Source organism: Rhizobium rhizogenes NBRC 13257, assembly GCF_000696095.1.
GTDB classification, from domain to species: Bacteria; Pseudomonadota; Alphaproteobacteria; order Rhizobiales; family Rhizobiaceae; genus Rhizobium; species Rhizobium rhizogenes.
This window is the reverse complement of record NZ_BAYX01000008.1, coordinates 336,496-391,682: the sequence shown is the minus strand read 5'-3', so window position 1 is coordinate 391,682 and position 55,187 is coordinate 336,496. Positions and strand designations below refer to the sequence as shown.

General features: G+C 60.5%; 58 protein-coding genes and 1 tRNA gene (2 of these 59 only partly in view). 20 read left to right on the top strand and 39 right to left on the bottom strand.

Annotation, left to right across the window (positions count from 1 at the left end):
- Window positions 1–646, top strand: partial view of an SDR family oxidoreductase gene (locus tag RRH01S_RS20600; RefSeq protein ID WP_007695490.1) — the 3' portion only. 302 nt of this gene lie to the left of the window's left edge; only the last 646 of its 948 coding nucleotides appear in the window; the start codon falls outside the window, past its left edge; its stop codon occupies window positions 644–646.
- 47 nt (window positions 647–693) lie between these two features.
- Here the strand turns inward: RRH01S_RS20600 and RRH01S_RS20595 are convergent, their stop codons facing one another.
- Complete coding sequence (locus RRH01S_RS20595) at window positions 694–1,200, bottom strand: BA14K family protein (RefSeq protein WP_012650888.1); 507 nt, start codon at window positions 1,198–1,200, stop codon at window positions 694–696.
- A gap of 138 nt (window positions 1,201–1,338) precedes the next feature.
- On the opposite strand from RRH01S_RS20595, the gene RRH01S_RS20590 reads away from it, so the two are divergent.
- Together RRH01S_RS20590 and RRH01S_RS20585 are read left to right on the top strand one after the other, a co-directional pair.
- Window positions 1,339–1,788, top strand: coding sequence for a MarR family winged helix-turn-helix transcriptional regulator (locus tag RRH01S_RS20590; RefSeq protein WP_007695487.1), 450 nt, complete (start codon window positions 1,339–1,341; stop codon window positions 1,786–1,788).
- Complete coding sequence (locus RRH01S_RS20585) at window positions 1,785–3,341, top strand: MDR family MFS transporter (protein WP_034520172.1); 1,557 nt, start codon at window positions 1,785–1,787, stop codon at window positions 3,339–3,341. The genes RRH01S_RS20590 and RRH01S_RS20585 overlap by 4 nt, the downstream gene beginning before the upstream one ends.
- Before the next feature lie 2 nt (window positions 3,342–3,343).
- Here the strand turns inward: RRH01S_RS20585 and RRH01S_RS20580 are convergent, their stop codons facing one another.
- The 4 genes from RRH01S_RS20580 to RRH01S_RS20565 all read right to left on the bottom strand — a co-directional run bounded on the left by RRH01S_RS20580 (window position 3,344) and on the right by RRH01S_RS20565 (window position 7,030).
- A complete protein-coding gene (locus RRH01S_RS20580) occupies window positions 3,344–4,204 on the bottom strand; it encodes a WcbI family polysaccharide biosynthesis putative acetyltransferase (protein ID WP_007695483.1) in 861 nt (286 codons plus the stop codon).
- A 69-nt stretch (window positions 4,205–4,273) separates the two neighbouring features.
- A complete protein-coding gene (locus RRH01S_RS20575; protein WP_007695480.1) occupies window positions 4,274–5,332 on the bottom strand; it encodes a GSCFA domain-containing protein in 1,059 nt (352 codons plus the stop codon).
- Window positions 5,329–6,204, bottom strand: a complete 876-nt coding sequence (locus tag RRH01S_RS20570; protein ID WP_007695477.1) for a WcbI family polysaccharide biosynthesis putative acetyltransferase — start codon at window positions 6,202–6,204, stop codon at window positions 5,329–5,331. The genes RRH01S_RS20575 and RRH01S_RS20570 overlap by 4 nt, the downstream gene beginning before the upstream one ends.
- Window positions 6,205–6,604: 400 nt before the next feature.
- Entirely contained in the window at window positions 6,605–7,030 is a 426-nt protein-coding gene (locus RRH01S_RS20565; RefSeq protein WP_034520170.1) for a winged helix-turn-helix transcriptional regulator, read from the bottom strand.
- 112 nt (window positions 7,031–7,142) lie between these two features.
- On the opposite strand from RRH01S_RS20565, the gene RRH01S_RS20560 reads away from it, so the two are divergent.
- Entirely contained in the window at window positions 7,143–8,564 is a 1,422-nt protein-coding gene (locus RRH01S_RS20560; RefSeq protein WP_034520168.1) for an MFS transporter, read from the top strand.
- Window positions 8,565–8,616: 52 nt separating this feature from the next.
- Here RRH01S_RS20560 and RRH01S_RS20555 read toward each other — a convergent pair whose 3' ends face one another.
- The 4 genes from RRH01S_RS20555 to RRH01S_RS20540 form a co-directional block, all read right to left on the bottom strand.
- Window positions 8,617–9,009 carry a lysozyme inhibitor LprI family protein gene (locus RRH01S_RS20555; RefSeq protein WP_034520165.1) on the bottom strand — a complete coding sequence of 131 codons (393 nt, stop codon included), beginning with the start codon at window positions 9,007–9,009 and terminating at the stop codon, window positions 8,617–8,619.
- A 325-nt stretch (window positions 9,010–9,334) separates the two neighbouring features.
- Window positions 9,335–9,411, bottom strand: a tRNA-Arg gene (locus RRH01S_RS20550).
- Between the two features lie 124 nt (window positions 9,412–9,535).
- A complete protein-coding gene (locus tag RRH01S_RS20545) occupies window positions 9,536–11,056 on the bottom strand; it encodes a sensor histidine kinase (protein WP_034520162.1) in 1,521 nt (506 codons plus the stop codon).
- 169 nt (window positions 11,057–11,225) lie between these two features.
- Window positions 11,226–13,217 (bottom strand): HAMP domain-containing methyl-accepting chemotaxis protein, encoded by a 1,992-nt coding sequence (locus RRH01S_RS20540; RefSeq protein WP_007695468.1) that lies wholly within the window; start codon window positions 13,215–13,217, stop codon window positions 11,226–11,228.
- A 426-nt stretch (window positions 13,218–13,643) separates the two neighbouring features.
- On the opposite strand from RRH01S_RS20540, the gene rpmH reads away from it, so the two are divergent.
- Genes rpmH through yidC form a run of 3 tightly spaced genes read left to right on the top strand, consistent with a single transcriptional unit; the run spans window position 13,644 to window position 16,002 of the window.
- Window positions 13,644–13,778 (top strand): 50S ribosomal protein L34, encoded by a 135-nt coding sequence (rpmH, locus tag RRH01S_RS33560; RefSeq protein ID WP_046794124.1) that lies wholly within the window; start codon window positions 13,644–13,646, stop codon window positions 13,776–13,778.
- A gap of 20 nt (window positions 13,779–13,798) precedes the next feature.
- Window positions 13,799–14,200, top strand: coding sequence for a ribonuclease P protein component (gene rnpA / locus RRH01S_RS20535; protein ID WP_034520160.1), 402 nt, complete (start codon window positions 13,799–13,801; stop codon window positions 14,198–14,200).
- Window positions 14,200–16,002 (top strand): membrane protein insertase YidC, encoded by a 1,803-nt coding sequence (gene yidC, locus RRH01S_RS20530; RefSeq protein ID WP_007695464.1) that lies wholly within the window; start codon window positions 14,200–14,202, stop codon window positions 16,000–16,002. Before rnpA ends, yidC begins: the two co-directional genes overlap by 1 nt.
- 108 nt (window positions 16,003–16,110) lie before the next feature.
- On the opposite strand, the gene RRH01S_RS20525 is transcribed toward yidC, so the two are convergent.
- Window positions 16,111–17,085 carry an alpha/beta hydrolase family protein gene (locus RRH01S_RS20525; RefSeq protein ID WP_007695462.1) on the bottom strand — a complete coding sequence of 325 codons (975 nt, stop codon included), beginning with the start codon at window positions 17,083–17,085 and terminating at the stop codon, window positions 16,111–16,113.
- A 44-nt stretch (window positions 17,086–17,129) separates the two neighbouring features.
- Window positions 17,130–18,059, bottom strand: a complete 930-nt coding sequence (locus tag RRH01S_RS20520) for an AraC family transcriptional regulator (RefSeq protein WP_007695461.1) — start codon at window positions 18,057–18,059, stop codon at window positions 17,130–17,132.
- Between the two features lie 73 nt (window positions 18,060–18,132).
- Between RRH01S_RS20520 and yihA the strand changes: the two genes are divergently transcribed.
- Complete coding sequence (gene yihA / locus RRH01S_RS20515) at window positions 18,133–18,792, top strand: ribosome biogenesis GTP-binding protein YihA/YsxC (protein WP_007695459.1); 660 nt, start codon at window positions 18,133–18,135, stop codon at window positions 18,790–18,792.
- Between the two features lie 73 nt (window positions 18,793–18,865).
- On the opposite strand, the gene RRH01S_RS20510 is transcribed toward yihA, so the two are convergent.
- The 3 genes from RRH01S_RS20510 to RRH01S_RS20500 form a co-directional block, all read right to left on the bottom strand.
- Window positions 18,866–19,423 (bottom strand): fasciclin domain-containing protein, encoded by a 558-nt coding sequence (locus tag RRH01S_RS20510; protein ID WP_007695457.1) that lies wholly within the window; start codon window positions 19,421–19,423, stop codon window positions 18,866–18,868.
- A 109-nt stretch (window positions 19,424–19,532) separates the two neighbouring features.
- A complete protein-coding gene (locus RRH01S_RS20505; protein WP_007695455.1) occupies window positions 19,533–20,243 on the bottom strand; it encodes an anti-sigma factor in 711 nt (236 codons plus the stop codon).
- Window positions 20,240–20,779, bottom strand: a complete 540-nt coding sequence (locus RRH01S_RS20500; RefSeq protein WP_012650878.1) for a sigma-70 family RNA polymerase sigma factor — start codon at window positions 20,777–20,779, stop codon at window positions 20,240–20,242. Before RRH01S_RS20500 ends, RRH01S_RS20505 begins: the two co-directional genes overlap by 4 nt.
- Before the next feature lie 181 nt (window positions 20,780–20,960).
- On the opposite strand from RRH01S_RS20500, the gene argB reads away from it, so the two are divergent.
- Window positions 20,961–21,848 (top strand): acetylglutamate kinase, encoded by an 888-nt coding sequence (gene argB, locus RRH01S_RS20495; protein WP_007695451.1) that lies wholly within the window; start codon window positions 20,961–20,963, stop codon window positions 21,846–21,848.
- A 63-nt stretch (window positions 21,849–21,911) separates the two neighbouring features.
- Here argB and RRH01S_RS20490 read toward each other — a convergent pair whose 3' ends face one another.
- The gene (locus RRH01S_RS20490) at window positions 21,912–22,754 is read right to left on the bottom strand and encodes an oxidoreductase (RefSeq protein ID WP_034520158.1); all 843 of its coding nucleotides are present in this window, start codon (window positions 22,752–22,754) and stop codon (window positions 21,912–21,914) included.
- Between the two features lie 150 nt (window positions 22,755–22,904).
- On the opposite strand from RRH01S_RS20490, the gene RRH01S_RS20485 reads away from it, so the two are divergent.
- Entirely contained in the window at window positions 22,905–23,801 is an 897-nt protein-coding gene (locus tag RRH01S_RS20485) for a LysR family transcriptional regulator (RefSeq protein ID WP_037221051.1), read from the top strand.
- Here the strand turns inward: RRH01S_RS20485 and RRH01S_RS20480 are convergent, their stop codons facing one another.
- Window positions 23,802–24,572, bottom strand: coding sequence for an isocitrate lyase/PEP mutase family protein (locus RRH01S_RS20480; protein ID WP_007695445.1), 771 nt, complete (start codon window positions 24,570–24,572; stop codon window positions 23,802–23,804).
- Between the two features lie 221 nt (window positions 24,573–24,793).
- Here RRH01S_RS20480 and RRH01S_RS20475 point away from each other — a divergent pair, with 221 nt between their 5' ends.
- Together RRH01S_RS20475 and RRH01S_RS20470 are read left to right on the top strand one after the other, a co-directional pair.
- Window positions 24,794–25,498 carry a pyrimidine 5'-nucleotidase gene (locus RRH01S_RS20475; RefSeq protein WP_007695444.1) on the top strand — a complete coding sequence of 235 codons (705 nt, stop codon included), beginning with the start codon at window positions 24,794–24,796 and terminating at the stop codon, window positions 25,496–25,498.
- A 113-nt stretch (window positions 25,499–25,611) separates the two neighbouring features.
- Window positions 25,612–26,247: an EF-hand domain-containing protein gene (locus RRH01S_RS20470; RefSeq protein WP_007695443.1), complete on the top strand. Its 636-nt coding sequence runs from the start codon at window positions 25,612–25,614 to the stop codon at window positions 26,245–26,247.
- Between the two features lie 63 nt (window positions 26,248–26,310).
- On the opposite strand, the gene RRH01S_RS20465 is transcribed toward RRH01S_RS20470, so the two are convergent.
- The gene (locus tag RRH01S_RS20465; RefSeq protein ID WP_007695442.1) at window positions 26,311–27,183 is read right to left on the bottom strand and encodes an LOG family protein; all 873 of its coding nucleotides are present in this window, start codon (window positions 27,181–27,183) and stop codon (window positions 26,311–26,313) included.
- 213 nt (window positions 27,184–27,396) lie between these two features.
- On the opposite strand from RRH01S_RS20465, the gene dapD reads away from it, so the two are divergent.
- The 3 genes from dapD (at window position 27,397) to RRH01S_RS20450 (ending at window position 30,203) form a co-directional block, all read left to right on the top strand.
- On the top strand, window positions 27,397–28,254 hold the full coding sequence (gene dapD / locus RRH01S_RS20460) for a 2,3,4,5-tetrahydropyridine-2,6-dicarboxylate N-succinyltransferase (RefSeq protein WP_007695441.1): 858 nt from the start codon (window positions 27,397–27,399) through the stop codon (window positions 28,252–28,254).
- A gap of 169 nt (window positions 28,255–28,423) precedes the next feature.
- The gene (gene dapE / locus RRH01S_RS20455) at window positions 28,424–29,617 is read left to right on the top strand and encodes a succinyl-diaminopimelate desuccinylase (protein WP_007695440.1); all 1,194 of its coding nucleotides are present in this window, start codon (window positions 28,424–28,426) and stop codon (window positions 29,615–29,617) included.
- Window positions 29,604–30,203, top strand: coding sequence for a hypothetical protein (locus tag RRH01S_RS20450; RefSeq protein ID WP_007695433.1), 600 nt, complete (start codon window positions 29,604–29,606; stop codon window positions 30,201–30,203). The genes dapE and RRH01S_RS20450 overlap by 14 nt, the downstream gene beginning before the upstream one ends.
- Window positions 30,204–30,384: 181 nt before the next feature.
- Here the strand turns inward: RRH01S_RS20450 and mqo are convergent, their stop codons facing one another.
- The 6 genes from mqo to def all read right to left on the bottom strand — a co-directional run bounded on the left by mqo (window position 30,385) and on the right by def (window position 35,326).
- On the bottom strand, window positions 30,385–32,103 hold the full coding sequence (mqo, locus tag RRH01S_RS20445; protein WP_042473963.1) for a malate dehydrogenase (quinone): 1,719 nt from the start codon (window positions 32,101–32,103) through the stop codon (window positions 30,385–30,387).
- A 125-nt stretch (window positions 32,104–32,228) separates the two neighbouring features.
- Window positions 32,229–33,026 (bottom strand): tRNA pseudouridine(38-40) synthase TruA, encoded by a 798-nt coding sequence (truA, locus tag RRH01S_RS20440; protein ID WP_007695428.1) that lies wholly within the window; start codon window positions 33,024–33,026, stop codon window positions 32,229–32,231.
- Complete coding sequence (gene fmt / locus RRH01S_RS20435; RefSeq protein ID WP_007695426.1) at window positions 33,026–33,973, bottom strand: methionyl-tRNA formyltransferase; 948 nt, start codon at window positions 33,971–33,973, stop codon at window positions 33,026–33,028. Before fmt ends, truA begins: the two co-directional genes overlap by 1 nt.
- A 22-nt stretch (window positions 33,974–33,995) precedes the next feature.
- The gene (locus RRH01S_RS20430; protein ID WP_042473958.1) at window positions 33,996–34,415 is read right to left on the bottom strand and encodes a type II toxin-antitoxin system VapC family toxin; all 420 of its coding nucleotides are present in this window, start codon (window positions 34,413–34,415) and stop codon (window positions 33,996–33,998) included.
- A gap of 68 nt (window positions 34,416–34,483) precedes the next feature.
- Entirely contained in the window at window positions 34,484–34,744 is a 261-nt protein-coding gene (locus tag RRH01S_RS20425) for a FitA-like ribbon-helix-helix domain-containing protein (protein ID WP_007695423.1), read from the bottom strand.
- A 66-nt stretch (window positions 34,745–34,810) separates the two neighbouring features.
- Complete coding sequence (gene def, locus RRH01S_RS20420) at window positions 34,811–35,326, bottom strand: peptide deformylase (RefSeq protein WP_007695421.1); 516 nt, start codon at window positions 35,324–35,326, stop codon at window positions 34,811–34,813.
- A 186-nt stretch (window positions 35,327–35,512) separates the two neighbouring features.
- Here def and RRH01S_RS20415 point away from each other — a divergent pair, with 186 nt between their 5' ends.
- The 3 genes from RRH01S_RS20415 (at window position 35,513) to RRH01S_RS20405 (ending at window position 40,284) form a co-directional block, all read left to right on the top strand.
- Window positions 35,513–36,709, top strand: coding sequence for a DNA recombination protein RmuC (locus RRH01S_RS20415; RefSeq protein ID WP_007695419.1), 1,197 nt, complete (start codon window positions 35,513–35,515; stop codon window positions 36,707–36,709).
- Between the two features lie 102 nt (window positions 36,710–36,811).
- Window positions 36,812–37,711 carry a ribokinase gene (locus tag RRH01S_RS20410; RefSeq protein ID WP_042473953.1) on the top strand — a complete coding sequence of 300 codons (900 nt, stop codon included), beginning with the start codon at window positions 36,812–36,814 and terminating at the stop codon, window positions 37,709–37,711.
- Window positions 37,712–37,941: 230 nt separating this feature from the next.
- The gene (locus RRH01S_RS20405; protein ID WP_042474020.1) at window positions 37,942–40,284 is read left to right on the top strand and encodes a methyl-accepting chemotaxis protein; all 2,343 of its coding nucleotides are present in this window, start codon (window positions 37,942–37,944) and stop codon (window positions 40,282–40,284) included.
- Window positions 40,285–40,360: 76 nt separating this feature from the next.
- Here RRH01S_RS20405 and RRH01S_RS20400 read toward each other — a convergent pair whose 3' ends face one another.
- A complete protein-coding gene (locus RRH01S_RS20400; RefSeq protein WP_042473950.1) occupies window positions 40,361–41,305 on the bottom strand; it encodes a nucleoside hydrolase in 945 nt (314 codons plus the stop codon).
- Between the two features lie 228 nt (window positions 41,306–41,533).
- Between RRH01S_RS20400 and RRH01S_RS20395 the strand changes: the two genes are divergently transcribed.
- Together RRH01S_RS20395 and RRH01S_RS20390 are read left to right on the top strand one after the other, a co-directional pair.
- Window positions 41,534–41,965: an Hsp20 family protein gene (locus tag RRH01S_RS20395; RefSeq protein ID WP_007695414.1), complete on the top strand. Its 432-nt coding sequence runs from the start codon at window positions 41,534–41,536 to the stop codon at window positions 41,963–41,965.
- Between the two features lie 45 nt (window positions 41,966–42,010).
- Entirely contained in the window at window positions 42,011–42,271 is a 261-nt protein-coding gene (locus tag RRH01S_RS20390) for a BQ00720 family protein (protein WP_007695413.1), read from the top strand.
- Window positions 42,272–42,440: 169 nt separating this feature from the next.
- On the opposite strand, the gene trmB is transcribed toward RRH01S_RS20390, so the two are convergent.
- From trmB to trpS, 15 genes are all read right to left on the bottom strand, one after another.
- Window positions 42,441–43,142: a tRNA (guanine(46)-N(7))-methyltransferase TrmB gene (trmB, locus tag RRH01S_RS20385; protein ID WP_042473945.1), complete on the bottom strand. Its 702-nt coding sequence runs from the start codon at window positions 43,140–43,142 to the stop codon at window positions 42,441–42,443.
- Window positions 43,139–44,392, bottom strand: coding sequence for a methionine adenosyltransferase (gene metK, locus RRH01S_RS20380; protein ID WP_007695411.1), 1,254 nt, complete (start codon window positions 44,390–44,392; stop codon window positions 43,139–43,141). Before metK ends, trmB begins: the two co-directional genes overlap by 4 nt.
- A 188-nt stretch (window positions 44,393–44,580) precedes the next feature.
- Window positions 44,581–45,000, bottom strand: coding sequence for a helix-turn-helix domain-containing protein (locus tag RRH01S_RS20375; RefSeq protein WP_007695410.1), 420 nt, complete (start codon window positions 44,998–45,000; stop codon window positions 44,581–44,583).
- Window positions 45,001–45,153: 153 nt separating this feature from the next.
- Window positions 45,154–46,752, bottom strand: a complete 1,599-nt coding sequence (lnt, locus tag RRH01S_RS20370; RefSeq protein ID WP_042473942.1) for an apolipoprotein N-acyltransferase — start codon at window positions 46,750–46,752, stop codon at window positions 45,154–45,156.
- A 79-nt stretch (window positions 46,753–46,831) separates the two neighbouring features.
- A complete protein-coding gene (locus tag RRH01S_RS20365; protein ID WP_007695408.1) occupies window positions 46,832–47,998 on the bottom strand; it encodes a hemolysin family protein in 1,167 nt (388 codons plus the stop codon).
- A gap of 25 nt (window positions 47,999–48,023) precedes the next feature.
- Window positions 48,024–48,530 (bottom strand): rRNA maturation RNase YbeY, encoded by a 507-nt coding sequence (gene ybeY, locus RRH01S_RS20360; RefSeq protein WP_007695407.1) that lies wholly within the window; start codon window positions 48,528–48,530, stop codon window positions 48,024–48,026.
- Window positions 48,530–49,594 (bottom strand): PhoH family protein, encoded by a 1,065-nt coding sequence (locus tag RRH01S_RS20355; protein ID WP_007695406.1) that lies wholly within the window; start codon window positions 49,592–49,594, stop codon window positions 48,530–48,532. The genes ybeY and RRH01S_RS20355 overlap by 1 nt, the downstream gene beginning before the upstream one ends.
- A gap of 29 nt (window positions 49,595–49,623) precedes the next feature.
- Window positions 49,624–51,036 (bottom strand): tRNA (N6-isopentenyl adenosine(37)-C2)-methylthiotransferase MiaB, encoded by a 1,413-nt coding sequence (gene miaB, locus RRH01S_RS20350; protein WP_042473939.1) that lies wholly within the window; start codon window positions 51,034–51,036, stop codon window positions 49,624–49,626.
- 60 nt (window positions 51,037–51,096) lie between these two features.
- On the bottom strand, window positions 51,097–51,894 hold the full coding sequence (gene olsA / locus RRH01S_RS20345; protein ID WP_007695403.1) for a lyso-ornithine lipid O-acyltransferase: 798 nt from the start codon (window positions 51,892–51,894) through the stop codon (window positions 51,097–51,099).
- A 30-nt stretch (window positions 51,895–51,924) separates the two neighbouring features.
- Entirely contained in the window at window positions 51,925–52,353 is a 429-nt protein-coding gene (locus RRH01S_RS20340; protein WP_007695400.1) for a Fur family transcriptional regulator, read from the bottom strand.
- 38 nt (window positions 52,354–52,391) lie between these two features.
- Window positions 52,392–52,886, bottom strand: a complete 495-nt coding sequence (locus tag RRH01S_RS20335; protein WP_042473936.1) for a GNAT family N-acetyltransferase — start codon at window positions 52,884–52,886, stop codon at window positions 52,392–52,394.
- 2 nt (window positions 52,887–52,888) lie between these two features.
- Window positions 52,889–53,545, bottom strand: a complete 657-nt coding sequence (gene tsaB, locus RRH01S_RS20330; RefSeq protein ID WP_042473934.1) for a tRNA (adenosine(37)-N6)-threonylcarbamoyltransferase complex dimerization subunit type 1 TsaB — start codon at window positions 53,543–53,545, stop codon at window positions 52,889–52,891.
- Window positions 53,546–53,570: 25 nt separating this feature from the next.
- Window positions 53,571–54,137 (bottom strand): NifU family protein, encoded by a 567-nt coding sequence (locus tag RRH01S_RS20325; protein WP_007695391.1) that lies wholly within the window; start codon window positions 54,135–54,137, stop codon window positions 53,571–53,573.
- Window positions 54,138–54,256: 119 nt separating this feature from the next.
- A complete protein-coding gene (locus RRH01S_RS20320) occupies window positions 54,257–54,748 on the bottom strand; it encodes a universal stress protein (protein WP_007695389.1) in 492 nt (163 codons plus the stop codon).
- Window positions 54,749–54,821: 73 nt separating this feature from the next.
- Window positions 54,822–55,187: the end of a tryptophan--tRNA ligase gene (gene trpS / locus RRH01S_RS20315; protein ID WP_007695387.1), read on the bottom strand. The gene runs 699 nt beyond the window's last position; the window shows 366 of its 1,065 coding nt (coding positions 700–1,065); the start codon falls outside the window, past its right edge; it ends in the stop codon at window positions 54,822–54,824.

Sequence of the window (55,187 nt, the reverse complement as noted above, 5' to 3'; positions counted from 1 at the left end):
CGGCATCATGGCCATTCCGGATCGGCATGAGACGGAGGATGGCTTCGAGATGCAGATGGGCGCGAATTATATCGGTCACTTCGCCTTGACCATGCGGCTATTGCCGAAGCTCCTTGCCGCAAAGAGCCCGCGCGTCGTCACCGTAAGCAGCCTGGCGCACCGCAGCGGCAAGATCAATTTCGACGACCTGCACTGGGAGGAGAGCTACAGCGCATGGCGCGCCTATTGCCAGTCAAAGCTGGCGACATTGATGTTCAGCCTCGAACTCGACCGGATCGCCCGGGCCGAGGGCTGGAACCTCACGAGCACGGCGGCCCATCCCGGCTACGCGATCACCGGCCTGCAAAGCACCGGCCCGCGCATGGGCCGGAACAGGGCGGGCTGGCTTGAACTGGTTGGCAAGGCGATAGAGCCGATCCTCTCGCATTCGGCGGCGGGCGGCGCCCTGCCGACATTGTTCGCCGCCACCTCGCCTATTGCCGAGGGCGGTGTCATGTATGGTCCTGATGGTTTCTACGAGCTGAAAGGCTCGCCAGTCCGTGCCAAGATCGTGCCCTACGCCCAGAACAACGCCATATGGCGGCGGCTTTGGGAAGTATCGGAGCAGTTGACGGGATTGAAGATGCCGGTGCCGGCTATAGCGTGATATTCGCCCTCTCCCCGCCGAGGCGGGGAGAGGGATTCACACATAAATCACCGCACGACGCATTGCCGGCGCGGACCATTGGTCGGCTGATAGGTGTTGTCGGAGGCGCGATACGACCGATACCGGTTCGCGCACCAGCGAACATGCGCGCTTCCATGCGATGGGCGAGCCACCGCGCCACCGACGATCGCGCCCGCGGTGAAGGCCGCCATCGGATACCACCAGCCATCATTGTAACGGCGATAGCCGGGGCGCGCGTAACGATAGCCGCGATGGCCCTGCCAATAGCCCGGGCGATGATGATAGCCAGGGCGATAATACGGCCGATGATGGGGCCGGTAATGCGGACGATAGTGCGGTCGGTGATGACGATATTGCACCTCGGTCACGCCATTGGCCTGGCCGGTCGTCTGCAAGGCCCCGTTCGTCTGCAAGGCCAGTGGCTGCGGCAGGGGTTGGATTGGCCCCGCAGCGACTGGATTGATGGACGAAACGGCAAGCAAAACACTCAAGGCGGTGGCTGACACCGCCGACAATAATCTCCTCACGGTCATTCTCCTCTCAAGTCCCAACGACATCAGAAAACGCGCAATGATTGAAAAAGGTTCCCGAGGATTCGACCGCTTGCGCAAACTTGAACAGCGTAATATCTATATAGATAGGAAGCCTACCTATTTATAGGATCTGAACGCATGTATGAAACCGGGCACGCCAACGATATTGAAGAGGCTATGGCACTGGCCGAAGCGCTGCGCCCGGCCCTGCATCGCCTCCATCGCCAGCTAAAACGCGAGACCGGCGACACCGGCATCTCGCCGCTGCAGGCGCTTCTTCTCGTCGGGATCATCCGGCAACCGGGCATCGGCGTCGCCGAGCTGGCCCGGCAGGAAAAATTGCGTGGGCCGACAATATCGGGGCATATCAAGGCCATGGAACGCGAGGGCCTTGTCGCCCGCGCCGCGCCCGATCCGCAAGACCGGCGACGCAACGGCCTGATCGCCACGGACAAGGGGTGGACCCTGATCAAGAGCATCAAGCAAAGGCGGACCGACTGGCTCGCCTCCGAACTCGCAAAACTGTCGCCCGAAGCGCGCGCCGCCATTCGCGCAGCGATCGGCCCACTCGGAGCCATCGGACAATGACCGCCCGGAATCAGCAAGCCGCCCCGCAACCGACACTGAGCGAAAGCGGCCCGCCCGACCGCCGCGAAATCCGCGCCGTCATCCTCGGCCTGATGATCGTGCTCGGCCTCGCCGCCATCGACCAGAGTATCGTCGCCACAGCTCTGCCGCGCATCGTCAGCGATCTCGGCGGCGTGACGCATCTGTCCTGGGTGGTCAGCGCCTATGTGCTGGCCTCGACCAGCACCATGCCGCTCTACGGCAAACTCAGCGACCAATATGGCCGCAAGCCGATGATCTACGCGGCAATCCTGATCTTCCTTCTCGGCTCCATTCTGAGCGGCATGGCGCAGACGCTGCTGCAGCTCATTATCTTCCGCGCCATTCAGGGCATTGGCGCCGGCGGGTTGATGCCGCTTGCGCAGATCATCATCGGCGACCTGGTGCCGCCGGCCAGGCGTGGCCGCAGCCAGGGCTCGATCGCCGCCGTCTTTGCCGTCTGCAGCGTCATCGGCCCGGTCGTCGGCGGTGTCATCACCGATCTGCTTTCGTGGCACTGGATCTTTTACGTCAACCTGCCGATCGGCGCGGTCGCCCTTGTCATGATCGGCCGCGCCATGAAGCGGCCACATCAGGCGCGCAGCCGCCGCATCGACTATCTCGGCGCGGCACTCTTGACCGCCTGCACCACCGGCCTCCTGCTGGTACTTGCGCTTGGCGGCAACGAATGGCCCTGGAATTCACCTGAGATCATCGGCCTGTCGGCGGCCTCCCTCATCCTCACCGTCCTCTTTGTCTTCCATGTCCGCCGCGAATCGGAGCCGGTTCTGCCACCCGATCTCTTCCGCAACCGCCTGTTCGTCATTGCCTGCCTTGTGCTCGCCCTGACCTTCATGGGCATGCTCGGCGCGAGCCTGTTCTTTCCGCTGTTCTTCCAGATGGTCATGGGTGTCAGTCCCTCGCAATCCGGCCTGCTGACCGGACCGCTGATGGTCGGCTTCGTCATCTCCTCGATGTTCAACGGACGTGTGCTTCTACAACGCTCCGGCCGCTACAAGCCGGCCCAGCTTTTTGGCCTCGGCCTTGCAACCACGGCCTTCGCCGTGCTCACCTTGGCCGCCGCCGAGAGCCTGGGATTCGCCGTCATCGAACCCTCGATCTTTGCGCTCGGCCTGGGGCTTGGGCTGGTGATGCCGACGATGACGATCGCGGTACAGAACGCCCTGCCCCTCGCCCATCGCGGTGTCGGCACGGCGACGCTTGCCTTCTTCCGCTCGCTCGGCGGCCTCATCGGCGTCACCGGCTCCGGCGCGATCCTTGCCTATCGCGTGCAACAGGCGACTGGCGCGTCCGGCAGCCTGGACATGTCGTCGCTGACCGAAAGCGGCCTGAAGCAGCTCGCCACCGCTTCGCCGGAAGCCCATGCCGCGGCGATCGCGCTCTACCGCCACGCCATCGCCATGACCTTCGCCACCGGAACCGTCATCGTGGCACTGGCACTGATTGCGCTGTTGTTTCTGCCAGAGCTTCCGCTAAGAGCGGACCACGGAGAGGGTGCCAGGCCGCAACGTTGAAATCACTGTAGATTTTCTTCTGCCACAATGGATCTGACGCGATCGTAGCGCTCAGTGAAAAGAGGACCCGGCAGGATCTCCTCGGGAGAGTATTTCCCATACAAGGCGAAGCTTTGCTCGATAAACTTCTCCAACGAAATGAGCCTATAGTCCTGATGCGGCTTGAACATATAGGAGCCCTCGACTCCCAAAACCTCAGCCACCTCCGGATATACCGGAAAACAACACCCAGCCATGATGACGTCAGCGGGCACGATATCGGTCTGGTTTGTTTCGATGCCGCACTGTCGCAGGAAGACGCGCGCGATATCGCGGATGGGGCGAGCCTTGGAGTGATCTATGCCATACATGAAGCTCTCGCGCCGCGACCAGGCTCTAAACGACTCCGATATATCCAGCCCATGCGCGGCAAAGCTTTCCAGCAGCTGCTTCCGCTCGCTCTCCCAGCGGGAAAAGAATCCGCTTCGCTCGAATATATCGCGCCGAAACAAGGCTCGCGTTCTCTCGGCGCTCAATCCCGCTCGAAAGGCCGCCAGCGCGATCATGGAGTGATAGGCGCCCATCGGACCGTTGATGAGCTGCCCTCTCGCGCCGACAAAACAGATGTCCGGATGGTAGGCATCAAATTGTATGGACGGAATTCGGCTCAGCTTTTCCACCGAGGAGAAATCATAATATCCATGCTCGATCTGGGGATGGATCACGATCCGGTCATATGTGGGAATAGTCTGGACGAAATGATCCAGGCTTGCCCGAAGCGTCCAGACATCGACGTGATCGATCTTCACATCATTGGTCAGCAACCTCATGGAGTTTGCAAGGCCGAACGTCTGGGCATTCGAAATAATCAACCATGCTTCCACGGCAGGCTCCCAATGATATCCATATGCCTCTAAACATCCCCCGTAAGCCGGCTACCGGTTTGGGCGGCGTCAGGGGCGCAGCATCTCGATCTCTCGTTCGTCGCAGACAACGGTTTGATACTCGGTCTCGGGAGGCGGCGGCAGCATCACGGCTTTGGGCTCGGCTTCCTTGCTGGGCTGCGAGACGTAGTTCCTGACGAAGCACCGCATCACATGCGCTACACCGAGATGGTTCACCTCACGGTAGTCGTCTTCATAGTAGAGGCCGCCGGCATAGCTTCCGGTGATGATCTCGTAGGACGGGAAATAGTCGATCCAGTCAAAACGCGAGAGCATCTGCTCTGCCACCACGCGCAGCACGGCTTTGCTATAGGTCGTCGAAACCAGGACGTTCCGGTTCTCGTAGGTCGCCACCAGCGGCACCGGGGAAACGGTGAGAAGCACCTTTACGCGAGGATTGACCTCCTTCAATTTCTTCAGGAACAGCGACAGATGACGGTCGACCTCTTCGACGGTGAAATTGACGAATTCATACCGGTTAGGATCGAACGATCCCGCGGTCACCCCGGGCGCAAGAGGAAAGACGGATCCATCCGCCTTCGATCGCCACGATTCCGTCAGCCCCAGCGTGAAGACGAGAACATCGGAATCGAGGAATACCGACCGCACGGCCGCAAGATGTGAACGGCGCGCCTCGACGACGGCGTCCGGGCTTTCATACCCGTCCGGCTCGATCTGCGGACGGTAAGGATCGACGAACCTTCCATCCTTGCGCAACCAGGCTTTCTCCACGGGTTCACGACCTTCGAAGACTTCATCGAAAAGCTGAAGCAGCTGCCGGGCCGTATAGATATTCCCGTAGCGCGCCGAGAAGACGCCGAAATTTCGCTTGGATCTTTCCGCGTCGGACAAATGCTCGCCCTTCTCGGCAATGAAATAATGAAAGCCGATGCGTTGAATCTGGCGCGAGATATGCTGCGCGAAACAACTCCCGGCCGTTGCGACTTTCACTTGCCTGTCGATCTTGAATCTCGGATTGACGATCGGATCGAACATATGCGTTTCCACGCGTGCAACGGAGCGACGCCACAACTGATAGTCATTGATCGTGGAATATGGATTGCTCATGCATCTGCCTCCGCTATCGCCTGTTTTACGCGGTTGAAACGCGTGAGATAGCCCGGCTCGACCGTGATCTCATCCGCCCCATAGTCCGAGTAAGCTTCGAAACTGAGCTCAATGAGTTTCTCCAGCGAGATGAGCTTGTACTCGCCGAAAACCTTAAACATGTAGGAGCCACGAACCCCGAACAATTCGCCTATTTCGGGGTATACCGGAAGACAGACCCCATTCACGATTGTGTCGAACGGCACCAGATCCGTCTTGTTTGTCTCGATGCCGCGATTCCTGAGAAATGTGCGAGCGACATCGAGGATAGGGTGGGCCTTGGGATGCGCCAGGCTATGCATGAAACTCTCGCCGCGCGTCCAGCGCCTGAAGGGGTTCGTCATATCCATCCCGAAGACAGCGAAAGTGGAGATGAGTCTGTCTCTCGCCGGCTCCCAGCGCGAGAAGAAGCCGCTTTGTTCATATATGTCGCGACGAAACAGCCTTCGCGTCTTCTCGACGCTCAACCCCGCCTGGAAGGCTGCGAGAATAATCATCGACTGATTGGCGGCCAGAGGCTTGTAGATACGTTCGCCGCGCGCGCAGGCGAAACAAAAATCCGGGTGGTAGGCGTCGAACTCCAGGTTCGGAATCTTGTGCAGATTCTCCACCGATGAAAAATCATATCCCATCAGCTCCGCTATGGGATTTATGATCAGCCTATCGTATTTCGGAATCTTCTCGGCGTAATCCGCCATTTCCCTCTTGAATTGCCAAACATCCACACAATCAAGATCGAAACTGTCGCTCAACAACTGCAACGAACGCGCAAGCGCATAAGTATTGCAATTGGAAATCAACAACCAACGCTCCACGGCGCGCCCCCTAAGCACAGGCCAATTCCCAGCAGCCTCGCCATCGCGTGTCGGATTTCGAATAAATAGCCCCTATTCTATTCGAAGATTGCGACGTGGAAGCACCAACAGAGAAACCTCCGAGAAAGATGGAGGTCTATTCTCCAGATATCTCAGCGTTAAGTCATGGAATCTCCAACACCATTTGAGCATTGAAACGAGTAAACTTGCTATGGCCAAGCAATTCTATACAGATAACGTCGGCCCCAGTCGGCTAGCGTCACATCACTATGGAATGCCTTGTATTTCGGTCAGCGGGGCATGAGTTTACCGCTTGAAAACTCAAACGGTCGCAGCCGTGTCGTCCAATCACACGACAGGAAGGCATCCGGGCCAGGCATGTGGGACTTGAAGCCCACCGCGGCGCGCGGAAATCCGGTCAGCGATCCCGTTCCCGCGCGTCATAGCGGATGCGAGCCTCAATGATTTCCCGCTGATTGTTTTCCGTCCAGTTGACCAGCGACTGGATCGTTTCGTGCAAGGTGCAGCCGAGAGATGTCAGCCTGTATTCGACGCGTGGCGGCACCACCGGGAACACGGTGCGTTCGACAATGCCATCACGCTCCAGATGGCGCAGCGTATTGGTCAGCATCCGCTGGCTGACGCCATCGATGCTCCGCTTCAATTCCGTGAACCGCAGCGTGCGCTTTTCAAGCAGGGCAATGACCAGCAGCGACCACTTGTCGGCGATCCTGTCGAGGATCTGCCGGACTTCACAGCCCTCGCGCTGATCCCATTGGAGAATGTCGTAGCCCTCGTCGGTGCTGCTGCAATCACTCGGTGAGTTTGAAGTGCCTTCTTCCATGGGTTCGGAATATGCCTTACCTCAATCATGGTTACAAGAAGTAACTGACAGGCATCCTAGTAATTGACCTGCCATTTCCATACCGAACCATCAAACGTGAGGGCATACACCCATGTCGACCCTATCTCACACCTCGACTTCGCAAGCGCCGATGAGCGCCGGGGCGAGAGGCGCCCTGCTCGTCCTGTGCGGAGCGATTTTCCTCGAAGGCATCGATGTCGCTATGCTGAATGTGGCCTTGCCGGCAATCCGCGCCGAGTTGGGCCTCTCGACCACGACGCTCAGTGCCGTCGTCAGCTCCTATGTGCTCGGCTATGCCGGCTTCATGCTGCTCGGCGGCCGCGCGGCCGACAATTTCGGCAAGCGGCGGGTATTTCTCTCTGCGCTCGCCGTGTTCATCGCCTTCTCCGGTCTCGGGGGCTTTGCCACCGAAGGCTGGATGTTGCTGACGCCGCGCTTCGTCACCGGCATCGCCTCGGCCTTCATGACGCCGGCCGGCCTGGCGCTGATCATGACAAACTTCCCGGAAGGGCCGCAGCGCAACAAGGCAGTCCTCATTTACGCCGGCACGGCTGCCGGAGGCTTTTCGCTGGGGTTAGTCGCCGGTGGCCTGCTTTCCGCCATCGACTGGCGGTGGGTGTTTTTCGCGCCGGTCATTCTTGCCAGCCTCATCTTCATCCTGACGCCGCGCCTGGTCGCCGACGACCATCAAAGAGACCATAGCCAGCGCTTCGATATGTTGGGGGCCGTCATCCTCGCCGGCGCCATGCTGACCGCTGCCTATGGCGTGACACGGCTTGAAAACCCCAAGCATGGCCTGGAGTGGACCCTTGCCGCCTTTGCCGCGAGCGCAATCCTCTGGATTGCCTTTATCGCCATCCAACGGAAGGTCGCAATGCCGCTGGTGCGGCTCGGCATCCTGCGCTCGCCTTCGCTCGTCCGCGCCAATCTCAGTGCCTTGTTCTTCGCCGGCTCGTTCTTCGGCTTCCAGTTTCTGGTGTCGCTCTACCTGCAGGAGCTGATGGGCTGGACATCGCTGCAGACAAGCCTTGCACTGTTGGCGATCGGCGCCGACGCTATCCTCGCTCCGACCGTGACCCCGTGGCTGGTCAATCGCTTCGGCAATATCAAGGTCATTTTCGGTGGGGTGCTGCTGGCGGCATTATCCTATGCCTGGTTCCTGCAAGTGAGCCTCGACTGGACCTATGCGGCAATGCTCCCTTCGATGATCCTGCTTGGCCTGGCATTCTCGCTCGCCTATGGCCCGCTGACCATTCTGGCGACGGACGGGATCGACGAAAGCGAGCAGGGTCTGGCCAGCGGCCTCGTGAACACGGCCTTTCAATTCGGCGCGGCACTCGGACTGTCGGCGGCAAGCGCCGTCGGTGTTTTGGCGCTCGGCGCGGAAACCGACGCCGACTCTCGCCTCGAAGCCCTGCGATTGGCACTGCTCGTGCCCGTGGTCGCAACCGTCATCGGTCTCGCCGTGACCGCGACGGGATTAGGCCCATGGCGAAAGGCTGCTCACGGATGAGCGATATCGCCCGATTGCATCGATGTCAGGAACGACAATCCCGGTTGAAGGACTACCGATTTTGCCCGACACGCTTTTCAAGTTCGAGCGTGCGCGCGGTCAAATCGTCCAGCTCAAACCCCTGAGACACGAGAAGGGCCGCCGATCCGTCATTGGGATCGGCGGCAAGACGGTGCGCTTCCTGCAAATGATGTTTTAGCCAAGCGCGCTGCTCACCCTGTAACCGCAAGCGTTCAGCACCATGTTTGCGATCCGTCAGGATATTGTAGGCCGCATTCAATCTGGCATCGAACTTGTCAATCTCGACTTGCCCACATTTCAGCATTTCCGAGGTGACCCCCTCAGACCGATCGACGCACGCTTTCATTTCGTCCTCACTCTGCGCCATCGCGGGATGAGTCGTCATCATGGCTATAATTCCGACAAGGAAAACATATCGGAGCATGGAAGCAGTTCCTTGATCTCAAAACCAGAATGCAGATTTGGATATGTCTGTTTCGGCACGCTGGATGATGTCTGCTTTCAAGAAGCAGCAAAGCTGACCCTAGTGCCGACACGCGGCGCATAGCCGTCGCCTAACGGCAAATATGCGAGCTTTGCCTTGGGTCAAGATGCGTCATTCCGCCACAAGCGATTCGAACTTTTCATCGCCGATCACCGCCGCTACGACGCTTTTTCGCCTGTTGGCTATTTGCCAGCCCACACGGGGTTGTAGTTCCGGCCGCAACGGGCAGCAATTTTCGATATTGATGCTTTGGAAGTGGAAGAAATGGCGCACCCGAAGAGATTCGAACTCCTGACCCCCAGATTCGTAGTCTGGTGCTCTATCCAGCTGAGCTACGGGTGCGTGGCCGAGACGGTGTAATCCGTTGGCGTGGCGGTTCTCTAAAGCGTCCTTCCGGGGAATGCAAGTGGGTTTGTGAAAAAGATCGCGATTTTCACAGAAGCGGAGGCGAAGAAGCTGAAAAACCTCAGCTTTCGTGAGCGCTGCGGCTGCGGTAATCGTCAAGCGATACAGGGCGATCCGGTATTTCGATGCGGAACTGCGTGCCGGCGGCGGGTTTTTCCACCAGGGCAATGGTGCCGCCATGGGCCAGCACCAGCTCGCGGGCAATCGCCAGACCAAGGCCGGTGCCGCCGGAGCGCGCGGAGCCACGGAAGGCGGTAAACAGGTTTTCCCGTGCCTTCTGCGGCATGCCCGGGCCGGTGTCGTCGACGGTGATGCCGACGACACTGCCGATACGATGCCCTGAAACCGTGATGCGGCGAATGCTGTCTGGCTCGGCATCGCCGAAGGCGACCAGCGCCTGATGGGCGTTGCGGCAGAGATTGTGGATGACGCGGAACAGTTGCTCGCTGTCGGCATCGACGACCAGATCCTGGCTCACCTGCTCGACGAACTCGATGCCGCCATCGGGATCGATCGCCAGGATATCGCGCACCTCGTCGATCAACTCGTGCAGATGCACCCGGCGGCGGCGCGGCGCTGATTCGGAGGTCTGGCCGTAGGATAGGACCTCGGTCGTATAACCGACGGCGCGGTCGATGGTGCGCAGGAGTTTCGGCGCGAAACGCTTGACCATGGGGTCGTCGACATCGACCAGACGGTCCGACATCAGTTGCGCCGCCGACAGGATGTTGCGCATGTCGTGGTTGATCTTCGACACGGCAAGGCCGAGAGCAGCGAGGTTCTTCTGCTGCTTCAGCGTCTTTTGCAGTTGCGACTGCATGGAGGCGAGATGGCGGCCGGCCACGGCAAGCTCGTCGCGTCCTTCATCCGGCACCAGCACGCGGCTCGGATCTTCCGGATCGTCGGAATAGGCCTGCATGCTGTCGGTCAGCCGACGAATCGGGCCGATCATCATGCGGTTGATGGCAAAAAAGATCAGGGTCGCCGTGAACAGCGAAATCAGGATCGACATCAGGAAGACGCTGCCGGAATAGGCGAGCATGGCATTGCGCAAGCGCGTGTCCTTCAGCACCACCTCGATGCCGGTGCCGGCATCGCCGCCGACCGGGCCGAAGACACGGATGATCCGGTTGCCACCGAACAGCAGCGTGTCCAGCGCGTCACGCATCGCTGTCGGCAGCGCAACATTGCTCAGATCGTACTGCTCGTCGACCGAGGCCGGCATCTCGGCGGTCGCCAGCAGCCGCGAGGTTCCGTCCTTGCGCAGCACGATGGCGCGCGTTCCCGTCGCCATCAGCGTTTCCTTCTGAAGCGCGCGCGGGAGTTCCACCGGCTGAAGACCGTCGATGACGGTCGCAGCCGCGGCGGCCGTGTTCAGCCGGTCTTCCAGCCAGCGCAGCCGCATGTTGGCGACCGACGGCACGAAAATCAGCACTTCGGCAAGCAGGATGAAAAAAATGGTGAGGATCAGGAGTTTGCCGGAGAGGCCGCCGAAAATGCCGGTGGGCCGGCAGAAACGGGCATGACCACGCGCCTCAGCCTTGTTGGCCGTGCCGAGGTTCCTGTCCTGCTCACTATCCATTTCAGCTGTCCCGCTTTGCTGCAAAGCGATCTGATGACGACATATCGAAAGCGGATAATAGGGGATTGCGGCGCGTTTTCCAATCGCTTCCGTGACAGACGGCAAGATTGGCCGTCGCAGGAGCGGAAAAGGCGCATTCGCGTACCCTTCCAGCTCCTGTACTGATGGATCAGAATTCCTGTGTCGCCGCTGCGCCACCGCCAAAGGCGCTGGCGATCTTGCCGATCATGCGGTGTGCCGGCGATGCCACGGCGCGATGGGTCTCCGCGCGCGCCGAGACCGGTGCGGATGCCGCTACCGTATCCGTGTCGACCTTGAAGCGGGCGACAAGGCGAACGAGGCCGTCCGCCTCCTCCGAAAGACGGTGGGTGGCGGCCGAGGTTTCCTCAACCATGGCGGCGTTGCGCTGTGTCACCTCATCCATCTGGTTGACGGCCTTGTTGACTTCGGTCAGGCCTGTCGCCTGTTCGCGGGCAGCCGTCGCGATGGAATGAATGTGATCATTGATCTTCAAGACGCGCGCCTCGATGGTCGCCAGCGCCTCGCCGGTTGCCTGCACGAGCTTGACGCCCACTTGCACCTCGCTGCCGGATTTGCTGATCAGCGCCTTGATATCCTTGGCAGCCGTGGCCGAGCGTTGCGCCAGCTCGCGGACTTCCTGGGCGACGACGGCGAAACCCTTGCCGGCATCGCCGGCACGGGCGGCCTCGACGCCGGCATTCAGCGCCAAAAGATTGGTCTGGAAGGCGATCTCGTCGATGACGCCGATGATCTGGCTGATCTCGCCGGATGCCTGCTCGATACGCCCCATGGCATCGACGGCATTGCGCACGACCGTGCCCGAGCGAGCGGCATCTTCCTTGGCATCCGTCACCATGACGCTCGCCTCCCGTGCCCGCTCGGTCGAGCTTTGCACCACAGCGGTAATCTCGTCGAGCGCCGCCGAAGTCTCTTCCAGCGCGGCGGCCTGCTGCTCGGTGCGCCGCGACAGGTCGTCGCTGGCGTGACCCAGTTCGCTGGTATTGGCGTTGATCGAGCCGGTCGTCTCGCGCACCTCGCGCATGGTGCTCTTCAGTGTCATGAGCGTGGCGTTGACGTTCTGCTGCAGCTCGGCGAAGGCGCCCTGGAATTCGCCCTGCATGGTCTGGGTCAGATCGCCGTCCGCAAGGCTCGCAATGACGCGGCGAACCTCGCTGGTGCCCGTATCCACGCTCACCAGGAGTTCGTTGATGTTGCCGGCGAAACGATTGAGGTTGACGTCCTCGTAGTCCTTGTCGATGCGGCGGCTGAAATCGCCGGCCGCTGCCGCCGCAACGACGATCGACATGTCGGACTGCAGCTCATCGTTCCGGGCGCGCATCGTCGTTTCCTCGGCATTCATGCGCTGCACTGTCTTGCCGTTCTGCTTGAATATATCGACGGCGGCGGCCATCTCGCCGATTTCATCCGCGCGTCCTGCGAAGGGAACCTCCACGTCGAAATTGCCGTCCGCCACCTGCTTGATGGTTTCCGTCACCTTGCGGATCGGGCGGCTCAAATGCACGGTGCCGATATAAGTGCCGAGGCCGGCGCCCGCGGCGATGCCCAACACCGTGATACCGAGCACAGCCCAAAGGACCGTTTGGTGGAAAGCGTCGATTTCAGCGCCGATCGTCGCGAGCTCGGCCTTATCAGCCTTGACGACGGCATCGATCTCGGCCTGGAAGGCCTTGCGGTTGGCACGGTTGGCATCATTGTTGCCCTGCTTGCTGGCGGCATCCGGGCCGTCCGACAGGGCGAGCCTTACGGTCTCTGACCGGAATGTGCGGAATTCCTGGGCCCGATCCTGCAATTTGGCGAATTCCGCCTTCTGTGCTTCGGGAACCATCGGCAGCCAGATGGCAAATGTGCTGTCGATTTCGTCGAGATCCTTCATCAACCCATCGGCGAAACCCTTGGCATCCTTGGCGGCGGCGGAGGCATAGATACCGCGCGCTTCCATAACCACGGCGGTCACGACACGGTTCAGATGCTCGCCCTGATAGGCGCGGCTCGCTGCCTGTTCATAGGCCCGCATCTGCCGTTCATATCGGTGCACGGCATAAAGAGCGGTTACGCCGATCAAAAGCGCGGCTCCGGCCATCACACATACAAGCAGATTAATCTTGCCACGAATCTTCAACGACATGCCTCCTGGAAGCGGAAGCCATCCCCTCGAAAACTTGGGCTTCCCGCAATACCCCTAAATATCCACTAAAATCATTAATGTTATATTGCGCTATTTTTAATATAAATTCCGAAACACTTTCCGATACTTAGTGTATATTTAAAAATAACACTTTTAATATTATAAAATACGAAACTACCAACTATCCGGAATCTCAGCGCCGTTACGCCGGCAAGACAAAGCCGCGCTCGACCCAGGACACCTGGCCTATAGGAATCTGCGGAGGTATAATTGACTTCCGGGGCCATGATCCGTATAAGCCCGCGCACGTCCGGTCATGGAGCCTGCATTTGCGGGCCAAGTCCGTTCGTCATAATCAACAACGCTCCTTGCTTTTAAAGCAAAGCTCAAGAAGGGCCGCACTCCGCGGTATTCAAATAAATGAAGCGTACTTACCAACCATCCAAGCTTGTTCGCAAGCGTCGCCACGGTTTCCGTGCACGCATGGCAACTGCTGGCGGCCGCAAGGTTCTTTCCGCCCGCCGTGCCCGCGGTCGCAAGCGTCTTTCGGCCTAAGGGCCGGAATGCCCGAGAAGATGGCGGGCGAATTGACGAATGAACGATCCAAAAAGACTGTCGGGCGGCTGAAAAGCCGGCCGCAGTTTCTTGCTGTCCGCCAGGGCGAAAAGCGCAAGGGAAGTCTCTTCCTCATCGAAGCGCTGGACCGCAAGCTCACCGATGCCGAACCCCGCGTCGGTTTTACCGTTACCAAAAAACATGGCAACGCGGTGGAACGCAACCGCATGCGGCGCAGGCTGAAGGAAGCCGTGCGGCTTCATGCCGGGTTTGCAATGCAGCCCGGACACGACTATGTGGTTGTCGCGCGGCGCGAAGTGCTGACCGCATCCTTCGAGAAACTCGCGAACGAACTCGTTCAGCGCATCGAAACCAGGCCGAAACATCGGCGGCCGGAAACGGACCGTTCCAGGAAAGTATGATGGAAAATAAACGCAATTACTTCATAGCAATTGCCCTGTCTGTGCTGATTGTTCTCGCTTGGCAGTTTTTCTACATGAACCCGCGTCTCGAAGCGCAGCGCAAGGCCGAACAGGCCGCGAAGCTGCAGCAGCAGACGCAGCAGGCTCAGACGACGCAGAACCCAGCCGCCGGCGCCACCGTAGACGGCGCAGCGCCGTCGAGCGGCCAGAGCGCACCGACGACGCTGACCCACGATCAATCGGTTGCCAAGTCGGCCGCCTCGCGCGTCGCCATCGACACGCCCGCGCTGTCCGGCTCCATCAATCTGGAAGGTGCCCGCTTCGACGATCTGCAGCTCAAGGCCTATCATGAGACGGTCGACAAGAGCAGCCCGATCATCACGCTGTTCAGCCCGGCTGACACCAAGGACGGCTACTTCACCGAGCTCGGCTATGTCGGCAGCGATGCGACCGGCGCCGTTCCCGGCCCCTCGACCGTTTGGACGCTTGCGAGCGGCAGCAAGCTCACCGACAGCACGCCGGTGACGCTCTCCTATACCAACGACAAGGGTATCACCTTTACCCGCACCGTCTCGGTCGACGAACGCTACATGTTCACGATCACCGACAAGATCGCCAATAGCGGTCAGGCGCCGGTGTCGTTGTCGAGCTATGGCCGCGTGACGCGCTACAACAAGCCGACCACACCGTCGGCTTACGTCCTGCATGAAGGCTTCATCGGCGTCATCGGCGACGACGGCCTGATCGAGACCAAATATACCGCCGCCGAAAAGGAAGCCGTCAATCCCGCCAAGGCGACCGGTGGCTGGCTCGGCATCACCGACAAGTACTGGGCTGCCACGATCGTGCCGCCGCAGTCGGGTGCCTACGACGCGCATTTCTCGCATTTCGCCGATGGCCAGCCGCGCTATCAGGCCGACTACAAGCAGGATGCCGTCACCGTCGCCCCCGGCCAGTCGCAGGAGCTGAAGAGCCTCGTCTTCGCCGGCGCCAAGGAAGTGCCGGTCATCGACCGCTACGAGACGAGCTATTCGATCCCGAAATTCGACCGCCTGATCGACTGGGGCTGGTTCTATTTCATCACCAAGCCAATGTTCAAGCTGATGGATTTCTTCTTCCGCTACTTCGGCAATTTCGGCGTCGCCATCCTGTGCACGACCATCGTCGTCAAGGGTCTGTTCTTCCCGCTCGCCAGCAAGCAGTACGCCTCGATGGCGAACATGAAGCGCATGCAGCCGAAGATGGAAGAGCTGAAGGCCAAGTTTGGCGACGATCGCATGGGGCTGCAACAGGCGACGATGCAGCTCTACAAGGAAGAGAAGATCAACCCGATCGCCGGCTGCTGGCCGGTGCTCCTGCAGATCCCGATCTTCTTCTCGCTCTACAAGGTGATCTACATCACCATCGAGATGCGCCATGCGCCGTTCTTCGGCTGGATCCAGGACCTTTCAGCTCCCGATCCGACCTCGATCGTTAATCTCTTCGGCCTGCTGCCGTTCACGGCTCCGACGATCCTGCATCTCGGCGTCTGGCCGCTGATCATGGGCATCACCATGTTCCTGCAGATGCGGATGAACCCGACACCGCCGGATCCGACCCAGGCGATGATCTTCAACTGGATGCCGCTGGTATTCATGTTCATGCTGGCCAGCTTCCCGGCCGGTCTGGTGATCTACTGGGCGTGGAACAACACGCTCTCGGTGATCCAGCAGTCGATCATCATGAAGCGCCATGGCGTGAAGGTGGAGCTCTTCGACAATATGAAGGGCCTCTTCAAACGAAAACCGGCACCATCGAAATGACGAAAAAAGGCCCCGCGAGAGCGGGGCTTTTCTTTTTGGGGATATCGCGTGCGCGAGGCTATCCGTTTTCCCCGTGATCCCGGTGGTCTTGAAAGCCGGGCCGACCGGTCAGGGCTTGCCCGCTTCGATCAGATGCCGCCGGAAGAATGACAGAACGTCCGCATCGAATGACTTGTGAAAGGCTACTCTGTCAAAGCCGTTGGCGTCCTTGCAAATCTCCGGCAGCGACTGGGTAAGCGCCGGCGAGCAAGGTGCGAGAAAGGCGAAGTGCGCTGCGTTGGAGACGACGTGAAATTCGGGCTTTGCCGGCAAGTCGCCCGTAAGAGCTATGACGTTTTCCGGCAGCACGCCGTCGCCGCCATATTGCGAGCCCCAGAGCTGAACGGGTGCCTTGACATTCTTCAGGCTGTCCTTGGTCGAAAAGAAACTGAACGGATCGGCAATGACCAAAGCCTTGATGCGCGCATCTTGGGTCAGCGGCTGCGTCGGAAGCTCGTTGCGGCGGATCTGTCCGCAAATCGGCGCCGGTTCCGGGCATGAGACATGCGGATCGTGAAAATCCGGGATCGCTCCGGCAAGAACCAGGCCGGTATAGCCGCCGCGCGAAAAGCCGAAGAAGCCGATGCGGCTCGGATCGATCTTTGCTGCTTCCGGAGAGGCGTTCAGCATGAAATCGATGAGACGTTTGATATCTGTCGGTCGCTCGACGAAGACGGATATATCGCCCGATTGGCTCATGTCGGAAAAATTGTCGCGCGGATGGTTCAAGGCAACGACGACGAAACCGGCATCCGCCAGGGTTTCCGCCGTATCGTGATGGCCGAGAGAGCTGCCGGCATGACCATGCGAGATGACGACCAACGGCAGATTGTCGCCCACGATCGGGCAATTCCGGACACCAGAAACGACGATCGGTCCAAGCGTGATGTCCGCCGGCGCAACCGCGCAGGGCGACCAGATTAAGACACGGAGAGCAGGACCGCTTGCGTCCGCCGGGACTTCAAACGATTTCAGGCCCGCTGCGTGAGCCCACGTTGCGGTCAGGCAGACGACAATGAAGCATAGAAACTTTGTGAAATGCATTTTCTTTTCCCAAAATGAAAATCGAATGGGGTTGGCGCAATGCATCACTCGGCTGCGTCGCGAAGCGGAATCAGCAGATCGGTGGCGAGTTCGCTGTCGGCTACGTGCCTTGGGTGATTGAGATAAATCTCGAGCGCCGGGCGATCGTCAGGCTCGAGGCCGCTTTGCGGTAGCCATCCGCCGAAGAGCGTCTGAAACGTCGGAGAAATGAGCGCATAGGGGCCGATCAGCCGGTGCCGGGCATAGCGGCCGCCCGGCACGTCGCATCGTTCAAGCCCGTCCATCGCCACCGCATCGTTCGACAGGATCAGCCCGGCAAAATATCGGAAGCCGTCACCTTGATCCGGATCGCCATAGCAGACACCGATACGAGCAACGTCGTTCCATGCTATCCCACGCTCCGACGACCATTGTCGCAAACGCCGATAGCTATGTGGAATCGTTGTGAGCGGCCCATCGTGACGCACACCGAATACAGTCACCGGCTGCCGGTCGGCGATCGTCACCGGAGGAAGGCTCGTCGTGATCGACTGTTGCTGCATCTGGAAATCGGTCGGACTAAGCCCGGTCAGATTGCGAAAGGCGCGCGCGAAGCTTTGCGAGCTGTCGTAGCCTGCATCCAATGCCGTTTCCGTAACCGAGACGGTGCGGCCGGCCAATCGATGCGCCGCCTGGGCAAGCCGCACCCGGCGTATCGTGGCGGCAATGCTTTCGCCGGTCAGCGCGCGATAGAGCCGATGGAAATGGAATGGCGAGAAATGAGCGATGGCAGCCAGGCTTTCGATCGAATGCGGCGCCGATGGCTCAACCATGATCGCTTCGATGACGCGGGCGATGCGCCGGCGATAATTTTCTTCTGTGCTGGTCTTCATGAGGCCAAAGAGTAGCATGGCTCTCGCATATGCGCGGCGCAGGAATTGCGGATTTTGCGAGTGCCAGTCAAAATGCATCGCCAGAAGATCGTCGACGGGCACACCGATCAAAACTTGACTTTCGGCGGTAAAACCCCGAAGCCAGTCAGCAATTGAACCGGAAGACTGAAGCAGCATGGCAGAACAGACGACAAAAGACGACAAGCCGCTTTTCGGCCGCCCGTGGATCTTCATCCGCGGCGTGCCGGCGATGAAATTCCTGCCGCCGGAAGGGCCTCTGGAAGTGGCCTTCGCCGGACGCTCGAATGTCGGCAAGTCGTCGCTGATCAATGCGCTGGTCGGCCACAAGGGTCTGGCGCGCACCTCAAACACACCGGGCCGCACGCAGGAACTCAACTACTTCGTTCCCGACGGCTTTTCCGGCGAAGGCGGCGACCTGCCGCCGATGGCCCTGGTCGACATGCCCGGTTACGGCTATGCCGAAGCGCCGAAGGAACAGGTGGATGCCTGGACGAAGCTGGTCTTCGACTATCTGCGCGGACGCACGACGCTGAAGCGCGTCTACGTGCTGATCGACAGCCGCCACGGCATCAAGAAGAATGACGAAGAAGTCCTGGCATTGCTCGACAAGGCGGCGGTTTCCTATCAGATCGTGCTGACCAAGACCGACAAGATTAAGGAAGCGGGCCTGCCGAAGCTGCTGGCCGATACCGCCGAAAAAATCCGCAAGCGTCCCGCCGCCTATCCGGGCATTCTCTCCACCTCCTCGGAAAAGGGCGATGGCCTGGAGGAAGTGCGCCAGGCGATCCGCCTGACGGTCGGCATTCCCTTCTGAACACCTGACAGGAACAAAATGAAGCCGCCGCCCCCGACGCCCCGGGGAACGGCGGCCCTGCTGCCGACGTTCTTTACATTTTCGGCAACAACACCTTGTCGACCACATGGATCACGCCGTTCGACTGCTTGACGTCGGCGATGGTGATATGAGCGGTGCCGCCGGCCTCGTCGACCAGCGTCAGCTTGCCGCCTTTTTCCGTGGCCTTGATCACGCAGCCGCCGACCGTCTTCAGGTCATATTCGCCGCCATTGCCCGTCGCCATCTTCGCGATGGTGGCCGCCATGTCGTCACCGGCCACGACATGGCAGGTCAGGATCTTCGTCAGCGTTGCCTTGTTCTCCGGCCTCAGCAGCGTCTCCACCGTGCCGGGTGGCAGTTTCTTGAAGGCGGCGTTGGTCGGCGCGAAAACGGTGAACGGACCCTTGCCCTCCAGCGTATCGACAAGGCCGGCAGCCTTGACGGCGGCAACCAGCGTCGTGTGGTCCTTTGAGTTCACTGCATTCTGAATGATGTTCTTGCTGGCAAACATCGGCGCGCCGCCGACCATCGGGTCTTTGGCATAGGCGAGGCCGGTCGCGGCCGAGAGCGTTGCGGCAACTGCGGCGATGCGAATCACGGTCTTGATCATAGGTCTATCCTCTTCCTCTTTTGCCCCGATCTTGCGGGGTCAGAGCAAGGTACGGAGGCACAGGTGGAAGAGTTTCAGCCGCAGTTTCTTTTTCGGAAGAAAGATGCTCTCAGGGCAGGCGGATCGTGCCGGAGGCAATGACGTTGCCCGTGGGCTTGCCGGTCGGCGAGCCGCCGAAGGGCTCGACGCTGACGGCGATGATCGCGCCTTCGGTGAGCTTGCTATGAAGCTCCGACGGCAAAACGATCTCACCCTCGCCGGTCTGCGGCAGGATGCCGAGCGCCTCGGCCGGATCGCTGCCGCGAATCAACCAGAGCTCCAGCGATTTTTCCTGCGGCTGGCCGGCGGCAACCGGCGTTACCCTCAACAGCCCATTGGTGGCGTCATAATTCGCAAGCAAATTGATGGGGCTGTTTTGTCCGGCAAGAGACGCGCTGAGCTGCTTGCCCGGCGATGGCTGCGAGGTGTTGTTGGTGACGGTAAACATCAGGACGCCGATCGCGAGAAACAGCGAGCCGAAAGCGACCGAGCGCCAGAGCAGCAGCGAGCCCCAGACATGGGCGCCGAACGCAGTTTCTCCGAAGACACGTTTCTCGACCTTTGGAAATACCGAGGCCGGCGGTGCAACCATCTCGTAATCATCGTTGAACCCTGAAAGATTCTGCTCCCAGCGGCTGACGATCGCTGCGAACTGACGGTCGCTGCGCATGCGCCGCTCTACCTTCTGCCGATCCTCCAATGACAGCACGCCGAGCACATATTCTCCGGCCAGGACTTCATCACGGGAGCGGCCTCCCTTGCTTTGATCGGACGAACTCATCGGTCCAAGCACTCTCTCAGTCTGATCAGGCTTCGGCGCAGCCAGGTACGCATGGTATTCAAAGGCACCGAATATTGCTCGGCAAGTTCCTGGTAGCTCAGGCCCTCGACATAGGCGCTACGAACAGCTTGAGCCCGACCAGCTTCCAACTCTTCCATGCACCTGTCAATGCGCCTTCCCTCTCCCTTCACGATTGCCTGCTCCTCCGGACCGGGTTCGGTGTCGGCAAGATCATAGGCTGAGTCTATTTCGTCGGCTACGGGTTTTCGGGCGCGGATGGCATCGATCGACTGATTGCGTGCGATCGTCGTCAACCACGGCATCGCCGGCCCTTCCGACGCACGGAAACGCTCGGCCCGCTGCCAGATTTTCACGTAGACCTCCTGCAAAACCTCCTCTGCATCAGTCTTGCTGCGAAGGATACGCAAACAGACGGCATAGAGTTTCGGACTGGTCCGCCTGTAAAGCGCAGCAAAGGCTTTCTGGTCGCGCATCGCAACTCGGCCGATCAGTGTCTCTATCTCCTCATTCGCCATCCGCCCCCCGATCATGGCTCCCTCTCCACATCTTTAAGGGAAAGATGCGGGGCGGCAAGCTCGCTTGAAAAATGAAATATGGCAGAGGCGATGTGACGTAATAGAAACTAATCTTGTCATCATTATTCCCTCTGTCAAAAACTTGAGATAAAAGGCCGCGAATGATTTCACGGGGTGCCCCATGTCCGAAGCCCAAAGCGAACTCCAGGCCAGCCTGCTTGCCAAGGCCCTGCCCTACATGCAGCGTTATGAAAACAAGACCATCGTGGTGAAATACGGTGGCCACGCCATGGGCAATGCCGAGCTCGGCAAGGCTTTTGCGGCCGATATCGCGCTCCTGAAGCAGTCGGGCGTCAACCCGATCGTCGTCCACGGCGGCGGCCCGCAGATCGGCGCCATGCTGACCAAGATGGGCATCGAATCGAAATTCGAAGGCGGACTGCGCGTTACCGACCAAAAGACGGTCGAGATCGTCGAAATGGTGCTCGCCGGCTCGATCAACAAGGAAATCGTCGCGCTGATCAACCAGACCGGCGAATGGGCGATCGGCCTTTGCGGCAAGGACGGCAACATGGTCTTCGCCGAAAAGGCGCACAAGACCATCAAGGATCCGGATTCCAATATCGAACGCGTGCTCGATCTCGGCTTCGTTGGCGAAGTGGTCGAAGTCGACCGCACCCTGCTCGACCTGCTGGCCAAGTCAGAAATGATCCCGGTCATCGCTCCGGTCGCCCCCGGCCGCGACGGCGCCACCTACAACATCAACGCCGACACCTTTGCCGGCGCCATCGCCGGTGCGCTCAGCGCCACCCGCCTGCTCTTCCTCACCGACGTTCCGGGCGTGCTCGACAAGCAGGGCCAGCTGATCAAGGAACTCTCTGTCGCCCAGGCGCATGCGCTGATCGCCGACGGCACGATTTCCGGCGGCATGATCCCGAAGGTCGAGACCTGCATCGACGCCATCAAGGCCGGCGTCCAGGGCGTCGTCATCCTCAACGGCAAGACCGCCCATTCCGTGCTGCTCGAAATCTTCACTGAACACGGTGCCGGCACGCTGATCGTTCCCTGATAAGAAACGCACCTTTCCCCACGCAGAAAGGGTGCGTTTTTCCCGTTATCGCCGGCGACGCGTTCAACCGAAATCGGTCGAGCGCGTTAGGTTTTCCCAGGCGGTGATTTCCTCGCTGAGAGCGGCGATTTTCCCGCGCACCAGGTTCAGCGCGTCCGTGCCGAGCAGCAGATGAACGGGCGGATTGTCGGACGCCACCAGCGCCAAAATGGCTGCGGCTGCCTTTTGCGGGTCGCCCGCCTGATTGCCGTTTTTCTCCTCGCGCGCCTTTCGGATCGGATCGAATAGCGCGTCATAGTCGGCGATGCTGCGGCCGGAGCGGACCATGGAACGGCCGGCCCAATCGGTACGGAACGAGCCGGGTGCGACAGCCGTCACCTTGATGCCGAAATCCTTCATTTCTTTCGCCAGAACCTCGCTGATGCCCTCCAGCGCAAACTTGCTGCCGCAATAGTACGCGATTCCGGGCATGGTGATGAAACCGCCCATCGAGGTGATGTTGATGATGTGACCGGCGCGACGGCGGCGCATGAAGGGCAGGACCGCCTTGATCATCGCCACAGCACCGAAGACGTTGACGTCGAACTGGCGCCGCATCTCGTCGAGTGGCGATTCCTCCAACGTGCCCTCATGACCATAGCCGGCATTGTTGATCAACACGTCGATCGGACCGAGTTCAGCTTCGATGCGCGCAATCGCGGGCTCTATCGCGGTAAAATCGGTGACATTCAGAAGGATGGCTTTGGCGCGGCCCGGTGCAAGGGCCTCGAACTGCTCTTGACCGGAGGCGTTGCGGACTGTGCCGGCAACGCGGTGGCCAGCGGCGAGCGCCGCCTCGGCAAAGGCGCGGCCGAAGCCGGAACTGACGCCGGTGATCAGGAAAAGTTTGCTCTCTATCGAATTCATGGGAACGCTCCTTGCTGTCAGCGCGCTCGACGCTTGGCCGAGCGGTCGCGTGCTGCCTATGTGGACGCGGCGTGACTGACAGTCCAATATATTGCGGTGGCTTTATCCATATCCTAAAGATATCGCCTTACGCCGCTGGAAGAGAGCAGGATGGAACTACGCCACATCAGATATTTTCTCGCCGTCGCCGAGGAACTTAATTTCACGCGCGCGGCCCGACGCATCGGCATAGGCCAACCGCCCCTCAGCAATCAGATCCGCGATCTGGAGGAGGAAATCGGCGCACCGCTGTTTCGCCGCTTGCCGCATGGCGCCGAGCTGACGGAGGCGGGACAGGTTTTTCTGCCCGAAGCACGCGCAATCCTCACCAGGGCCGGGCAGGCGAAGGCCTTGGCGCTGCGGGCGGCGCGCGGCGAGCTCGGACGATTGCGGGTGGGCTTTACCGGTTCGGCGGCTTTCAGCCCTATCGTGCCGTCCTCCGTGCGCAGCTTTCGCCGCACCTATCCAGAAATCGACCTGACATTGGAGGAGGCCCATACGACACGGCTGCTGGAGCGGCTTGACGCCGAGGAACTGGATGCCGTCTTCATCCGGCCGGGTCGGACCGGTCCACCGGGTTTCCGATCGCATGTACTTGGCGAGGAAAGCATGGTGATCGCCCTGCCCTCCAGCCATCCCCTGGCAGAGGCGGACACCCTGCCGCTGTCGACTCTATCCGACGAGCCGTTTGTGCTCTTTCCGCGTGCCGCCGGCCCAAGCCTGTTCGACGAGATCATTGCCGCCTGCCGACGGGCAGGCTTCGAACCGATCCTGGGGCAGATTGCGCCGCAGATCACGTCGATCGCCAATCTGATCGCCGTGGAACTCGGCGTTTCGGTGGTGCCATTGGCCGTAGCCGAGATCCAGGTTCCGGGCGTCAGCTATATTCCCATCTCTGGCGATGGACCGGTGGCGCGGCTGGCGCTCGCAACACGCCGCGATGAATGCTCAGCCGTCGTGCGGAATTTCATTGCGCGCGTGTTGGCGACTAAAGCTGAACTCGGATGATCAGTCCTGCTGATAAAGCGCCTGGGCTTCGCTTTTCAGCATTCCCATCACCGAGCGGTAGGGCGCTGGGCCGTAGCTGATGCGGCTGACGCCGAGGCCGGCCATGGTGATATTGTCAGGGGTCGCCGGACGCACCATGATGTTGACCGGCAGGGGCGAACGATCGCAGAGCGCTTCAATCAGCTCCGCATCGACAAGGCCCGGCGCGAAGAAGCCGCTAGCGCCGGCTTCGGCAAAGGCATCGGCGCGGCGATAGGCCTCGTCGAGCAGCAGCTGGTGATGCGCGGTATCGCTTTCCTGTAGAAACAGATCGGTGCGGGCATTGATGAAGAACGGCATTTCCCGCCGGGTGGCCATCTCGCGGATGGCCCGGATGCGGGGCACCTGCGTCTCGATTGGATGAACGCCACGGCCGCCGATCACCTGATCCTCGAAATTGATGCCGATGGCGCCGTGATCCATGATCTTTTCGACATTGGTGGCGACAGCATCGGGCTCCAAGGCATAGCCGCCCTCGAAATCGACGGAGACCGGTAGGGGGCTCGTCACCGAAATTAGGCGGGTGATGACTGCCAGCAGCGACAGCGGCACGGCCTCGCCATCACCAAAACCATTGGCCGCCGCGACCGACCAGCTTCCCGTTGCCAGCGCCTTGGCGCCCGCTTCGGTCACTGCCTTGGCCGAACCGGCATCCCATATGTTGAAGAGGACCAGTGGATCGCCCTTGCGATGCAACCGAGCAAACCCTTCTGCCTTTTCCACCTGACTCATCTCATCCCCCTGCGCAAAAGCCCGATCGGGCACATCCTGCCCCTTGCACCCAGGAAACAGGGGCTCCTCTTCCACCTGACACCTAGCGCAAAGCCCCGAAAATCAACCTGCAAAACCATAGCCTGCATTGGAATGCCCGGCAATGTCCGCAATCTTGCCCCTCTATGCCGGAATCATATTTTGCTTTTCCTCGAGCGATGCCGCATGCCATAAGGCCACCCATGACCCAGACAAAGACACAGCCCAGTCCCGCCGATTTCTCCGATATCCGTGACTGGGTGTTCGACCTCGACAATACGCTCTATCCGCATCATGTCGATCTGTTCGCGCAGATCGACAAGAACATGACGGCCTATGTCTCAACGCTCCTGCAGATGGAGCGGGACGAGGCGCGCAAGCTGCAAAAGCAGTATTATCTCGAGCACGGAACGACATTGCAGGGGCTGATGATCCATCATCGCATCGACCCCAACGACTTCCTGGAGAAGGCGCATGCGATCGACTATTCGGCGCTGATGCCGCAGCCGGAACTGGCCGCCGCCATCAAGGCGCTGCCGGGACGCAAGTTCATTTTCACCAATGGCAGCGTCAGCCATGCGCAGGCGACCGCCGGTGCGCTGGGCATCCTCGATCACTTCGACGATATCTTCGACATCGTCGCCGCCGATTACGTGCCGAAACCGGCCGGCAGCACCTATGACAAGTTCATGAGCCTCAACCGGGTGGATACGAAGCGTGCCGTCATGTTCGAGGATCTTCCGCGCAATCTCACCGTACCGAAGGCACTCGGCATGAAGACGGTCCTGCTCGTGCCGCAGAACCTCGAGGGCACCGTCGTCGAATGGTGGGAAAAGACCACCGGTGAGGACGAGCATATCGACTATGTGACCGACGACCTCACGGCCTTCCTCAAAACTTTGGTTTAAGGATTCATTAGGATCGGGTTACGAAAGTTTCATCCGCCTTACAGATGTTTAATTGGTCGTTTCTGACCGCCAGCCGTATCGTTTGACCAGTCCTCGACACGAAAGGAAAAACGATGAACGGGAAAAAACTTCTTCTGGCGGGCCTTTCCGCAGCACTCCTGGTCGGCGCTGCCGCGCAGGGCAGCTTTGCCGCACAACGCGGCCACGACGGCAGAGATGGCCGGGATGGTCGAGACGGTCCGCGCTTTTCGCCGGAAATCGTCTATGTTCGCATGCTGAAGCAGTTCGGCCAGCCTGGCGACACGAAGGTCACCAAGGATGAAGTCAAGGCCGGCGTCGACAAGATCTTCGATCAGATCGACACCAACCACGATGGCCAAATCACCCCCGGTGAAGTGCGCGCCTATCGTCAGGAGCGCATCAAGGAATGGAAGGCCGCACACGCCAAGGGCAATGACGATCAGGCCAACAACCAGGCCCAGAACGATCAGACCAAGGGCGACCAGGCTCAAAACGACGACAACAAGGGTGACAACGGCCCGCGTCATCACGGACATCGCGGCCGCTTCATGCACGAAGCCGGATTGATGCGTGGCATGATGCTGTTCCACCGCATCGACAAGGATGAAAACGGCCAGATCAGCAAGCAGGAAGCCGAAGACGCCGCCAACAAGTTCTTCGACCGCATGGACCGTAACCATGACGGCGTGATCTCGCTGGACGACATGCCGGACCGCCCGCTGCTCTAAATGACCAATCAGGTATGATTGACCATTGAACTGAAAAACCCGCCGAAAGGCGGGTTTTTCTTGTCAGTGTCCGTTGTCGTGCTCGTAAAAATCCGAGACGATCTTCCAGGCGTCCTCGGCCGTATCGACAAAGCTGATCAGCTTGACGTCGTCGGGAGCAATGGTGCCGAATTCGGCGAGCGCGTCGAAGTTGATGATGTCGCGCCAAAATTTTTCGCCGAACAGGATGAGCGGCAGGCGCTCCATGCGGCCGGTCTGGATCAGCGTCAGGCATTCGAACAGCTCGTCCAGCGTGCCGAACCCACCCGGAAACACAGCGATCGCCTTGGCACGCACCATGAAATGCATCTTGCGGATCGCGAAGTAGTGGAAATTGAAGCTGAGCTCCGGCGTCACATAGACATTCGGCGCCTGCTCGTGCGGCAGCACGATGTTGAGGCCGATGGAGGGGGCACCCTCCTCCGAAGCACCGCGATTGCCCGCCTCCATGACGCCGGGGCCACCGCCGGTGACCACGACATATTCATGGAAATCGAAGCCGGCGGAATAGCGCGAGCACAGCCGCGCGAATTTGCGCGCTTCCTCGTAGTAGACAGAGGCTGCTTCAAGATTGGCCCGCTGCACCTCGTTGCGCGCCGCCCAGGCGCTGGTGCCGGGGGCCGGAATGCGAGCACCGCCGAACATCACCACCGTCGACTTTATGCCGCGCTCGGTGAGATACATCTCGGTCTTCAGGAGTTCGAGCTGCAGGCGGATCGGTCGCAGCTCCTCGCGGCAGAGAAAATCCTCGTCGGCATAGGCGAGACGATAGGAGGGCGACATCGACTGTGGCGTCTTCGGAACGGATTCAGCCCGCTGCTTGTCGGCCGAGCTCGTCTTCAAGGGATCCCATACCCCATCCTTGCGCCTCAGCCTGCCATTCTTCGCCTTGCTCATTTCCAATGCCTTTCGATCGATCCTTCAAGGGCCGCCATACACCGCAGCGCGAGCGGCCGAGTATCGCATATGCCCCTCTAACGCCTTGAATCCAAGCTCAATCCGCACCGAAAAATCATTCCATTTTTCAGGCCCATGCTGTAGGACCAATCGACCGTATCTGCGGACACTCTTCCGATCGCAACGATAGCCATTGAAGTTTAAGGAATTCTCATGAGCGCCACCGACCTCGCCTCTCTCGAAAACGCCATCGAGGCGGCCTTTGAAAATCGCGACAATGTGAACGTCTCGACACGCGGCGAAGTTCGCGACGCCGTGGAAACCGCGCTGAACCTGCTCGACAGTGGCAAGGTGCGCGTGGCCGAGCGTGGTTCCGACGGCAACTGGACCGTCAACCAGTGGCTCAAGAAAGCCGTGCTGCTCTCCTTCCGCCTGAACGACATGCAGATCGTCGACGGCGGCCCCGGCGGCTCGACCTGGTGGGACAAGGTGCCGTCGAAGTTCGAGGGCTGGGGCGAGAACCGCTTCCGCGAGGCAGGCTTCCGCGCTGTGCCGAACGCCGTCGTCCGCCGCTCTGCCTATATCGCCCCGAACGCCATCCTGATGCCGTCCTTCGTCAATCTCGGCGCCTATGTCGGCGAAGGCACCATGGTCGACACCTGGGCGACCGTCGGCTCCTGCGCGCAGATCGGCAAGCATGTGCATCTTTCCGGCGGCGTCGGCATCGGCGGCGTACTGGAGCCGATGCAGGCCGGCCCGACGATCATCGAGGACAATTGCTTCATCGGCGCCCGTTCGGAAGTGGTCGAAGGCTGCATCATCCGTGAAGGCTCGGTGCTCGGCATGGGCGTCTTCATCGGCAAGTCGACCAAGATCGTCGATCGCGCCACCGGCGAGATCACCTATGGCGAAGTGCCGCCCTACTCCGTCGTCGTTGCCGGCGCGCTGCCGAACGGCAATACCATGGCAAACGGCCAGCCGGCTCCGAGCCTCTATTGCGCCGTCATCGTCAAGCGCGTCGATGAAAAGACCCGCTCCAAGACCGGCATCAACGAGCTGCTGCGCGATTGATATGACTTCGGGAGCGCGCCTCTTGGGGAAGCGCTCCCGCCCGCCGGTCGGGTGACGGCCCTTGCATGATCGGCTGGAACCGCGGCGGAAATTTTCAGACAATAATGGCCCACCAGTTGCCATAGCCTCGCCATCGCCTTGCCATCTCTCCCCGGATAAGTAGCCTCCGATGACCGCCACCGATCCCGTCGCCAATCTGCAAACCCTGATCCGCTGCGCCTCCGTGACGCCGGCCGAAGGCGGCGCGCTCACCGCGCTCGCCGACATGCTGCTGCCGCTTGGCTTCAAGGTCGAGCGCATGACGGCCAGCGAGGCGGGCACGCCCGATATCGAGAACCTCTATGCCCGTCTCGGCACCGAGGGGCCGCATCTGATGTTCGCCGGCCATACGGACGTCGTTCCCGTCGGCGACGCCGCTTCCTGGAGCCATCCGCCCTTTGCCGCCGACATCGCCGGTGGCGAACTCTTCGGCCGTGGCGCGGTCGACATGAAGGGCGGCATCGCCTGCTTTGCCGCCGCCGTCGCACGCCACATCGAAAAGCATGGGCCGCCGGCCGGCTCCATCTCCTTCCTCATCACCGGCGACGAGGAAGGCCCTGCGATAAACGGCACGGTCAAGCTGCTGCAATGGGCCGCCGAGCGCGGCGAGCAATGGGACGCCTCGCTCGTCGGCGAGCCGACCAATCCCGATCAGCTCGGCGACATGATCAAGATCGGCCGTCGCGGTTCGATCTCCGGCTTCATCACTGTTCATGGCGTGCAGGGCCACGCGGCCTATCCGCATCTCGCCGACAATCCGGTGCGCAGCATCGTCAAATTGACCGAGGCGCTGCTCGACCCGCCTTTCGACGCCGGCACCGACAATTTCCAGCCGTCGAACCTCGAAGTGACGACGATCGATGTCGGCAATGCCGCCACCAACGTCATCCCCGCCAAGGCGACCGCCGCTTTCAATATCCGCTTCAACGACACCTGGACCGTCGAGACCCTAAGGGCGGAGATTCTCGCCCGCCTCGATGCTGCTGCGGCCGATCAGACACTCCGTCCCGGTCGTGAGCCGACTAAGTATGACATCACCTGGTCCGACCGTCCGAGCCAGGTCTTCCTGACGCGCAACAATGCGCTGATCGCCTCGCTCTCCTCGGCAGTCGAAAATGTCACGGGCCATACGCCGAAGCTTTCGACCACCGGCGGCACCTCGGATGCCCGCTTTATCAAGGACTATTGCCCGGTGGTGGAGTTCGGCCTTGTTGGCCAGACCATGCACATGGTCGATGAGAGGGTGGCTGTCGCGGATCTCGAAACCCTGACCGAGATCTACGAGACCTTCATCCAGCGCTGGTTTGCGAATGCCGAGCTTTAAGGAAGTCCAATATTATCTGGCGGGCCTGTGGCTTCTGCTGCGCATGGACGCGCGAGGCTTCCAATATCTCGACATATCGGACCGTGGCATGCTGCGCTCCTTCTGGGCGATCCTCTGGAGCCTGCCGTCGATCGGCATTTCCTGGCTCTGGTGGCAGCAGGCCTATCTCACCGCCATGCCGCCGGAAACCTCGACCGGCATGGCCTTTTTCCTGCGTCTGGCGCTGGTCGAGGCGGCCAGCTGGCTGACGCCGCTGGTGCTCGCCGGCGTGCTGCTGATGATCTTCCGCTTCGGCGACAAATTCGCGCCTGTCGTCGTCGTCGTCAACTGGCTCGGCCTGCCGACGTCCTATCTCAACGCCCTCTTGATCGCGCTGCTGGCCTTCATCCCCGGCGCCAGCGGGCTAGTGGCCATCCTGTGGCTGGGGCTGATGATGGCGATCGTCTTTTCGCTTGCCCGCATGCTGAGGATGATCTGCGGTACCCATCCGCTTTTCATCGGCACCTTGACGCTGGTGCTGCTGATCCCGACCATGCTGCTGACTGATTTTCTGCAACGTTTCCTCGGCATCTATCCGCCGGGCTAGATGTCTGCTCCCGACATTGGACCGCGCATTATTCCCATAGGAATGGAGAGATGCGCCACGACGACAAAAGCGGTCCGCCAAGCGATACAACAAATAAAAAGCCGTAGCGCTCTTTCGAAGCGCTACGGCGTTGTGAACCTAGTTCCAAAGACGCATCAGAGCCGATCGTGCCGGAGCACAATCAGAGTGCCATATCCGGAACATGCTTGACTGCACCGTTCGGAGCACTCGTCCCATCGGGCTTTGCCAGCGCAGACGCATCGATGGCCGGCGAAGCGATGGCCAGTTGCAGCCGACCGGCCGTCGCGGCCCACTCTTTAGCAAGCACCTCAGGAGTCTCGTTCAGCTTCACGCCATAGCTCGGAACAATATTGTGGATCTTTTCCTGCCATTCGGCCGTCGCGAGCCGCTCGGCGAATACCTTCTTGAGCAGATCGAGCATGATGGGCGGCGCGGTGGATGCGCCGGGCGAAGCGCCGAGCAGCGCGGCAATACTGCCGTCCTTCGACGCAACGATTTCAGTCCCGAGCTTCAGGACGCCACCTTTTTCTTCGTCGCGCTTGATGATCTGAACACGCTGGCCAGCCTGCCATAGGCGCCAATCTTCCGCCTTGGCATGCGGGAAATATTCGCGCAGCGCCGCCAGACGGTTCTCATCGGACAGCATCAGCTGGCCCGCCAGATATTCGACAAGGCTGAACTCATCCAGGGCCACCCGGATCATCGGCCAGATATTGTCGAGCGTCACCGAGGCGGGCAGATCGAGATAGGATCCCTCTTTCAGGAACTTGGTGGAGAAGGTCGCGAAGGGTCCGAACAGAACCACCCGCTTTCCGTCCAGCATGCGCGTGTCGAGATGCGGCACGGACATGGGCGGCGCACCGGTTGAAGCCTGGCCATAGGCCTTTGCCAGATGCAGGCTTGTCACATCGGGATTGTCGCAGACGAGGAACGAGCCGCCGACGGGGAAGCCGGCGTAATCGTCACCTTCGGGAATGCCGGACATCTGAAGCAATGGCAGGGCAGCGCCGCCGGCACCAAGGAACAGAAACTTCGCGTTGATCGTGCCCTTGCTGGAGCCGTCCTTGGTATCCGCGTAGGTGACGCGCCAGCTGCCGTCTTCGTTACGCTCAATCGCGTGCACTTCCGAAGAGGTGTGCAACTTGAAGGTCGACTGGCTCTTGAGATGCGCGACATATTGCCGGGTGATCTCGCCGAAATTCACGTCTGTTCCGAGCGGGCACCATGTCGCCGCGATGTTCTGCGAGCGGTCGCGCCCTTCCATCATGAGCGGAACCCATTTCGCGATCTCGTCGTGATCGCGCGAGAACTTCATGCCGGAAAAGAGCGGGCTTGCCTTCAGCGCCTGATGACGCTTTTCCAGGAAGTCGGTATTCTTGTCACCCCAGACAAAACTCATGTGGGGCGTCGAATTGATGAAAGAACGCGGGTTTTTCAGAACACCCACATCCACTTGATGGGCAAAGAACTGGCGGGATATCTGGAAGGATTCGTTGATCTCGACCGCTTTGCTGATATGGACGGTGCCGTTCTCGTCCTGGGGCGTGTAGTTGAGTTCGGCTAGAGCCGAATGGCCGGTCCCGGCGTTGTTCCAGCCGTTGGAGCTTTCCAGTGCGACATCATCGAGCCGCTCAAGCATTTCGATCGTCCAGGAGGGCTCCAGCTCGGTCAGGAGAACACCGAGCGTCGCGCTCATGATGCCACCGCCGACAAGGAGAACATCCACTGCTCTCTCGGCAGGGGCAGCCCAGCTGGGCAGTGCGGGAAGGCTGAAAGCAGCGGCGCTGGCGGCTGCGGATCCAAGAAGTTGCCGCCGGCTCATCTCAATGGTGGAAGAGCGTTCGGCGCGCGTCTTGATGCTCTTGGGATTGTTGGGCATCGCTAATCCTGCCTCATATCATTCGGCTATAGATCCTCCCGGGCGAGGCTATAAGCCATCGATTGTGCCGTGACAAGTATGCGCGCGACATAATGTATCACTCCCCCAGACCTGGATGGGGTACCTTACGAATCGTCCGATTCGTCGTCGGGGATCGGCGGCGCGGAACCGGCATCATCACGATAATCCACCTGCATGAAATAGAGCCCGTCCGGCGGCGCAACAGGGCCGCAAGCCTTGCGGTCGCGCGCCTCCAATGCGGTTCGCACATCGTCCGGCGTCCACTTGCCTTCGCCCGCGAGCTTCAGCGTTCCGGCAAAGGAACGGATCTGATTGTGCAGGAAACTTTGCGCCGTGGCGCGGATCTCGATCAGCTCGCCACTCCGCGTCACATCCAGTCGGTCAAGCGTGCGCACCGGGCTGTTGGCCTGACAATGCACCGATCGAAAGGTCGTGAAATCGTGCCGGCCGACCAGGGTTTGCGCCGCTGTATGCATGACCTCGTGATCCATATCCTTCGCCACCCACCAGGCGCGCCCGGCCTCCAGCGCCAACGGCGCGCGGCGGACGATAATGCGATAAAGATAGTGCCGGCGGATTGCCGAAAAACGGGCGTCGAAGCTGGCATCGACTTCCATGACATTCAGAATGGCGACACGGTCGCCGGCAAGCCGCAGATGGGCGTTGAGCGCATTGCGCAGCGTGTGCGGCTTCCATTCCTTGGACAGATCGGCATGGGTCACCTGACCCACGGCATGCACGCCGGAATCGGTGCGTCCCGCGCCGCGAACGGAAGCCGTCTCACCCGTCAACGACAGGATGGCGCGCTCGATCGCGCCCTGTACGGAAGGACCGTTGTTCTGACGTTGCCAGCCGACATAGGGGATGCCGTCATATTCGACGGTCATACGGTAGCGCGGCATCAGACGGGTCCCAGCGCCAGTATCGTGCCCGCCGCGACTGGCGTGCCGCGCAGGAAGTCGGCCGCGGCCATCGGCTTGCCACCGGCCTTCTGCAGCTTCGTCAGCCTGACAGCACCGGAACCGCAGGCAATCGCCAGATCGTCGCTCAGCACTTCACCGACAGCGCGCTCGCCCTCGGCAAGTTCGGAGCCAAGCACCTTCACACGCTCCGGCTTGCCCGCAATTTCCATTTCGAACCAGGCGCCCGGAAAGGGCGACAGGCCGCGAATATGATTGTGAACATCGGCGGCCGGCTTGCTGAAATCGATGCGGGTCTCACCCTTGTCGATCTTGGCGGCGTAGACGACGCCCTCGGCGGGCTGCTCGGTCAGCGGCAGCTCATTATATTCCAGCTTGTTCATCGCCTCGGCCATCGCCTTGGCGCCGGCTTGCATCAGTTTGTCATGCAATTCGCCGGCAGTCATGGTGCCGCCGATCTCGACTTCGCGGGTCAGGGCGACCGGGCCGGTGTCGAGGCCTTTGTCCATCTTCATCACCATCATGCCGGTCTTCTTATCGCCGGCCATGATCGCCCGCTGGATGGGAGCGGCCCCGCGCCAGCGCGGCAGCAACGAGGCATGGCCGTTATAGCAGCCGAGCCGCGTGCCGGTGAGGATCGCCTCGGGCAACAGCAGACCGTAGGCGACAACCACGGCGACATCGGCATCGAGCTCGCGAAAACGCTGGCGCTCTTCCTGATCCTTGAAATTGACCGGCGTGAATACCGGCAGGCCCAACAGCTCCGCCGCCTGATGCACCGGCGACTTCTGCAGGTCTAACCCACGCCGCCCGCCGGGACGCGGCGGCTGCGTATAGACGGCACGGATCTTATGACCGGCATCGATCAGCGACCGCAACGTCGGCACGGAAAATTCGGGCGTTCCCATAAAGATAATGCTGAGCGACATGCGATCCGTCCGGCTAACTAAATTAGCCGCCTTCAAACGGGTTTACGAGCCTAAGATCAAGCCCTTCGAAATCTTTTGTATTCCGCGTCGCCAATGTTGCGCCATGCGCAAGGCAGATGGCGGCGATCATGGCATCCTTGGTTTCCATGCGTCGCCCGATCTTGTGGCGTTGGGCAGAAATCACCCCGTAGTGATGAGCAGCGTTTGGCGAAAAAACAAGAATACGTCCGGTAAACTCTGCTTCGATTGCCTCCAATTCCGAAAGCAACCCAGCTTTGCGCTTGCCCTCGACCAGAAGTTCCAGTCCAAAACGAACCTCGCCAATGGTAATCGTTGTCAGAAAAACAGCCTCAGCATCGTGAGCATCGAGCCACGAAAGTATCCGATCGCTGTATAACCGCCCCTGCAGCTCCGATATGACATTGGTGTCTAGAACGATCATTCGGAATCTCCGAGTAGGAGATCACTCACAGCAGCATCTCCTGCAACACAGCCTGTTGTACAGTGCAGTCACTCGAACCGCGGCGGCTCGCGATCCGGTGCATGCCGGAAAGCGGCAATTGCCTCGATCTCATCCTCGGTCAATTTCTCTTTGCCAAGAATGGCCCGCAGTCTCTGCCCCGCAGAGGTACCTGAATTCAGCTGACGCCCAAGAGATTGGCGTAGCAGATCAATTGCCTCATCGGAAAGACTTCGGCCATGTCGATTGGCATTCGCTTGCAATTGCTTTTTCAGTGCCTCGTCCATGCCGCGTAGCAAAAGGTCGCTCATTCAGCACCTCCATTTGATATCAATGATATCATAGGCGCTTCAGCCGCATCTTTCAACGGCGACTACTCAAAGCGCCTTCGACTTGGCCGCCTTGGTGAATTTCTTGATCACCATCTCGCGCTTCAGCCGCGAGATATAGTCGATGAACAGCACGCCGTTCAGGTGATCGATCTCGTGTTGCAGGCAGGTGGCGAGCAAGCCGTCGGCTTCGATGAGCTGTTCCTTGCCGTCGCGGTCGATGTGCTTGACGGTGACACGGGCCGGGCGTTCGACCTCGGCGTAATAGTCCGGAATGGAGAGACAGCCTTCCTCATATACCGAACGCTCGTCCGACGAGGCGACGACCTCGGGATTGATGAAGACCAGCGGCTGCTTGTCCTCGCCTTCACGCGCGACATCGATCACCAGCATGCGGCGGGCCACGCCGATCTGGACGGCTGCAAGGCCGATGCCCGGTGCGTCGTACATGGTTTCCAGCATGTCGTCGGCAAGGCGCAGAATTTCGGTATCGACACGCTCGATGGGCTTGGAGGCCTGGCGGAGCAGCGGATCGGGCAAAATGATGAGTGGCTTGATCGTCATGACGTTTCCCATAACGCATCTTTTGGCGCGATGGAATTATCTAGTTGGCAGTCGAAGCGTGTTTTTTCAACGACTACGGCTTCGGGTCGACAAAGACGCCCCGGAATTTTGTTCACGTTTTGATCTGGATATTCTTCGCGGTTTTGTTATGGTGCCGGCAAGAGTTCCACGAGTATATACGATATCATGTCCTTTACCCTCTTCGGCCAGGCAATTCCCGCAGTCCCGGCTCTGACCGGCCTTATCATTCTGCTCCTGATCATCGTGATCGTCCTTGTCATCAACGGCAGAAGGCGGCAATCGGAGGAGGATATGCTGCGGGCCGAGGATGCCGAGCACAACATGGCGGCGATCCTCAGGGCGCAGACGGAGATGCAGGGGCGGCTTGCCGCCATGACCGAGGTCTTCGGCTCGCGGCAGGCAGAGCTCAATCAGGCCATTGGTCAGCGTCTGGATGGCATGTCACAGCGGGTAACGGCGACGATCGGCGAACAGACGCGCTCGACGCACGAGAACCTGCGCCGTCTGCAGGAGCGGCTGGCCGTCATCGACGCGGCGCAGACCAATATCCAGTCGCTGGCGAAGGATGTCGTAGGCCTTCAAGCAATTCTCTCCAACAAGCAGACGCGCGGTGCCTTCGGCCAAGCACGCATGGAAACGATCATCGCCGACGGGTTGCCGATGGGCGCCTATGCGTTTCAACCCACGCTGTCGAACGGTTCGCGGCCGGACTGCACCATCCGTATGCCGAACGGCTCACCACCGCTGGTCATCGATGCCAAATTTCCGCTGGAAGCCTGGAACGCCATCCGCAACGCCACTGCCGCAGGCCCGGAGCATGGCAAGGTCGCCGCACAGCAATTCCGCCGGGATCTCGAAGTGCATATCCGCGATATCGCCGAGAAATATCTCATCCAGGGGGAGACGCAGGATACCGCTTTCCTCTTCGTCCCCTCCGAATCGATCTTTGCCGAAATCCACGAGAATTTCGAAGCGATCGTGCAGAAGGCACAGCGCTCGCGCATCGTCATCGTCTCGCCATCACTGCTGATGCTGTCGATCCAGGTCATCCAGGCAGTGCTGAAGGACCAGCGTATGCGCGAGCAGGCGCATGTGATCCAGGGGGAAGTCGCGCATCTGATGGACGATCTCTCCCGCCTCGACGAGCGGGTGCGAAAGCTGCAGGGGCATTTCGCCATGGCGCAGAAGGATGTCGATATGATCGTCACCTCCGCCGACAAGCTGGCGCGGCGTGGCGAGCGGATAGAGGCGCTGGAATTCGAGACCGTCGTCGAGCCGGCAAAGCCCGCCGCCGAGGACCGGCCGAAACCTATCGACAATCGCACCGGTCAACTCAAGCTAAGGGTGGTTGACGAGGACTGACCGCTTCGGGCAGTGTCGCGCCAAATCAGCGCATGATCCGCAAAACAGGCACAGTTGCTGTGACGGGATCATGATCGACCAGCAAGCAGGGCAGGACATCCCATGATCACCATTTTCGGCTCCATCAACATGGACCTCATCGCCACCACCGACCGCCTGCCGAAGCCGGGCGAGACGGTGGCCGGCAACGGCTTTTCCACCGCCGCCGGCGGCAAAGGCGCCAACCAGGCGCTGGCCGCGCGCCGCGCCGGTTCGACCGTGCGCCTGACCGGTGCCGTCGGCAATGATGGTTTCGCCGAGCCCGCCCTTGCCCTCCTCGACGCTGCCGGCACCGATCTTTCCACGGTGGCTCATGTTTCCGAACCGACCGGCACGGCGCTGATCCTGGTCGGCGGTGACGGCGAGAACATGATTGCTGTCGTCCCCGGCGCCAACGGCACGAAGACGGCCGAAGACGCAACCGCCGTCGTCGATGCGCTGAGTGCTAGTGATACGCTGATGCTGCAATTCGAAATCCCGGTTGCGGCCGTCGAAACGGCACTGACTGCCGCCAAGGCCAAGGGCGTGCGCACGGTTCTCAACCTCGCGCCGCTCATTCCCGAAGCAGCGCGCCTCGGGCGTCTCGCCGACATCGTCATCGCCAACGAAACCGAATTCGAGCTGCTCGCCGGCCAGGACAATATGTCGGCCAGCGATCGCGAGGCGGCGCTTACCCGCCTGCATGCCGAGACTGGGCAGACGCTGATCGTCACGCTTGGCGGCGACGGCGTCATCGCCATCCGCAATGGCGAGCTTTCGCGCGCCAAGGGCCTCGTCATCGAGCCGGTCGATACCGTCGGCGCCGGCGACACCTTCTGCGGCTATTTCGCCGCCAGCCTCGACCAGGGTCTGGATTTCCACGCGAGCTTGCGCCGCGCCGCCGTCGCCGGTTCGCTTGCCTGCCTGAAGCCCGGCGCCCAGCCTGCCATTCCGGTTGCAAGCGACGTCGTCGCGCGTCTTTGAAACCCACTGTGCTCGAGTATCCCGTTTGCAGGCGAAATCGCCTGCAAACGGGATATTTCAGCAAAGCAAGTTAATTAAATTTTTCCGCTTCGCCATCATCCTCCTCTCGTCTGCCGTGTATCAACGTCTCGCGGCGGCAGGCATTTTCCCGGCGGCCCCATGACAGGGCCATCCTGTGCCGACCTTGCATTCGGATAATGTGCATCCGACGCATCGCCCTCGAGGAAATGATGTCCATTTTTCGTATGAAGTCGCTTGCGGCCAAGCTCATCCTGGTCACCGGGCTGGCGATTGCGCTTGTCCTGTTCGTCTCGAATTTCCTGCTGATTTCCCAGACACGCGATCGCGTCCAGACGCTGACGATGGACCAGGCCAATAGCGAGGCCAAATCCATCTCCAACGAGATCGCCGCCAATGTCGGCGAACTCGCCAGCGCCGCCCGCTCGATGGCGGCCGTGATCGGCCGTGGCCACGAGGGCCATACCTTCGACCGCAAAGGCATCATCAATATCCTCAAGGCCAATGTCGAACAGAACGCCTTCGCCTTCGGCAGCTGGTTCTGCGAGCAGCTCGGCACGTTCGACGGCAAGACGACGGAGCTTGCCGGCAACAAGGATCAAGGCGTCAACGACAAGGGCGCGTTTACACCCTATTGGTCGAAGACCAAGGATGGCGGCATCCAGTACTCCACCTTCGACAACGACTACACCGCCGCATGGTGGAAGCTCGCCGCCGGCAGCGGCAAGGGCGCGATCACCCCGCCCTATATGGCCGAGGGCACCGAGGTTCCCACGACCATGAGCTCGATCGCCTATCCAGTCATGTCCGGCGGCAAGATGATCGGCGTTTCCGGTGTCGATATCTCGCTCGCCTCACTATCCACCAAGCTGCAAAACCTGCATCCCTTCGGTTCCGGCCGCGTGCTGCTGGTTTCGCAGGATAACAAATGGCTGGTGGCGCCGAGCAAAGAACTGCTGATGAAGGACTACAAGGGCGACGGCGCCGACGTCATCAAGGCCGCGCTGACATCCTCGACGGCAGGCCTGTTGAAAAACCTCGCCGATGGCAGTGGAGAGGCATTCGACCGCGTGGTCTATCCTTTCGCTGTGCCCGGCCTCAACGCCACCTGGGTCGTTCTTGTCGATGTGCCGCATAGCGCGATCGAAGCACCCGTGCGTGATCAGACCTACATGATGATCATTGGCGGCATCCTGGTGCTCGCCGCCGTCATGCTGGCCCTCTATGCCGCCGTCCGCCGCTTCGTGCAGAAGCCGCTCAGCGGATTGGTTGCCAGCGTCAACAGCCTCAGCGCCGGTAACTATGGCGAACCTGTCACGGGCCAGACCGGAACCGACGAGATCGGCTCGGTCGCCAAGGCGCTCGAAGGCTTCCGCTTTGGGCTTGCCGATGCGAAGCGATTGGAAACAGAGGCCGACGACCAGCGCCGCGCCGCGGAAGGCGAGCGTTATCGCTCGGAGACGGAACGCGGCGAAACCGTCGCGCTGCAGCGGCGCATCGTCACCATTCTCGGCCAGAGCCTGGCGGAGCTTTCCAAGGGCAATCTCGGCCATCGCATCGCCGAGGAATTCCCCGGCGAATATGCCAGCCTGAAGCAGGATTTCAACGAGGCCCTCGCAAGCCTCGAAGAGACCGTGCACACCATGAACCTCAGCGTCGGCAATATTGGTAACGGCACCGGCGAAATCAGCAACAGCGCCTCCGATCTTGCCCGCCGCACGGAGCAGCAGGCGGCGAGCCTGGAACAGACCGCGGCCGCGCTCAACCAGCTGACCGCCCAGGTCAACTCCAGCGCCGAGAACGCACGCACGGCGGCAAGCAGCGTCAACGCAGCATCGGAGGATGCAGGACGCTCCGGCGAGATCGTGCAGAAGGCGATCGCCTCCATGCAGGGCATTGAGCAGTCGTCGCAGGAGGTCTCCCGCATCATCAGCGTCATCGACGAGATCGCCTTCCAGACCAATCTGCTGGCTCTCAACGCCGGCGTCGAAGCCGCTCGCGCCGGCGAGGCAGGCAGGGGCTTTGCTGTCGTGGCGCAGGAGGTGCGTGAGCTGGCGCAGAGATCCGCCAACGCCGCCAAGGAAATCAAGACCCTGATCAACACCTCGGCCGGTCAGGTGAAGGAAGGTGTCGATCTTGTCGGCCATACCGGCAATGCGCTGCACAAGATTGCCGAGCAGGTGATGGAGATCAACAGCCTTATCCGGCAGATCTCGGCTTCGGCCAGCGAGCAGGCAATCGGGTTGAAGGAAATCAACGCCGCGGTCAACCAGATGGACCAGGTGACGCAGCAGAACGCGGCGATGGTGGAGGAAACCACGGCCGCCAGCGTGGCGCTGAACGACGAAGCCCAGACGCTGAGAGCGCTTGTCGCCCGCTTCCGCACGTCGCATGGCGGCCAGGACAATGCCTCGGCGCTGCGTGCCGCCGCCCAGCAGATGCGTACGCCCGCGCAAGCTCACCGGACCTCGCCTGCCGCTGCTCCAACTCGCAAAGCGCGACCGCAGACCCAAGGTGCCAACGCATTGGCACGGGACGATTGGGAAGAGTTCTGAGCCGGTTCATGAGAAATGCAAAAGGCCGCCGGTTCATCTCGGCGGCCTTTTGCATTTAATTGGTTCGCGCAAATGATCAGATGCGCGCGAAACGTTCCGTCAGCAGCGCGAAGAAACCGTCGGCATCGACATCCCGCATGACCTTGGCATTATGCTTGCGGTCGGTCACATGCCACCAATCGACAACGGTCATGCCGACGGTCAGTTCCGAGGTGATTTCGATCTCGACATTGCAGTCGCGACCCTTGAATAGCTCCGGCTTCAACAGATAGGCAACAACGGTTGGATCGTGCAGTGGGCCGCCGTCGGAACCGTATTTCTCGATGTCGAAGCGCTCGAAGAATTCCAGCATCTCGACCATGGCCTTGGCCGGCGCCGAACCGATCGCGGCGATGCGCGCGACGCGATCCTTGCGGGTGAGCAGCTGATGGGTCACATCGAGCGGCATCATGACGATCGGCACGCCGGAGCGGAAGACGACATCGGCGGCTTCCGGATCGACATAGATGTTGAATTCGGCGGCCGGCGTGATGTTGCCGCCCTCGAAGAAGCCGCCGCCCATCATCACCAGTTCGCGAACGCGACCGACGATATCCGGAGCCTTTTGGAAGGCGAGCGCGATATTGGTGAGCGGACCGAGCGTGCAGAGTGTGACGGCGCCCTCCGGTTCGCTGCGCAGCGTCTCGATGATGAAGTCGACGGCATGGCCCGGCTGCAACGCCATGGTCGGTTCGGGCAGTTCAGGACCGTCGAGGCCGGTCTTGCCGTGCACATGCTCGGCGGTGACCAGCTTGCGCTTGATCGGCGCATCGGCACCGGCAAAGACCTTGACGTCGCGGCGATTGCAGAGCTCGCAAACGATGCGGGCATTGCGGCTCGTCAGCGCCAGCGGCACGTTGCCGGCAACTGTCGTGATGCCGAGCACCTCGAGTTCCTCGCGGCTTCCGAAGGCAAGCAAGATCGCCGCGGCATCGTCCTGGCCGGGATCGGTATCGATGATGATTTTTCTGGGCTCGGTCATATCTGTGGCTCCCTCCGGTGCAGATCGGCATGACTTGATGCGAGCCTGCCGGAGCTTTGTCAAGCAGCCACAAGGGCGAGAAGACGACGAACGTTTCTCCAGCGAAACTGATTTCGCAGCTGCGAAGCCGGACCGTCTTGCACTCCCCTCCCCATGCCCCCATATTAGCGACTGCCGGGTGCTGACGATCAGGTCCGGAAAGGTCGCTTGCTACCCAAGGACTTGACGATGAGCCGGACGACGCCTTTTGCCAGCCCTCTTCTTCTGGGCTTCGATACCATGGAAAAGACGCTGGAGCGGATTTCCAAGGCCAGCGATGGTTACCCCCCCTACAATATAGAACGCATGCGCCCCGATCGTATTTCGGGCGAGCCCGAACGCCTGCGTATCACGCTTGCGGTTGCCGGCTTCTCCGAGGACGAGCTCGACATCACCACGGAAGAAAACCAGCTTCTCATCCGCGGCCGGCAGGTGGAGCAGGAAGAACGCGATTATCTCTATCGCGGTATTGCGGCCCGCCAATTCCAGCGCGTCTTCGTTTTGGCCGACGGCATGCAGGTGCTTGGCGCCGTTTTGAAGAACGGACTGCTCTCCGTCGACCTCATTCGGCCGGAGCCGGCGCGTATGGTAAAGAAAATTAACATTTCGGTCTCACAGTAGGACAACGGCTGATTGCCGTTGGTCCCTCATACTGGAGGTACGAACATGCTTATGAGAGAAGCCACTGCCCGCCTGACCCAATCCGAACTTGCCCATCTGGGCAGCGGTGAGGTTGCCTATATCCGGAAAATTCGCTCCGAAGAAGTATCCCGCTGCTTCCCGGAAGCGCCTTCCGATATCGATCCCGATGTCGACCTCTGGGCGCTCTTCGGCGCCGACGGCACCCCGATCCTTCTGACCGACAACCGGTCCAGCACCTTTTACAAGGCGGCCGAGGACGAGTTGAAGACAGTCAGCCTGCATTAAGTGCCGGCAAGACGAGGCGGCGAAACCTAAATCGTCGCGACTTTCGCAGCTTCGATGTGCGCAGCCCGGCACGGCTGCGTCAGGCCCGATGCGATACGGGAAGCCTTAGCCTGCATGTCTGGGGCCTGAATGTCTGGAGATCAATCTCCGGCGACCCCGAAACGGCCGCTCAAACCTTCTTGAATGTCAGATAGGCGGAAGACCGCCCCTCGCGCCGGGCTTTCGCCTCATAGCGTGTGCTCGGCCAGCCCTCATAGGGTGTCAGCCAGTCGGCGGCATTCTGCGCCGTCCACTCAAAGCCGCCATGGGCGTGGCAATGCTGCAGCGTCCAATTGACATAGGTATCGATGTCGGAAGCGAAGCAGAAGCGCGCACCGGGCTTCAGAACGCGGTGGAAGCGTTCGAGGTTGACCTGCGAGACGAAGCGGCGCTTCCAGTGTTTCTTCTTCGGCCAGGGATCGGGATAGAGCAGATCGATCTGGTCGAGGCAGGCGTCCGGCAACCAGTGCAGCAGTTGCGTCGCGTCGTCGTTATAGACGCGGATATTGCGCGCACCGGTCTCATCGATGCTGGCAAGCAGCTTCTGCATGGAATTGACGAAAGGCTCGACGCCGATGAAGCCGGTCGTCGACTGCTCGAGCGCCCTGTGGATCAGGTGCTCACCGCCGCCGAAACCGATTTCCAGGCGCAAACGCTCGGTCGGCACCGGAAACAGGTCATTCAGCGGCAGAGGCGCCGGCGTGGAAAGATCGACAAGATACTGCGGCAGCAGCGTTTCAAGCTTTTCGGCTTGCTGGCCGCGCAAGGCTTTACCCTTGCGCCGGCCAAAGAATGCTTCCGTCGCCCGCGACCGGCGCTCCGTATCGATCATGCAGCTTCCTGGATCTTCACGGATTCCTTCAGCGCCTTGACGAGGTCCGTACGCTCCCAGGAGAACGAGCCGTCACGGCCCGCCTTGCGGCCGAAATGGCCGTAGGCCGAGGTCTTGGCGTAGATCGGCTTGTTGAGGTCGAGGTGGCGGCGAATACCGGTCGGCGAAAGATCCATGTTCTTGCGGATCGCTTCTTCGACCTGATCCTCGGTAACGCCGTTGCCGGTGCCGTGCAGGTCGACATAGATCGACAGCGGCTGGGCAACGCCGATGGCGTAGGAAAGCTGGATCGTGCAACGATCGGCAAGGCTGGCCGCAACAACGTTCTTAGCGAGGTAGCGCGCGGCATAGGCGGCGGAACGGTCGACCTTGGTCGTGTCCTTGCCGGAGAAGGCACCGCCGCCATGCGGAGCTGCGCCGCCGTAGGTGTCGACGATGATCTTGCGGCCGGTCAGGCCGGCATCACCGTCCGGACCACCGATGACGAACTTGCCGGTCGGGTTGATGTACCACTTGCAATCATGCGCGATCTTCAGCTCACCGAGCGCTTCGCGGATATAGGGTTCGACAACGGCGCGAACCTTCTTTGAATCCCAGCTTTCGTCGAGATGCTGGGTGGACAGCACGATCGAGGTTGCCTCGAACGGCTTGCCGTCGACGTAGCGGACGGTCACCTGGCTCTTGGCGTCCGGACCGAGCTTGGCAACGTCGCCGTCGCCCTTCTTGCGGGCGGTCGCGAGCAGTTGCAGGATCTTGTGCGAATAATAGATCGGCGCCGGCATGAGATCAGGCGTTTCGCGGCAGGCATAACCGAACATAATGCCCTGGTCGCCGGCACCCTCGTCGCCCTGCTGGTCGGAAGCGCTGTCAACGCCCTGGGCGATGTCGGCGGACTGCGAATGCAGGAGCACGTCGATGCGTGCCTTCTTCCAGTGGAAGCCGTCCTGCTCGTAGCCGATATCCTTGATGGCGCGGCGAGCGGCGGCCTTGAACTTCGAGGGATTGATGACGTCGTTGCCGTCCTTGTCCTTCTTCATCAGGCTCGGCGGCAGGCGAACTTCGCCAGCGATGACGACACGGTTGGTAGTAGCAAGGGTCTCGCAGGCAATGCGTACACCCCAGGGGTTGATGCCGGTCTTTGCAGCTTCGCGGTAGACCAGATCGACGATTTCATCGGAGATACGGTCACAAACTTTATCCGGGTGACCTTCGGCAACTGACTCGCTGGTAAACAGATAATTCGCGCGCATGCGGGATTCCCCTCAAAGAACAAATCTCCTCTTTTGATATTCGTGTCGCGGCCGAAAAACAAGCCACAGAAGGACATAAATATATCTTTATATCCCGGTGGACGTGATAAATTTTTGCGCCAAACACGCAAAAGGCGGCCAAAATGGCCGCCTTTCGACATTGCTACCATGGCGCTGCGTCGAAACGACTACTCCGCGTCGGCCTCGGCCGCGAGAGCTTTAACGAGTTCGACGACCTTGCGGCGAACCTTGCCGTCGGAAATCTTCACGAAGGCGCGGTTCAGCTGCAAGCCTTCGGAGGACGACAGGAAATCAACAACATAGTTGGAGCTGGAGGCCTCGGCCAAACCGCCGGCGGTCGTCGTGTGATCGCCCGGAGCATCCTCGAAGAAGAAGGAAACAGGAACGTTAAGAATGCTGGAAATATTCTGAAGGCGGCTGGCGCCAACGCGGTTGGTGCCCTTCTCGTATTTCTGGATCTGCTGGAATGTAATTCCGAGGCTCTCGCCGAGCTTTTCCTGGCTCATGCCCAGCATCGTGCGGCGGAGGCGAATGCGGCTACCGACATGAATGTCGATCGGGTTAGGCTTCTTTTTATTCTCAATCATCTCATTACCCTAACATAGGTTGAATACAGGTCCTGTCACCCGGTGCCCTTAACCGCCCCTATTAACGCCACGTTGCAGCCGACGCCCACCCGGCTTCTGATCTACGTGCAAAACGGCGTTCGGCAAGCACTATGCAATTTTAGGGTTTTTTGGTCAATTCACCCTTGAAATAAAACCCATGCGTGAAATCACAGCGATCATACCGACTATCCCGATGATCAACCAGAAATAGGTTTTCCTTACGCTATCGTCGATGCGCGATACGGTTGCACCACTCAAAGTGGAGTCGACGAACCCTTGCTCATTAAAATCAATTCCGGAAATCAAACGTCCGTGAGCGTCGACATAGGCTGAAACACCGGTGTTCGCGCTCCGAATCAGCGGCAGCCCCTGCTCGACCGCCCTCACTCGTGCCTGCAGGAAATGCTGGTAGGGACCGGGCGTATCTCCGAACCAGGCATCATTCGTGACGTTGAGAATAGCATCCGCCTGCCGGATTTCCGGCGTCATCTCATTCGGAAAGATGATCTCATAGCAGATCAGCGGGTAGAGTTTGATGCCATCGGGCAGCGCCAGCAACTGCCGGCTCGCGGCCGCCGAAAAACCGCCGGGCAGCTCGACGACATTCTCGATGCCGAGATAGCCGAGGATATTTTCGAAGGGCACATATTCGCCGAAAGGAACGAGATGGGTCTTGTCGGAGGCACCGATGATCTGGCCGCGCCCGTCGATGACATAGACGGAATTGTAATAGCGCGGCTCGACGCCCGGTCCCATATCCTCGACTCGAACCGCGCCGGTGATCAGGATCTGATCGTCGTCCAGCTGGTCGGCAATGCGGGTGAGCGCATCCTGATTATCGGTCAGAATGAAAGGGATGGCAGTTTCCGGCCAGACGATGATATCGGGCCGCTTGCCGCCATTCACAGGCGGCTGAACCGAGAGCGAAAGATGCTTGTCGAAGATGGCGTTGCGGTCGGCGGCCGTATCCATCTTGGCTTCCTGGTCGATCGCCGGTTGCACGATACGCACTACCGGAGCCGCCTTGCCGGCCGCCGGCGGCACTGACAGGTTGAGCGCGTAGTAGCCGTAAGCGAAATGCGCGGCGGCGATGAGCACCGCCAACCCGATCCCCGGTACTCGGCCCTGGCGTGTTCCCAGCAAGGCCGGGGCGGCGAAAACGAAGACGGCAAGTACGGTGACGCCGAGCACACCGATCACATGCGCCGATTGCATCATCAGCGGAATGGGCATGGCGCCATAACCGATGGCATTCCAGGGAAAGCCGGTAAAAAGGAAGCTGCGCAGCCATTCCAGTAGGCCAAAACCGAAGGCGAGTGCGGCAATACGCCCCATGCCGTCGGACCAGAGCAGGCGGGCAAGCACCGCCGCTACACCGTAAAAAATCGCCAGGAAAGCAGGCAGGCCGAGGATCGCCAACGGCAATGCCCAGGCGAATTGATCGGCATCGATCAGCAGCGCGTGGCCGAGCCACCAAAGACCGGCGACGAAATAGCCGAAGCCGAACAGCCAGCCGGTGGTAAAAGCCGGCCAAAGCCGGCCAAGAAAACCGCTGTCAGGGCCAGCCGCGGCACCATCCAATAACCAGACGAGCAATGTGAAGGACACAAACATCGCCGCGAAGAAGCCGAAGGGCGGCAGCGCCAGAACACCGATGGCTCCGGCGAGAATGGCAAGCAGCGCGCGTTTGAAACCCCAGACGAGGATCACCTTGCCCGAAAGCCGTTCCATGCGCGCGCTCCGTCAAACTGCGAATCAATTGGCCGCAGTCTTTCAAAAAAGCAGCGATTTGTCCTGTTGAAGCGCTGTTCTATTGGCTGGCAGCGTTCCGTTCGGCCGAAGATCCCTCGGAAATCGTATCCGGCGACGGCAGATCGCGGTCGAGCCCGCCTCCCTCACCATCCGCCTTGGTCGGACGACGACGCGCGGCATGACGCTTGCGGGTGATGCGAACCTTTTTGATGCGGCGCGGATCGGCATCGAGAATATGGAACTCGAAGCCCGGCAGCGCCTGGACGACCTCGCCACGCACCGGGATGCGGCCAAGCGCAGAGAAGATCAATCCGCCCAGCGTATCCACCTCGTCTACCTGCTCGCTGATATCGAAATCGGAGCCGATCGCCGCGGCGATCTCCTCCAGCTCGACACGGGCATCGGCGACGAAGACGTCTTCGGAGACACGCTTGAACATCACCTCGTCGTCGTCATGTTCATCGTCGATGTCGCCGACAACCATTTCGACGATGTCTTCATGCGATGCGAGACCGTCGGTGCCGCCATATTCGTCGATGACCAGCGCCATCTGTGTACGGTTGACCTGCATGCGCCGCAGAAGATCCGAGGCAAGCATCGAGGGCGGCACGAACAGGATCTTCCTGATGATGCCGGCTTCGGCCAACGTCTTCTGGAGATCGACGCGAGAAAGGTCGAAATTCGGCTTGGCCGAGCGCGCCGGCTTTTCGGCCGGGGTCGCTGCCGATGCGGCCGCCGCCTTGCCATTGCCGGCGCGGCGCTTGTTGCGCGCCTGCTTGGCGACATAGGAGAGCAGATCGCGGATATGCACCATGCCACGCGGGTCATCCAGCGTTTCGGCATAGACCGGCATGCGCGAGCGGCCGCTCTCCTCGAAGAGGATCATCAGCTCGCCGATGGTGATGTTCTGGTCGACCGCCTCGATATCGGCGCGTGGCACCATGACGTCCTCGACCCGCACTTCGCGGAAGCGGAGGATGTTGTGCAGCATCGCCCGCTCGTCCGGCGAAAAGGCGTCGTCATCGGTGGCCCCGGCGATCAACGCGTCGGCGAGATCCTCGCGCAGTCGTGCTGACCCTTGAGCCGGACGTAGAATGCGCGCTGCGCGTGCCCAGAAGGAAGATTGCGATCGCTTGCCGTTGCTACTACTGCCTGCCTCATCGGAGGAGGCGGTGTCGGCGCCGTCTTTGGCCTCAGAGGCCGGTCTTGTCGTAAAGTCGCTCATTGTTCCTGATCGGACAGGGTTCAAGTCAAATGGGGTCCTGCCCCGCATAGGGATCAGATAGGCCAAGACCAGCCAAAATGCGAGTCTCCAGCCCCTCCATTCTTTCGGCTTCGCTATTATTCATATGGTCGTAGCCGAAGAGATGCAAGAAACCATGCACCATCAAATGGGTGAGATGGTCGTCAAAACTCTTTTCCAGCTCGACCGCCTCGCGCTCCACCGTCTCCCTGGCGATGATGATATCGCCGAGCATCGGGCCGGGCTTGCCGCCGGGGACCAGCGGAAAAGCGGGGAAAGACAAGACGTTGGTCGCCTTGTCCTGTTCCCGCCATTCCGCATTGATCTCGCGGATCGCGGCATCGTCGGTGAAGACGAGTGACACTTCCAGCGCCGTTTTCGGAAAAGGCTGCTTCTCATTTTTTTTGAGATAGGCGGCGGCCACGCCAAGAACGCGCTCAGCCAAAGCCTGCAAAACGTCTTCGGAGGGCCAATCGCCCTCCTCGACGCTGATCTGTATATCGAGTTCGGCCATCAGATCTGCGGATCGGCCTCACCGCCACCGCCCACAGCAGGAACGGCATAAGTCGCATCATAGGCCCGGACGATGCGCGCCACCAGCGGATGACGGACGACGTCGACGTCCTTGAAGCGGACGATGGTGATGCCCTCGACGCCGGTCAGCAGATCCAGGGCCTCCACCAGGCCGGACTTGATGCCGCGCGGCAAGTCGACCTGGCTCGGGTCGCCGGTGATGATCATGCGCCCGTTGTCGCCTAGACGGGTCAGAAACATCTTCATCTGCATCGCCGTAGTGTTCTGCGCCTCGTCGAGGATGACGACAGCATTGGCGAGCGTGCGGCCGCGCATGAAGGCGAGCGGCGCGATTTCGATGACGCCGGCGGTAATGGCACGTTCGACCTTGTCGGCCGGCATCATGTCATAGAGCGCGTCATAGAGCGGACGGAGATAGGGGTCGACCTTTTCCTTCATGTCGCCGGGCAAGAAGCCGAGGCGCTCACCAGCTTCGACGGCCGGGCGGGACAGGATGATCTTCTCGACGGCACCGCGCTCCAGAAGCTGGCAGGCGTGGGCGACGGCGAGATAGGTCTTGCCGGTGCCGGCCGGGCCGACGCCGAAGACCATCTCGGAACGCTCCAGCGCCCGCATATAGGCATCCTGTGTCGGCGTGCGCGCGATGATCGTCTTCTTGCGCGTCGAAATCTGCGCCATCGTCAACTTGGCTTTTTTCTCCATGGTCGGCAACGTCAGTTGGTCGTCGGCGGCAACCGCCATACGGATTGCCCCTTCCACGTCGGAGCGCTCCACATTCCCACCTTTCTGCAGCTTATCATAGAGATAATCTAGGGTGCGGCGGGCCTGGTTGGTGGCCGAGACATCGCCGGTGATGACGACGGAGTTGCCGCGGGCGCGGGCGTCGATGCCAAGACGCTCCTCCAGCAGCTTCAGATTCTGATCGAACTGTCCGAAAAGTTCGCTGGCGAACCGATTATTCTCGAACGTCAGGATGAAGTGATTGGCGTCGCTCGCGATGCGGGGCTGGCGCGATGATGAAGAAACCAATTCCTGTCCGTTCAAGCGGTGTGGCTCCTTGTGCCGTCCGAAACCTAGAGCAACTCGGCAAAAAGGCTGTTGGTGCTGGTCCCGGTGATTCGTACGTTTATAATGTCACCGATTTGCGATGCTTTTGCATCAATATTCACAGACTGAAGCCAGGGAGAGCGACCTATCAACTGTCCCGGCATGCGGCCAGGCTTTTCCAGGAGCACATCGACCACTTTGCCGACACAGGCATCGGCGAAAGCGTGTTGCTGCTTCAATAGCAACGCCTGCAACCGTTCAAGCCGTTCCGCCTTGATCTCTTCCGGCACCTGGTCCTTCAGCTCCGCACCGGGCGTGCCCGGGCGCGTCGAATATTTGAACGAGAAGGCTTGCGCATAGTTCACCTCCTCCACCAGACGGAGTGTATCCGCAAAATCCTGTTCTGTCTCCCCCGGGAAACCGACGATGAAATCGCCGGAAAGGGCTATATCCGGCCGTGCAGCGCGGATTTTCTCGATGAGAGCAAAGTATTCGGCTGCCGTATGCCGACGGTTCATCGCCTTCAGAATACGGTTAGATCCAGACTGGACCGGCAGGTGCAGATAAGGCATCAGCGTACGCAGGTCACGATGCGCCGATATCAGCCGGTCGTCCATATCGCGGGGGTGGCTGGTGGTGTAGCGCAGCCGGGCAAGACCCGGAATTTCCGACAGCCGGTAAAGCAGATCGCCGAGGCTCCAGGCCTCGCCCTTCGGTCCTGCGCCATGCCAGGCATTGACATTCTGGCCGAGCAGCGTGATTTCGCGCACTCCGCCATCCACAAGTTTTTCAGCCTCTTCGACGATCTGGGCGACAGAACGGGAGACTTCGGAGCCACGCGTATAGGGCACAACGCAAAAAGTGCAGAATTTGTCGCAGCCTTCCTGCACCGTCAGGAACGCGGTAACGCCGCGAGCGCGGATTTTCGACCTCTCTGCGATCGGCAGATGTTCGAACTTATCCTCGAGCGCATATTCCGTATCGACGACGCGGTGGCCTTCCTTGGCGCGACGCAGCGCGTCCGGCAGACGGTGATAGGTCTGCGGGCCGATGACGACATCGACGGCCGGCGCACGACGAAGAATTTCCTCGCCCTCGGCCTGGGCGACGCAACCGGTGACGCCGATCATCATCTCGCGGCCATCGGCAGCCTTGCGCTTCTTCATATCGCGCAGGCGCCCGAGCGCGGAGTAGACCTTCTCGGCGGCCTTCTCGCGGATATGACAGGTGTTCAGCAGGACCAGGTCGGCCTCTTCCATGTCCTCGGTCGGCTCATAGCCATCGCGGGCGAGCGCATCGCTCATCCGCGTCGAGTCATACACGTTCATCTGACAGCCGTAGGTCTTGATGAAAACCTTGCGGCTGTTGGAGCCATCGCGGATGCCGAGCTGCAGGGCGGTCGGCTCCGGGGCGTCGAGAGTTAAGCTGTCCTTGGTCATGGCCGCTATGTAGTGGCTTTTGCTCGCCGAGAAAATCAAAAAGTTGAAAACGCCCGGATATCAGGCAATCTCGCGGCCAAGCAGCCGGCTTGCGAGCATATTGCGGATGCGCCGCGCGACGGTAGCGCTGACATCCTTGCGCTTCGTGTCTGCGCGATACTCCACGGCCTCGCCGAAGCAGACATCGACATCGATGGCGCCGCAGGCGACGATGTCCTTCAGGTGCGGTACCAGCTCGATGTCACCTGGCCAGGCAGCGATCGGGCGGTAGTAGCGGCCCATGGCGATGCCGTGAATGCGGGTATAGGCGACCGCCACCGGCTGCACATGCACGACCGCATCCGGCGTTTTCGGCAGGGCGGCGGCCGCCGCGCCAAACAGCGAGGATTTGACCTCCAGCAGACGGTTGCCATCCGATGTCGTGCCTTCGGGAAACAGCACCATGATCTCGCCATTGGCCATGCGCTCGGCGATCTCGTTGACCTGATCGCCGGTCTTGCGCTTCTGCTCGCGCTCGATGAAGACGCTCTTCTGCCATTGCGCGAACTGACCGAAGATCGGCCAGTCCCGCACTTCCGACTTGGCGATGAAGGCGACGTCGGCAACGGAGGACAGCACGAGGATATCCAGCCAGGACGAATGGTTGGCGGCCAGCATCAGGGGTCGGCGGCTTTCAGGCTGTCCGACGACATGGATGCGGACGCCCAGCCAATAGCAAACGATGCGGTGCCAGTAGCGCGGCAAATATCGCCTGAGCTTCCAGTCAAAGCGCAGGCAGAGGATCTGCAGCGGCAGCATGACGAGACTGACGGCAAAGATGACTATGACGGCACAGCCGACGCGCAGCCAGGTCACCAAATCATTCGCTCCGGCACGACAGTCATCACCTCAGCGTTCGTCCTTCTTCAGCGGGATACCATAGAGCTCCAGCCGATGGTCGACGAGCTTGAAACCATGTTCGCGGGCAATGCGCTCCTGCAGCGCCTCGATCTCCGGCGAGTGGAATTCGATCACCTCGCCGCTCTTCAGATCGATCAGGTGATCATGATGCTCTTCCGGCACAGTCTCGTAACGCGAGCGGCCGTCGCGGAAATCATGACGGGCCAGAAGGCCGGCATCCTCGAAAAGCTTCACCGTGCGATAAACCGTCGAAATCGAGATCTTCGCATCCACCTTGACGGAGCGGCGATACAGCTCCTCGACATCGGGATGATCCTCGGAACTTTCGATGATGCGGGCGATGACCTTGCGCTGCTCCGTCATACGCATGCCGCGCTCGGCGCAAAGCTCCTCCAGAGATTTTACGGGATCGATCATCAAATACGGTCTTCGGTCACTTCGTCTATGACAACGGACTAGCGAAGAACGCGCCGCATGACAAGCGCCGTCGATTTCGCACCGTTTTCATCGACATAATAGGCCTTGCGCTCTCCGACCGTCTCGAAACCGAGCTTACGGTAGAGCCCGATGGCCGGCTGATTGACGCCATCGACCTCGAGAAACATGGTTTCGCCGCCGCGATTGCGCGCCTCGCGCAGCGCCGCCTGCATCAGCCGCCAGCCAAGGCCGGTGCGGCCAAGCTTGGCGCTGACGGCAATCGTCAGGATTTCGGCCTCGCCCGCGACATGCCGCGCCAGCACGAAGCCCGGAAGCGGCTTTTTCAGAATGGCGTTGGTCTGCCGGGCAACGAAGCCGAAGGTCGTGTCCTGCGACAGCAGATCCTCGAACTCGGTATCGCCCCAAACCCGCGCGAAGCGCTCGCCATGCAGGGCGGCGACTTCAGTACAATCCCGTAACTGCATCGGGACGATTTCATATTCGGCTTTCAAGGTCAGATAGGATTCGAGCATGTCTATAGCCTGGCGACAGCGTATCCGGCCTGCGGTCTGGCATCGGGTCCGCGAAGATAAAGCGGTTTCGGCTTGTCGCTGACGAGTTTGGCAGCGCCCAGCCGGGCAACGACGGCAATCGGAAATGCGTCGGGCCGCTCTGCGGGCGGCGCATCGCTGAGCCGGGCGACGGCCGTGCCGGTGACGATGCCCTCGAAGGCGCCGGCGATTGCCCGCGCTTCATCGATCGTCACGGCACGGGCTTCGTCCAGCGGGCAGCCATCGGCGCCAAAGGACTGGAGATAAATCTCCTCGCGCTTGGCATCGATGGCGGCCAGAACCGATTGACCCGGACTCTGCTCCCGCGCGCTAGCGGCCATGACCTCAAGGGTCGTGATGCCGATGGCGGGAATGTTGAGGGAGAGTGCGAAACCGCGAGCGGCGGCGACGCCGATGCGGATGCCGGTGAAAGAGCCGGGGCCGACGGTCACGACGATGCGTTCGACCCCTGAGAGCGCTATCTCGGCTTTCGCCAGCGCCGCGTCGACAACATTCATCAAATGCTCAGCATGCCCCCGCCCGATCGTCTCCGTGACCTCCCCCATCACAGAATCACTGCCGCTATCATACACCGCGGCAGCGCAATCCACACCTGCCGTGTCGAGCGCCAGTACAATCATGTTTATTTTTCCGAAATGCGAAGATTTAGACGGCTTCGACTTCCTGAACTTCCGGAACGAAATGGCGCAGCAGATTCTGGATGCCATGCTTCAACGTCGCCGTGGACGACGGGCAACCGGCGCAAGATCCCTTCATGTTGAGGTAGACCTTGCCGTCGCGGAAACCGCGGAAGGTGATGTCGCCGCCATCCTGGGCAACCGCCGGACGAACGCGGGTCTCCAGCAATTCCTTGATGGTCAGCACGATCGTCGCGTCGCCCTCATCGAAGAACTCGCCGCTGGCGTCCTGCGCTTCGGAGAGAACCGATGCTGCGCCCATGACCGGCTTGCCGGACATGAAATGCTCCATGATCGAGCCGAGGATGGCGGGCTTCAGATGCTGCCATTCCTGATCGTCCTTGGAAACGGAGATGAAATCGTAGCCGAAATAGACACCGCTGACGCCGGGGATATCGAACAGGCGAGCGGCAAGCGGCGAGACTTCCGCTTCGTCGGCGCTGCGGAATTCGGCCGTGCCGCTTTCCATCACCACCTTGCCCGGCAGGAACTTCAGGGTCGCGGGGTTCGGCGTCGCTTCGGTCTGAATGAACATCTTGATCTCCATGCGGCGGGCTGAAAGCCCTGCGCCGACTTTAGAATATTTCAAAAGAAGATAGGCTTTTTGGCCGCTCTAATCAAGAGACCAGGCCTCAAGAATTAGCCCTTGCCAACTCAGCTTAGAGCGTCGATTTCCTCATTCGTCAACGTATCCGGCAGCACCGTCACGGGGATCGGAAAGGCAGCGGCACGCCCTGCGATCGAAGATACCAGCGGCCCCGGCCCCTCCTTGGCCGAACCTGCGGCCAGAACAAGAAGTGCGATATCCCGATCTTCCTCGATCATCGCATTGATCTGCTCGGCGGCCGACCCTTCGCGAATGACGATCTCCGGGTCGATGCCGATATTCTCGCGCACGATCTGCGCCGCCTTCGCCGTCGTCGCCTCGGCCTCCTCGCGCGCCTCCGCCCGCATGATCTCCTCGACACCCAGCCATTGCTGGAAATCGCCCTCGGGGATCACATAGAGAAGCACAAGGCCGCCATTGGAATTCTTGGCCCGCCGGCCGGCATAATGGACGGCGCGCTGGCATTCAGGCGTGCCGTCGATGACCGCCATGAACTTGCGGCGGTGACCTTCGAGCCGTGAGAGACGTTTTGATACCATGCGACGACTCTGCCACCTGAAGGCGGCGTTTTGCAAGCCCCCGTTTTGCACGGGGGCTGCCTTCATGGAATGGTTAGTAGATGAAGCCGACGATGTCGCGGACCTGGTTCATCGTCACCTCGGCGCGGGCGCGGGCGCGGGCACCGCCGTCGCGCAGGACGGCATCGATGTGACCGGGATCAGCCATCAGGCGGCGCATCTCGCCGGTGATCGGCGAGAGCACTTGCACGGCGAGATCAACCAGAGCCGGCTTGAAGACGGAGAACTGCTGGCCGCCGAATTCCGAGAGCACATCCGCCTTCGACGTGTCAGCGAGAGCGGCATAGATGCCGACGAGATTGTCGGCTTCCGGACGTCCGGCAAGACCGGCGATCTCGCTCGGCAAACCGTCCGGATCGGTCTTGGCCTTGCGGATCTTCTTCGAGATGTTTTCCTCGTC

Coding starts and splice junctions, on each gene's coding strand:
- RRH01S_RS20415 (WP_007695419.1), top strand. CDS start 35,513: ATGTCCTTTACCCTCTTCGGCCAGGCAATTCCCGCAGTCCCGGCTCTG.
- dapD (WP_007695441.1), top strand. CDS start 27,397: ATGAGCGCCACCGACCTCGCCTCTCTCGAAAACGCCATCGAGGCGGCC.
- RRH01S_RS20410 (WP_042473953.1), top strand. CDS start 36,812: ATGATCACCATTTTCGGCTCCATCAACATGGACCTCATCGCCACCACC.
- RRH01S_RS20335 (WP_042473936.1), bottom strand. CDS start 52,886: ATGCTCGAATCCTATCTGACCTTGAAAGCCGAATATGAAATCGTCCCG.
- RRH01S_RS20480 (WP_007695445.1), bottom strand. CDS start 24,572: ATGAGTCAGGTGGAAAAGGCAGAAGGGTTTGCTCGGTTGCATCGCAAG.
- RRH01S_RS20395 (WP_007695414.1), top strand. CDS start 41,534: ATGAGCCGGACGACGCCTTTTGCCAGCCCTCTTCTTCTGGGCTTCGAT.
- argB (WP_007695451.1), top strand. CDS start 20,961: ATGTCCGAAGCCCAAAGCGAACTCCAGGCCAGCCTGCTTGCCAAGGCC.
- miaB (WP_042473939.1), bottom strand. CDS start 51,036: ATGACCAAGGACAGCTTAACTCTCGACGCCCCGGAGCCGACCGCCCTG.
- ybeY (WP_007695407.1), bottom strand. CDS start 48,530: ATGGCCGAACTCGATATACAGATCAGCGTCGAGGAGGGCGATTGGCCC.
- metK (WP_007695411.1), bottom strand. CDS start 44,392: ATGCGCGCGAATTATCTGTTTACCAGCGAGTCAGTTGCCGAAGGTCAC.
- RRH01S_RS20375 (WP_007695410.1), bottom strand. CDS start 45,000: ATGATTGAGAATAAAAAGAAGCCTAACCCGATCGACATTCATGTCGGT.
- RRH01S_RS20575 (WP_007695480.1), bottom strand. CDS start 5,332: ATGAGCAATCCATATTCCACGATCAATGACTATCAGTTGTGGCGTCGC.
- RRH01S_RS20505 (WP_007695455.1), bottom strand. CDS start 20,243: ATGAGTTCGTCCGATCAAAGCAAGGGAGGCCGCTCCCGTGATGAAGTC.
- lnt (WP_042473942.1), bottom strand. CDS start 46,752: ATGGAACGGCTTTCGGGCAAGGTGATCCTCGTCTGGGGTTTCAAACGC.
- RRH01S_RS20430 (WP_042473958.1), bottom strand. CDS start 34,415: ATGATCGTTCTAGACACCAATGTCATATCGGAGCTGCAGGGGCGGTTA.
- RRH01S_RS20545 (WP_034520162.1), bottom strand. CDS start 11,056: ATGGATAGTGAGCAGGACAGGAACCTCGGCACGGCCAACAAGGCTGAG.
- RRH01S_RS20365 (WP_007695408.1), bottom strand. CDS start 47,998: ATGAGCGACTTTACGACAAGACCGGCCTCTGAGGCCAAAGACGGCGCC.
- RRH01S_RS20555 (WP_034520165.1), bottom strand. CDS start 9,009: ATGCTCCGATATGTTTTCCTTGTCGGAATTATAGCCATGATGACGACT.
- RRH01S_RS20485 (WP_037221051.1), top strand. CDS start 22,905: ATGGAACTACGCCACATCAGATATTTTCTCGCCGTCGCCGAGGAACTT.
- RRH01S_RS20510 (WP_007695457.1), bottom strand. CDS start 19,423: ATGATCAAGACCGTGATTCGCATCGCCGCAGTTGCCGCAACGCTCTCG.
- RRH01S_RS20405 (WP_042474020.1), top strand. CDS start 37,942: ATGTCCATTTTTCGTATGAAGTCGCTTGCGGCCAAGCTCATCCTGGTC.
- mqo (WP_042473963.1), bottom strand. CDS start 32,103: ATGCCCAACAATCCCAAGAGCATCAAGACGCGCGCCGAACGCTCTTCC.
- RRH01S_RS20450 (WP_007695433.1), top strand. CDS start 29,604: ATGCCGAGCTTTAAGGAAGTCCAATATTATCTGGCGGGCCTGTGGCTT.
- RRH01S_RS20500 (WP_012650878.1), bottom strand. CDS start 20,779: ATGGCGAATGAGGAGATAGAGACACTGATCGGCCGAGTTGCGATGCGC.
- RRH01S_RS20390 (WP_007695413.1), top strand. CDS start 42,011: ATGCTTATGAGAGAAGCCACTGCCCGCCTGACCCAATCCGAACTTGCC.
- RRH01S_RS20525 (WP_007695462.1), bottom strand. CDS start 17,085: ATGCATTTCACAAAGTTTCTATGCTTCATTGTCGTCTGCCTGACCGCA.
- truA (WP_007695428.1), bottom strand. CDS start 33,026: ATGCCGCGCTACCGTATGACCGTCGAATATGACGGCATCCCCTATGTC.
- RRH01S_RS20490 (WP_034520158.1), bottom strand. CDS start 22,754: ATGAATTCGATAGAGAGCAAACTTTTCCTGATCACCGGCGTCAGTTCC.
- RRH01S_RS20475 (WP_007695444.1), top strand. CDS start 24,794: ATGACCCAGACAAAGACACAGCCCAGTCCCGCCGATTTCTCCGATATC.
- RRH01S_RS20425 (WP_007695423.1), bottom strand. CDS start 34,744: ATGAGCGACCTTTTGCTACGCGGCATGGACGAGGCACTGAAAAAGCAA.
- RRH01S_RS20325 (WP_007695391.1), bottom strand. CDS start 54,137: ATGTTCATTCAGACCGAAGCGACGCCGAACCCCGCGACCCTGAAGTTC.
- RRH01S_RS20465 (WP_007695442.1), bottom strand. CDS start 27,183: ATGAGCAAGGCGAAGAATGGCAGGCTGAGGCGCAAGGATGGGGTATGG.
- RRH01S_RS20400 (WP_042473950.1), bottom strand. CDS start 41,305: ATGACCGAGCCCAGAAAAATCATCATCGATACCGATCCCGGCCAGGAC.
- RRH01S_RS20565 (WP_034520170.1), bottom strand. CDS start 7,030: ATGGAAGAAGGCACTTCAAACTCACCGAGTGATTGCAGCAGCACCGAC.
- RRH01S_RS20340 (WP_007695400.1), bottom strand. CDS start 52,353: ATGATCGATCCCGTAAAATCTCTGGAGGAGCTTTGCGCCGAGCGCGGC.
- tsaB (WP_042473934.1), bottom strand. CDS start 53,545: ATGATTGTACTGGCGCTCGACACGGCAGGTGTGGATTGCGCTGCCGCG.
- def (WP_007695421.1), bottom strand. CDS start 35,326: ATGACGATCAAGCCACTCATCATTTTGCCCGATCCGCTGCTCCGCCAG.
- RRH01S_RS20560 (WP_034520168.1), top strand. CDS start 7,143: ATGTCGACCCTATCTCACACCTCGACTTCGCAAGCGCCGATGAGCGCC.
- yidC (WP_007695464.1), top strand. CDS start 14,200: ATGGAAAATAAACGCAATTACTTCATAGCAATTGCCCTGTCTGTGCTG.
- rnpA (WP_034520160.1), top strand. CDS start 13,799: ATGGCGGGCGAATTGACGAATGAACGATCCAAAAAGACTGTCGGGCGG.
- rpmH (WP_046794124.1), top strand. CDS start 13,644: ATGAAGCGTACTTACCAACCATCCAAGCTTGTTCGCAAGCGTCGCCAC.
- trmB (WP_042473945.1), bottom strand. CDS start 43,142: ATGATCGATACGGAGCGCCGGTCGCGGGCGACGGAAGCATTCTTTGGC.
- RRH01S_RS20595 (WP_012650888.1), bottom strand. CDS start 1,200: ATGACCGTGAGGAGATTATTGTCGGCGGTGTCAGCCACCGCCTTGAGT.
- RRH01S_RS20585 (WP_034520172.1), top strand. CDS start 1,785: ATGACCGCCCGGAATCAGCAAGCCGCCCCGCAACCGACACTGAGCGAA.
- RRH01S_RS20590 (WP_007695487.1), top strand. CDS start 1,339: ATGTATGAAACCGGGCACGCCAACGATATTGAAGAGGCTATGGCACTG.
- dapE (WP_007695440.1), top strand. CDS start 28,424: ATGACCGCCACCGATCCCGTCGCCAATCTGCAAACCCTGATCCGCTGC.
- fmt (WP_007695426.1), bottom strand. CDS start 33,973: ATGTCGCTCAGCATTATCTTTATGGGAACGCCCGAATTTTCCGTGCCG.
- RRH01S_RS20320 (WP_007695389.1), bottom strand. CDS start 54,748: ATGGTATCAAAACGTCTCTCACGGCTCGAAGGTCACCGCCGCAAGTTC.
- RRH01S_RS20470 (WP_007695443.1), top strand. CDS start 25,612: ATGAACGGGAAAAAACTTCTTCTGGCGGGCCTTTCCGCAGCACTCCTG.
- yihA (WP_007695459.1), top strand. CDS start 18,133: ATGGCAGAACAGACGACAAAAGACGACAAGCCGCTTTTCGGCCGCCCG.